The sequence below is a fragment of the Paenibacillus sp. MAH-35 genome, assembly GCF_058135425.1.
The window spans coordinates 1-57671 of sequence record NZ_JBYUPU010000044.1; the positions used below are offsets into that span (position 1 = coordinate 1).

Annotated in this window: 43 protein-coding genes, 1 rRNA gene, 1 pseudogene and 1 riboswitch (1 of these 46 running past the window's edge); of the genes and pseudogenes, 6 read left to right on the forward strand and 39 right to left on the reverse strand. The window is 56.1% G+C overall.

Going from position 1 to position 57671, the window contains the following annotated elements:
- From AC3Y2E_RS29125 to AC3Y2E_RS29185, 13 genes are all read right to left on the reverse strand, one after another.
- Window positions 1-122 (reverse strand): 16S ribosomal RNA (locus AC3Y2E_RS29125); the annotation flags it as partial.
- Between the two features lie 410 nt (window positions 123-532).
- The gene (locus AC3Y2E_RS29130) at window positions 533-1912 is read right to left on the reverse strand and encodes an NCS2 family permease (RefSeq protein ID WP_379216736.1); all 1380 of its coding nucleotides are present in this window, start codon (window positions 1910-1912) and stop codon (window positions 533-535) included.
- Between the two features lie 182 nt (window positions 1913-2094).
- Window positions 2095-2195: riboswitch (purine riboswitch) on the reverse strand.
- A 129-nt stretch (window positions 2196-2324) separates the two neighbouring features.
- Window positions 2325-3371, reverse strand: a complete 1047-nt coding sequence (locus tag AC3Y2E_RS29135) for a LacI family DNA-binding transcriptional regulator (protein ID WP_379216738.1) — start codon at window positions 3369-3371, stop codon at window positions 2325-2327.
- Window positions 3372-3584: 213 nt separating this feature from the next.
- Entirely contained in the window at window positions 3585-4178 is a 594-nt protein-coding gene (locus AC3Y2E_RS29140; RefSeq protein ID WP_379216740.1) for a hypothetical protein, read from the reverse strand.
- A gap of 282 nt (window positions 4179-4460) precedes the next feature.
- Complete coding sequence (gene guaA, locus AC3Y2E_RS29145) at window positions 4461-5999, reverse strand: glutamine-hydrolyzing GMP synthase (protein ID WP_379216742.1); 1539 nt, start codon at window positions 5997-5999, stop codon at window positions 4461-4463.
- Between the two features lie 301 nt (window positions 6000-6300).
- Window positions 6301-8754 (reverse strand): DUF4129 domain-containing transglutaminase family protein, encoded by a 2454-nt coding sequence (locus AC3Y2E_RS29150; RefSeq protein ID WP_379216744.1) that lies wholly within the window; start codon window positions 8752-8754, stop codon window positions 6301-6303.
- The gene (locus tag AC3Y2E_RS29155; RefSeq protein WP_379216746.1) at window positions 8741-9961 is read right to left on the reverse strand and encodes a DUF58 domain-containing protein; all 1221 of its coding nucleotides are present in this window, start codon (window positions 9959-9961) and stop codon (window positions 8741-8743) included. The genes AC3Y2E_RS29150 and AC3Y2E_RS29155 overlap by 14 nt, the downstream gene beginning before the upstream one ends.
- Complete coding sequence (locus AC3Y2E_RS29160) at window positions 9958-10950, reverse strand: AAA family ATPase (RefSeq protein WP_379216748.1); 993 nt, start codon at window positions 10948-10950, stop codon at window positions 9958-9960. Before AC3Y2E_RS29160 ends, AC3Y2E_RS29155 begins: the two co-directional genes overlap by 4 nt.
- Before the next feature lie 70 nt (window positions 10951-11020).
- Window positions 11021-12508 carry a polysaccharide deacetylase family protein gene (locus AC3Y2E_RS29165; protein ID WP_379216750.1) on the reverse strand — a complete coding sequence of 496 codons (1488 nt, stop codon included), beginning with the start codon at window positions 12506-12508 and terminating at the stop codon, window positions 11021-11023.
- 609 nt (window positions 12509-13117) lie between these two features.
- Complete coding sequence (gene bcp, locus AC3Y2E_RS29170) at window positions 13118-13588, reverse strand: thioredoxin-dependent thiol peroxidase (RefSeq protein WP_190931452.1); 471 nt, start codon at window positions 13586-13588, stop codon at window positions 13118-13120.
- An 87-nt stretch (window positions 13589-13675) separates the two neighbouring features.
- The gene (locus AC3Y2E_RS29175) at window positions 13676-14461 is read right to left on the reverse strand and encodes an ABC transporter permease (protein WP_190931453.1); all 786 of its coding nucleotides are present in this window, start codon (window positions 14459-14461) and stop codon (window positions 13676-13678) included.
- Window positions 14462-14465: 4 nt separating this feature from the next.
- Complete coding sequence (locus AC3Y2E_RS29180) at window positions 14466-15221, reverse strand: ABC transporter permease (protein WP_379216802.1); 756 nt, start codon at window positions 15219-15221, stop codon at window positions 14466-14468.
- A 31-nt stretch (window positions 15222-15252) separates the two neighbouring features.
- On the reverse strand, window positions 15253-16488 hold the full coding sequence (locus tag AC3Y2E_RS29185) for an ABC transporter ATP-binding protein (protein WP_190931455.1): 1236 nt from the start codon (window positions 16486-16488) through the stop codon (window positions 15253-15255).
- A 301-nt stretch (window positions 16489-16789) separates the two neighbouring features.
- Between AC3Y2E_RS29185 and AC3Y2E_RS29190 the strand changes: the two are divergent.
- From AC3Y2E_RS29190 to AC3Y2E_RS29200, 3 genes and pseudogenes are all read left to right on the forward strand, one after another.
- Window positions 16790-17779 (forward strand): annotated as a pseudogene (locus AC3Y2E_RS29190) (LCP family protein); the annotation flags it as partial.
- Between the two features lie 852 nt (window positions 17780-18631).
- On the forward strand, window positions 18632-19963 hold the full coding sequence (locus AC3Y2E_RS29195; RefSeq protein WP_379216753.1) for a glutamate-1-semialdehyde 2,1-aminomutase: 1332 nt from the start codon (window positions 18632-18634) through the stop codon (window positions 19961-19963).
- Window positions 19964-20841: 878 nt separating this feature from the next.
- The gene (locus AC3Y2E_RS29200) at window positions 20842-25383 is read left to right on the forward strand and encodes a glutamate synthase-related protein (protein ID WP_379216755.1); all 4542 of its coding nucleotides are present in this window, start codon (window positions 20842-20844) and stop codon (window positions 25381-25383) included.
- Window positions 25384-25631: 248 nt separating this feature from the next.
- Here AC3Y2E_RS29200 and AC3Y2E_RS29205 read toward each other — a convergent pair whose 3' ends face one another.
- A complete protein-coding gene (locus tag AC3Y2E_RS29205; RefSeq protein ID WP_190931457.1) occupies window positions 25632-25979 on the reverse strand; it encodes a hypothetical protein in 348 nt (115 codons plus the stop codon).
- Window positions 25980-26101: 122 nt separating this feature from the next.
- Here AC3Y2E_RS29205 and AC3Y2E_RS29210 point away from each other — a divergent pair, with 122 nt between their 5' ends.
- A complete protein-coding gene (locus AC3Y2E_RS29210; RefSeq protein WP_379216758.1) occupies window positions 26102-26839 on the forward strand; it encodes an HAD family hydrolase in 738 nt (245 codons plus the stop codon).
- Window positions 26840-26968: 129 nt separating this feature from the next.
- On the opposite strand, the gene AC3Y2E_RS29215 is transcribed toward AC3Y2E_RS29210, so the two are convergent.
- The 8 genes from AC3Y2E_RS29215 to AC3Y2E_RS29250 all read right to left on the reverse strand — a co-directional run bounded on the left by AC3Y2E_RS29215 (window position 26969) and on the right by AC3Y2E_RS29250 (window position 38073).
- A complete protein-coding gene (locus AC3Y2E_RS29215) occupies window positions 26969-28270 on the reverse strand; it encodes an ABC transporter substrate-binding protein (protein WP_190931459.1) in 1302 nt (433 codons plus the stop codon).
- 160 nt (window positions 28271-28430) lie between these two features.
- On the reverse strand, window positions 28431-30014 hold the full coding sequence (locus AC3Y2E_RS29220) for a response regulator (protein ID WP_190931460.1): 1584 nt from the start codon (window positions 30012-30014) through the stop codon (window positions 28431-28433).
- Entirely contained in the window at window positions 29983-31851 is a 1869-nt protein-coding gene (locus AC3Y2E_RS29225; protein WP_379216761.1) for a cache domain-containing sensor histidine kinase, read from the reverse strand. Before AC3Y2E_RS29225 ends, AC3Y2E_RS29220 begins: the two co-directional genes overlap by 32 nt.
- A 161-nt stretch (window positions 31852-32012) precedes the next feature.
- The gene (locus AC3Y2E_RS29230; protein ID WP_379216763.1) at window positions 32013-33554 is read right to left on the reverse strand and encodes an extracellular solute-binding protein; all 1542 of its coding nucleotides are present in this window, start codon (window positions 33552-33554) and stop codon (window positions 32013-32015) included.
- A gap of 91 nt (window positions 33555-33645) precedes the next feature.
- Entirely contained in the window at window positions 33646-34515 is an 870-nt protein-coding gene (locus AC3Y2E_RS29235) for a carbohydrate ABC transporter permease (protein WP_190931463.1), read from the reverse strand.
- Complete coding sequence (locus AC3Y2E_RS29240; protein WP_379216765.1) at window positions 34515-35429, reverse strand: ABC transporter permease; 915 nt, start codon at window positions 35427-35429, stop codon at window positions 34515-34517. Before AC3Y2E_RS29240 ends, AC3Y2E_RS29235 begins: the two co-directional genes overlap by 1 nt.
- 152 nt (window positions 35430-35581) lie before the next feature.
- Window positions 35582-37108: a glycoside hydrolase family 3 protein gene (locus tag AC3Y2E_RS29245; protein ID WP_379216767.1), complete on the reverse strand. Its 1527-nt coding sequence runs from the start codon at window positions 37106-37108 to the stop codon at window positions 35582-35584.
- Between the two features lie 290 nt (window positions 37109-37398).
- Complete coding sequence (locus AC3Y2E_RS29250) at window positions 37399-38073, reverse strand: CatB-related O-acetyltransferase (RefSeq protein ID WP_379216769.1); 675 nt, start codon at window positions 38071-38073, stop codon at window positions 37399-37401.
- A 457-nt stretch (window positions 38074-38530) separates the two neighbouring features.
- Between AC3Y2E_RS29250 and AC3Y2E_RS29255 the strand changes: the two genes are divergently transcribed.
- Window positions 38531-38992, forward strand: a complete 462-nt coding sequence (locus tag AC3Y2E_RS29255) for a ClpX C4-type zinc finger protein (RefSeq protein WP_379216771.1) — start codon at window positions 38531-38533, stop codon at window positions 38990-38992.
- Between the two features lie 239 nt (window positions 38993-39231).
- On the opposite strand, the gene AC3Y2E_RS29260 is transcribed toward AC3Y2E_RS29255, so the two are convergent.
- The 4 genes from AC3Y2E_RS29260 to AC3Y2E_RS29275 all read right to left on the reverse strand — a co-directional run bounded on the left by AC3Y2E_RS29260 (window position 39232) and on the right by AC3Y2E_RS29275 (window position 42214).
- Window positions 39232-39897 (reverse strand): bifunctional 2-keto-4-hydroxyglutarate aldolase/2-keto-3-deoxy-6-phosphogluconate aldolase, encoded by a 666-nt coding sequence (locus tag AC3Y2E_RS29260; protein WP_190931467.1) that lies wholly within the window; start codon window positions 39895-39897, stop codon window positions 39232-39234.
- Between the two features lie 43 nt (window positions 39898-39940).
- A complete protein-coding gene (locus AC3Y2E_RS29265; RefSeq protein WP_379216774.1) occupies window positions 39941-40918 on the reverse strand; it encodes a sugar kinase in 978 nt (325 codons plus the stop codon).
- A gap of 128 nt (window positions 40919-41046) precedes the next feature.
- On the reverse strand, window positions 41047-41673 hold the full coding sequence (locus tag AC3Y2E_RS29270) for a hypothetical protein (RefSeq protein WP_190931468.1): 627 nt from the start codon (window positions 41671-41673) through the stop codon (window positions 41047-41049).
- A gap of 118 nt (window positions 41674-41791) precedes the next feature.
- Window positions 41792-42214: a hypothetical protein gene (locus AC3Y2E_RS29275; protein WP_190931469.1), complete on the reverse strand. Its 423-nt coding sequence runs from the start codon at window positions 42212-42214 to the stop codon at window positions 41792-41794.
- A 319-nt stretch (window positions 42215-42533) separates the two neighbouring features.
- Here AC3Y2E_RS29275 and AC3Y2E_RS29280 point away from each other — a divergent pair, with 319 nt between their 5' ends.
- The gene (locus tag AC3Y2E_RS29280; RefSeq protein ID WP_379216777.1) at window positions 42534-42941 is read left to right on the forward strand and encodes a VOC family protein; all 408 of its coding nucleotides are present in this window, start codon (window positions 42534-42536) and stop codon (window positions 42939-42941) included.
- A 115-nt stretch (window positions 42942-43056) separates the two neighbouring features.
- On the opposite strand, the gene AC3Y2E_RS29285 is transcribed toward AC3Y2E_RS29280, so the two are convergent.
- The 13 genes from AC3Y2E_RS29285 to AC3Y2E_RS29345 all read right to left on the reverse strand — a co-directional run.
- On the reverse strand, window positions 43057-43989 hold the full coding sequence (locus AC3Y2E_RS29285; RefSeq protein WP_379216779.1) for a methyltransferase: 933 nt from the start codon (window positions 43987-43989) through the stop codon (window positions 43057-43059).
- Window positions 43976-44794, reverse strand: coding sequence for an alpha/beta fold hydrolase (locus tag AC3Y2E_RS29290; RefSeq protein ID WP_379216781.1), 819 nt, complete (start codon window positions 44792-44794; stop codon window positions 43976-43978). Before AC3Y2E_RS29290 ends, AC3Y2E_RS29285 begins: the two co-directional genes overlap by 14 nt.
- 1 nt (window position 44795) lies before the next feature.
- On the reverse strand, window positions 44796-46076 hold the full coding sequence (locus AC3Y2E_RS29295; protein WP_379216783.1) for an aminotransferase class I/II-fold pyridoxal phosphate-dependent enzyme: 1281 nt from the start codon (window positions 46074-46076) through the stop codon (window positions 44796-44798).
- A 41-nt stretch (window positions 46077-46117) separates the two neighbouring features.
- Complete coding sequence (gene bioB / locus AC3Y2E_RS29300; protein ID WP_190931474.1) at window positions 46118-47110, reverse strand: biotin synthase BioB; 993 nt, start codon at window positions 47108-47110, stop codon at window positions 46118-46120.
- Between the two features lie 80 nt (window positions 47111-47190).
- Window positions 47191-48003 carry a dethiobiotin synthase gene (bioD, locus tag AC3Y2E_RS29305; protein ID WP_379216786.1) on the reverse strand — a complete coding sequence of 271 codons (813 nt, stop codon included), beginning with the start codon at window positions 48001-48003 and terminating at the stop codon, window positions 47191-47193.
- A 1110-nt stretch (window positions 48004-49113) separates the two neighbouring features.
- A complete protein-coding gene (locus AC3Y2E_RS29310) occupies window positions 49114-49365 on the reverse strand; it encodes a nitroreductase family protein (protein ID WP_379216788.1) in 252 nt (83 codons plus the stop codon).
- A 33-nt stretch (window positions 49366-49398) separates the two neighbouring features.
- Window positions 49399-50280 (reverse strand): CheR family methyltransferase, encoded by an 882-nt coding sequence (locus AC3Y2E_RS29315; protein ID WP_379216790.1) that lies wholly within the window; start codon window positions 50278-50280, stop codon window positions 49399-49401.
- A 3-nt stretch (window positions 50281-50283) separates the two neighbouring features.
- Window positions 50284-53037, reverse strand: a complete 2754-nt coding sequence (locus tag AC3Y2E_RS29320) for a CHASE3 domain-containing protein (protein WP_379216792.1) — start codon at window positions 53035-53037, stop codon at window positions 50284-50286.
- 208 nt (window positions 53038-53245) lie between these two features.
- On the reverse strand, window positions 53246-54040 hold the full coding sequence (locus AC3Y2E_RS29325) for an HAD family hydrolase (RefSeq protein ID WP_379216794.1): 795 nt from the start codon (window positions 54038-54040) through the stop codon (window positions 53246-53248).
- A gap of 86 nt (window positions 54041-54126) precedes the next feature.
- Entirely contained in the window at window positions 54127-54984 is an 858-nt protein-coding gene (locus tag AC3Y2E_RS29330) for a carbohydrate ABC transporter permease (RefSeq protein ID WP_379216796.1), read from the reverse strand.
- Window positions 54974-55942 (reverse strand): carbohydrate ABC transporter permease, encoded by a 969-nt coding sequence (locus AC3Y2E_RS29335; protein ID WP_379216804.1) that lies wholly within the window; start codon window positions 55940-55942, stop codon window positions 54974-54976. Before AC3Y2E_RS29335 ends, AC3Y2E_RS29330 begins: the two co-directional genes overlap by 11 nt.
- Entirely contained in the window at window positions 55942-57264 is a 1323-nt protein-coding gene (locus tag AC3Y2E_RS29340; protein WP_379216806.1) for an ABC transporter substrate-binding protein, read from the reverse strand. The genes AC3Y2E_RS29335 and AC3Y2E_RS29340 overlap by 1 nt, the downstream gene beginning before the upstream one ends.
- A gap of 186 nt (window positions 57265-57450) precedes the next feature.
- Window positions 57451-57671: the 3' portion of a glycerol-3-phosphate responsive antiterminator gene (locus AC3Y2E_RS29345; RefSeq protein WP_190931483.1), read on the reverse strand. The gene runs 331 nt beyond the window's last position; the window shows 221 of its 552 coding nt (coding positions 332-552); its start codon lies beyond the right edge, outside the window; its stop codon occupies window positions 57451-57453.

The following is a 57671-nucleotide window of genomic DNA, read 5'->3' on the forward strand; positions in this document are numbered from 1 at the left end:
ACAGGCAGGTTGCCTACGTGTTACTCACCCGTCCGCCGCTAGCCCCGAAGGACTCGCTCGACTTGCATGTATTAGGCACGCCGCCAGCGTTCGTCCTGAGCCAGGATCAAACTCTCCAATAAGGTGCCTGTCCGAAGACCGGCTATTGTTAGAGCTGATTGCTCAAACGTACTGACTTGTGTCGATTGCTCGACTCGTTTTGATCTCTTGCGAGATCGTCACTTGCACGCTCGTTGTTCAGTTTTCAAGGAGCAAAAGCTTGTCTTGCTTGCCGCTGCATTGTTTCCTTTAAGACAAGGTTTCAAGCGGCGACTTTCTTAATGTACCACATCCGGGGTTATCATTGCAAGTCTTTTTTTGCTTTGCAATTTTTACCGAATGGCTGCCGTTTGAAGCGGCGAGTTTTAATATAACAAATTTCGCCACGATATGCAAACAAAAATTGAACTTTTTTTATAAATGATTCAACAAGGACCGTTCCAAACAAAAAAGAAACGCCGACACGCAGCCGGCGCCTCTCTCCTATATACAATCAGTGTACCCCAAGGAACATATAACGAATGACGATCAATATGCTGATGACCCACAGCAGCCAGTGAACCGGAACCCGTCTTTTCGGGAAAACGAGATTGCTGATAATGGCAAGCAGGGTGTAGGAAACGACACCGAACGAAATCCCGTTGGCGATGCTGTTCGTGAACGGCATCATAACGATCGTCAAAAACGCAGGGAAAGCTTCGAAGAAATTGTCCCACTCGATCTCTTTCACTTGCGACATCATCAGTACGCCGACGATAATCAGCGCCGGAGCCGTAGCAGCAGACGGAACGATCAGGGCAAGCGGAGCGATAAACAACGCCAGAATGAACAATACGCCTGTAGTTACAGCGGTCAGACCGGTACGTCCGCCTTCAGCGACACCGCTCGCGCTCTCCACATATGCCGTAATCGTGCTTGTTCCCAGCAATGCGCCCGTACTTACACCTGCAGCGTCTACGAGCATCGCTTTACCGACTTTCTTCTCGCCTTTTTCTTTATCCTTCAAAATCCCCGCGCGGCTCGCCGTACCAACCAGCGTGCCGAACGTATCGAACAATTCAACGAACGTAAAGATCAGGATGATCTCGATAATCCCTACGCCGAAAGCTCCCATAATATCGAGCTTGCCTACGGCCAGGTTGTCGAAGGACGGCAGCCAGCTCGCGCCGGACAGGCCGCTTATGTTCGTTACGCCCATCGGAATCCCGATAAGGGTCGCTGCGACGATACCGATCAGCAGCGCGCCTTTTACCCGCAAAACCATAAGAACGGCAATCAGGATCAGCGCAATGAGCGCAAGCCCCGTATCTTTATTATGTATAAAATCGCCCATTACGATATTAAACTGGTTCGAGTTCAATACCGGTGTCGCATTCACGTCGGTGCCCGGATTTACGCTGACCATCATAATGTTGGCCAGTTTCGCCCCGATAATCGTAATGAACAACCCGATCCCAACCGTAATAGCAATTTTCAGGTTGTGCGGAACGGCTCTGAGGAGCATTTGGCGCACTTTGGTAACCGTCAAAATGATAAATACAATACCCGACAGGAATACGGCGCCCAGCGCGGTTTGCCAAGTAATTGCACCGTTAGAAGTCAATACGACTGTCATGAAGTAAGCGTTCAAGCCCATCCCCGGAGCGAGCGCCACCGGAATGTTGACGAACAGCCCCATCGCAAGCGTAACCAATCCTGCGCCGACCGCCGTAGCGAAGAAGACGCCTTCGTTCGGAATTCCCGCACCATTTTCACCCAAGAACAGCGTGTTGACGAATAGAATGTAAGCCATCGTCATGAAAGTGGTCAAACCGGCGATAATCTCGGTTCGGACCGTGGTCCCGTTCTCCTTCAACCTAAAATAACGATCCATTTTTTTACTATTCCTCCTAAATAATATTTACTTGGAATAACAAAAACGCACGTCGGGAGTGCCGCACGGTTGCGGAAAAACAAAAAAACCTTAGACGGCTCCAGGCACAATGTCTAGGTTTCCACTCCCAGGGAAGCGTTATGCATCCATGACCGGTCCGGTGCGAAAGGTCGCGGCCATCCTGCTTTGCTTCCCTGTTTCGTAGCCAGATCATTTACGGTGACCTCGTAGAAACTCTCAAGCCAATTCTTGAGATTATACGAAAACAGTATGTTATTCAAACATATTCTAATGCGTACTGTCGAACGTTGTCAATACAAATCCGAACATTGAATTTGACTATTTGCAACTTCGTTCGGGAAGTATGCGTTTTCATTGTATTTGCATCGGATTTCAGGCCCTTTCCTTCCGCTCACGATCCCGCAACCGGCTGCGTCGACTGACGAATCACAAGCTCGGGCTCCACCACGACGTTCTGCCAGAAGAAAGTCCCGTCTTCGTTCAGCTGCTCTTGCTCGGTCTCGCCGCCTTTGACCGGATGCCGGGTATCGTCATCGCCGATCAGCATATCGAGCGCGGTCCTGACCATATGCTCGATGCTTGGACCAATAACGGTTAAAGGCACTTCCAGCAGCGTCGTCATCTCCGGTATATTATCGTACGAAATCAAAGACATGTCCTCCGGTATCCGAATCCCGAGCTGACGGAAACACCTTTGCACCCGGAATAACGTGCCCTGACTGTCTACGATAACCGCCGTCACCCGTTCTTCCTTGGGCCGGGTCAGCATGGCGAGCAGTGCCGCCTCCGACTCCAATCCGCTTCGCTCATCGCGGCGAATGAAGTAATCCGGGTGATGCTCCATGCGGAATTCTACCATACCTTGCATGAATCCGGAGTATTTGTCGTTCAAATATCCGATATACGACACTTTGCGGTGCCCCAGCTCGGCCAGATGCTTCATCGCTTTATAGAAGCCTCTCTGCCGATCGATCTGAATCCGGTGAGCTCCCTCCAGTTTGGCGCCGCCCATTACAACCATTTTCCCCTGAAACGATTCCTTCTCCTTTATAAAATCGAGACTGGGCACCCATCCCGGACCTTCCCAGAACAAGATGCGGTCAACGAAGTGGTCGTTAAACGTATGCACGGCTACCGCAGGGTCGGCTACCGAGATCAGAAACGTGTACCCCCGCCTCGTTACTTCCTTCTGGATCTCTTGCGAGAGACGAAAATGAAACAGCCCGCCCGCACTTGGCCATACCAGCCCGATGCAGTCCGACTTGCGCTGTACCAGCCGTTTTGCCGCGAGATTGGGGACGTAGTTCAATTCCTTAGCGATTGTAAGAATACGCATTCTTGTTTGTTCACTGACACCCGGCTCGTTGTTCAGCGCCTTCGACACGGTAGGCTGCGTCACTCCGGCAATTTTCGCTATATCTTTAACCGTGACCCTCAAACGGTAACACCCTTTCTCCGAATCGGTCGATCCCCTCTTACTATAAACGAATCCGGCTGATTTCGCATCCTAAATCCTGTATCAAACATACGCATACTTTGCAGCAGCAGAACTCGCAAGTTCGCTGATCCGTAAACAAAAGAAAAAGCTACCGGTCCGGCAGCTCCTATACGTACGTTTTTGAAACGGCCTCTTGTGTCCCTTCGCGTGTGGCTAGACAGCCAGTTTCAATTCGGTCATCTTCATCAGTTCCTCCAGCTCCTTTAGAAGCTCCGGGATTGCTTTGGACTGCTCCTCGGCCTCTTTCTCCAACTGGGCCAGCCGTTCCGACTTGTATGCGTTCAATTGAAGGAAGGCTTCGTACTGCGGATCGTTTCTTTTCTTATAGTGGAGCAGCAGCTTTTGTCCGTCGGCGATAACCGCTTTCGCTCCTTTTAATCTGTTCTCCAGCTCTCGTCTCGGATAATCGGGATCAACCTCTCTCTCCAGCCAACCGAGCTCCCGGCCGATTTCCTTTACTTTACGGCCCTGCTCCATACTTTCTTCGATTTGTTGCACGGTTTGGGTAGGCATTACTTCAAATATCGCATTCTCGGCTTCAAAAGCAGTCTGGAGCATGAAATATCGTTCGAGTTTGGCGGCCCGTTTCCGGTTCTCGAGCTGAGGGGCATCTTCTGCGACTCCGTCCCGGTTCGCAGCCGCCGAGTGGTGAGCCGATTGGGAGTGATGGACGGTGCCGCCCGTCAGGAGCAATATCATCGTCGCGGTTATCAGCAGCGTCCCTATTTTAGCTTTGTTCACAGGCACGAATGCACCTCCTTGATCCACAAATCTTCCTTATCTAACAGACGATCCAATGGAGCCCGCAAAATAACGGGTACAAACCGCTCCTATTCGGTTCCTCCTCTGCTTGAAGCATGGCAGAAGGTCCGAACGGCCGCCCATCCACGATAAACGACTTACGACCCTTGCTAACTCGAATAGGGAGATGACCCCTCGCCGCTTTAACATGGTGGAGTGCTTCATCATTTTGAATACAAAAAAGAAAACCGCCGAAGCTTATCGCTCCAGCGGCTTGATGTCGCCTTCTTACTCCCACTCGATCGTAGCGGGAGGCTTGGACGTAATGTCGTACACGACGCGGTTGACGTTCTCGACTTCGTTGACGATGCGCACAGAGATTTTCTCCAGTACGTCCCACGGAATACGCGCCCAGTCGGCGGTCATACCGTCGATGGACGTAACGGCGCGGATGCCGACGGTGTGCGAATACGTACGGCCGTCACCCATGACGCCGACGCTTTTCATATTCGGCAATGCCGTGAAATATTGCCAGATCTCGCGATCGAGTCCCGCCTTAGCGATTTCATCGCGCAGGATGGCGTCGGATTCGCGGACGATGTGCAGCTTCTCCTCGGTCACTTCGCCGAGCACGCGGATCGCGAGCCCCGGTCCCGGGAACGGCTGGCGCCATACGATTGCCTCCGGCAGGCCGCACTCCTCGCCTACTTTGCGGACTTCGTCCTTGAACAACGCTTTGAGCGGCTCGACCAGCTTGAACTTGATGTCTTCCGGCAAGCCCCCGACGTTGTGGTGCGACTTGATCGTTTGCGCCGTAGCGGTGCCGCTTTCGATAATATCTGTATACAGCGTTCCTTGAGCCAAAAATTCGAAGTCGTCAAACTTCGCCGACTCTTCCTGGAACACATAAATAAACTCGTTGCCGATAATTTTACGCTTCTGCTCCGGATCGTCGACGCCTTTCAGCTTGGACATAAACCGGTCGCGCGCGTCGATCTTGACGACTTTCATATCGAACTTGCCGACGAACGTCTCCATAACGCCTTCGGCTTCCCCTTTGCGGAGCAGTCCGTGGTCGATAAACATGCAAGTCAGCTGCGGCCCGATCGCCTTGTGGAGCAAAATGGCTACAACAGACGAATCGACGCCGCCGCTCAGCGCGCACAGCACTTTGCTGTCGCCGACCTGGTCCCGGATTTCGCGGATCGTATCTTCAATAAACGTCTCCATGCTCCAGTTGCCTTCGCAGCCGCACACGTCAAACAGGAAGTTGCGGATCATCTCGTTGCCATAGACGGAATGACGCACCTCGGGATGGAACTGGACGGCAAAAAACTTTTTGTCCGGATGGCTCATCGCCGCAACCGGAGCGTGCTCCGTGCTCGCATCCACAACGAATCCTTCAGGAAGCGCGGAGACGTGGTCCCCGTGGCTCATCCAGACGGTTTGCTTGCTCTCCAGCCCTTTGATCAGGCTGCTGCTTGCCTGGAATACGACATCGGCTTTGCCATACTCCCGCTTCGTCGATTTGTCCACCTTGCCGTTCAGTTGGAACGCCATCAGCTGCATGCCGTAGCAGATCCCCAGAACCGGAAGTCCCAGCTCATAGATGCCCGGATCGACCTTCGGCGAGTTTTCCTCGTACACGCTGGCCGGTCCGCCGGAGAACACGATTCCTTTCGGCGACAGCTCGCGGATTTTCTCCACCGTTGTGTTGTAAGGCAGAAGCTCGCTGTAAACGCCCATATCGCGAATACGGCGCGCGATAAGCTGATTGTATTGTCCTCCGAAGTCCAGCACGACGATCATTTCACTCGGCTTGCTCATATAGGCCCCCTCAAAAGCGTTAACGCTTTTCGTTTTCATTCGTTTTCATTTAGAGTTAATTATATATAAGAGCTTGTTCAAAAAGCAATATTGCAGTTTGCCAAATATGAGCAGCTCAAACAATCGGGCAATCCTTAATGAGATCGAGGGGTGTGTAAGCTTAATAAAAAGACTCCCTCCAATTATCAGATGATTGATTTCATCTAATAATCGAGGAAGTCCATTTCGTCAGCACATCGAGCCGGCAAAACCTATATGATCAGATCTCCGATGTGCGACCGTAATCTATTCATTTGGTCGGCTATTCCTTCCCGCGCGTAATTCGCCGCCATAGCTCCTTCAAGCCGCGTGCGGTCGTCCGCGGAACCGGGGCGGCTCCGTAGCGGACCGCTTCGTACCGCTTCACGAAATCGAGCAGCGCCTCGCGTTGTCCAACCTCGGACAGCGGCAATGATTCGACGTATTCGCGGACGGTGTGCTCCGGCTTCTTGCGTCCGAGCCGGCCGAACAGCCTGATCCACAGCTTGTCGAACGGCCGGAAGGAGGACGCTCTTCTGCTCGTATAGGCACCCGCGGAAGGGTAGCCCGGGCCGTTCCGGATCGACGGGCTCCGCCGGACGATCCGGACGAGCATAATCAGCAGCGGCAGCAGAAGCGCGATCAGCGCCGCCGCGGTCCACTTCATGCCGGCGGAAAGCGTATCGCTGCCGCCGGCGCCCTGTCTTCCGAAGCCGGACAGCCATTGTCCGGCTTCGGCCATCCGCTGCTGCAGCCGCTGCATCAGCGGCGCATCGCCATCGGCGGCCCCCGCCGCTGATGGCAGAGCGGACGCCTGGACGGCGGCTGCGCTCTCTGCCAGGGCCGAGTCGGGGCCGGCCGGCGTCGGGTCGAACACGGTCCACCCGCTGCCCGGAATATACGCCTCAACCCACGAGTGGGCGTTCCGGTTCAGCACCGTAACGTCCAGCATCCCGCCCGCTCCGGTTCCGGTCACCTGACCGGACGTAAATCCTTTTACCCATCGCGCCGGAATGCCCACCGCCCGGATCAGCACGGCCATCGAGGTTGAGAAGTAGTCGCAATAACCTTCCTTCGTCTCGAACAAAAACGTATCCGCAAAATCCGCCGCCGTCTTCGGCAGTTTCGGAACGTCCATCCGGTACGTATAATTTTCCTGCAAAAACGATTCTATCGCTTGCGCCCGCTCCGCATCACCGGTCAGTCCGGCTGTGAGCGCATCGGCAAGCGCGTATACCCGGTCCGGCAGTCCCGGCGGAAGCTGCAGCTCCGCGCGGAACGTCTCCCGGTCCCGCAGCGACTCGGATCGTCGGGCGCTCTCTGCTGCGGCATCAGCCTCGCCGTCCGCCGCCTCTGCCGCCTCCGCTGCAGCCGGTTCCGGGAGCACCGGGATCGGGGCCAGCTCCGCAGGCTGATGAACGGCCGCGGTTACCGTCCATGCCTCGGAAGGCGCCATGGTCACAGTCCAGCTGTTATCCGGAACTGAGGCACGAACAGCAACAGTGTCGGATGTCCCGCCGCCCTTCGGAGGCACCGCCACCTTCACCCGGTATGACAACAAAGGATCTGAGGCGGACCAAGCGCTTGTATAGGCGCCGCCCCTCTCAATTACATCCAAGGGAGCGAGATTGCGCCCGCTCCGGGCCACGAGCCGCTCGATCTCTACGATCGTCCCTCCGGCGAACAATCTCCCGGCGAGCGCCGCATCGACAAGCGTCACTTCCTGCACGATCGGAGCTGCCCTCCATCCGCTGTCCGCTGCCGATAAAGCTGCCGCTTCCGAAGCCGCTGCTCCCTTCTCCCAGCCTTGGCCCGTATACAGCGTCTTGGCCTCTCCCCGCCAATAAGTCAGCTTCTCCGTCCGGGCATAAAAAGCGACCGAGTCGTCCGGGCGTACCGGTCCTCCCAGAACCGAGTCATCTTCGCCGTATCCCGTTCTGGCTGGTCCGGATGTCCCGGCCGCCACGGAAGCAGCCGCTCCAGTTCCGCCATTCGCCCAAGAGGCGAGTCGGTCGGCCAGACCGCTGGAATCCAGCGGCTTCATGACGCCAGTGCTTGCCTCCGGCGGAAGCCATAAGCCGACTGCCACGACAGCCGCAAGCAGCAGCGGAACGACCGCCAGCCAGCGCGCAGGCCAGCCGCTCGGACGATGCCGCAGCTCGAATCGGCTGACCAGCCGGGAAAACTGCAGCAGCCCCATCAGCAAAAAGCCGAACCAGACGGTGCGGATAACCGCATTGGCCGTATTCACGCCGGGCCACAGCTGGAGCCCGAGCAGATACAGCAGCGTAGCGGCCACGAACCACAACGCATGCTGCCGCTCCACGACCGAGGCGTATATGACGCTGATCATCATCGACCAGCCGATCAGAAACAGCATCGTCCGGTTTTCCGGACTGAAATAGGCAAATTCTCCGTCCGCAAGCGCCGCCGCATCCTGCATCGTCAGCCCCGCATGGTGGATCAGCCACCCCACCCCCGGAAACCCGGGACTGTCAAACAAAAAACCGACGATGCCGACACAAACGATCATTCTGAGCGGCCATCCGATCCAAGGAGACAGCCGCAGCCAATCGACGGCCAGAAACAAACCGAACGCCAGCAAAAACGGACTGATCCGGTACACGCCGCTCCATTCCGACATGTCCAGCAAAGGACGCAGCCATTCGAGCAGCAGCGCAAACAACAGCGCCGAAGCAACACCTTCGCGAATATACGACCGTTCAGGCGATGACATCTTCGGCACCTCCCGCTTCGCGCCAATGCGAACGCACCAAGGCTACGGCGTATACGCGGCACCCGGCCGTCTCCAGCTCCTGTACCCATGGACGGTAACGGTTCGGCATATCCGTGCCGGTATGGACAAGCCATACGTCGAGTCTGCGCCGGCACGAACGCAATATCCGCGCTGCACGGACGATCGATTCGTCCGCTGCCGCGGTGACGAGAGCAACCGGGCACTCCGCAGGCCAGCCCGCCGCTTCCTGCAATATCAGGTCCGCCGCCGAGACGGACTCGTCCGCCTTGACCCGGCTCAACAGCTCATACATGCCCGCCAGCCCCGGTGTAAGAGCCAGGGGAAACGCCTGATCCGGATGGCGGCCCGCATACAAACCGATCTGCAGGCGCTGCCGCACAGCCTGCTCCGCCAAGCCCGCAGCCACCCGGACACAAGCTTCGAACCGTTCGGCGCCTTCTTTTCCTACATAGACGTCAGAGGAACGGTCCAATACGACCAGTAGACGGCCGGAATCCGTAGGATCGGATGATTTCGTCATCAATGACCCGCTGCGGGCGGTCGCCTTCCAATGAATCGTTCGTTGCGGGTCTCCGGCCACATATCCGCGTATGCCGGTCATCACCGCCGATTGGCTCGGCTTCATCCACGGCAGCGCAACCGGGTTGTCCGATTCTGCGAACGTCCTTTTGCCGTATTGATCCAGATGTAGCGGCTTCGGATAAACCGCAATCCCGGTCTCCCCTGCAAAAGAAAGACGCCTGCGAAGCAGTCCGATCCAATCCCCGGCATGAACGTCCGTGCGGAAAAACCGGTACTGCCCGCGGGCGGCACGGCTCAGCTTGTACCGATAACGAACAATACCGCGAAAGCCGGGAAACAGCAGCCGGCTGTGGCGGTATTCCTCCCTTCCGTCCGTCCACACGTCGGTCACTACGATCCAACCGGCCGGAAAGACGGTCCCCCGGCGAATCGTAACCGTCACTGGAACGTCTTCTCCGGCAAAGTAACGGCTCTGCTCGATAGTCCGCTCCACCCGCAGTCCTCTCATTCCGAGACTTACGGGCAGCAGCGCCAGGATTAGCAGCGCCGCCGTTCCATACAGGAGGAAGGAAGAGGAGTAGCCGCCTCTCCATGCATATAACCCGTAAGAACCTAAGCATAACCCGGCTACAGCCGCAAAATTCCCCCAGCTCCAGCTTCTCATGACGTCCTCCCCGAATCCGCCTGAACCGTCGGAACGGGAATCGTTGCGATCAGCTGTCTGACGATAGTATCCGCCGTTTTGCCCGTATAACGGGCGTCCGGCTGAAGCGCGAGCCGGTGAGCGATGACGGGCAGCGCCATAGCCTTGATGTCGTCCGGCACCGCATAAGAACGCCCGTTGCAGAACGCCTTCGCCTGCGCGGCGCGCATCAGCGCATACGACGCCCGGGGGCTGGCGCCGAGCGCCACGTCGGGGTGCGTGCGGGTAGCGGACGTCAGCCGGACGATGTACTGCTTCAGCGTCTCATCTACCAAAATTTGCCGGACTTCCTGTTGAAGCCGAATCCACTCCTCGACCAGCAGCACCGCCTTGACCTCGTCCAGGGGATGACGCTCCTGCAGCCGTCCGAGCAGCTCCACCTCGTGCCGTTCCTCCGGGTAACCCAGCCTGATCTTCAGCAGAAACCGGTCCAGTTGAGCTTCCGGCAGCGGATACGTTCCTTCGTGCTCCACCGGATTTTGCGTAGCGAGCAGCATAAACGGCTCCGGCAGCAGGCAAGTTTCGCCGTCGACGGTCAGCTGTTTTTCTTCCATCGCTTCAAGCAGAGCGGACTGCGTCTTCGGAGACGCGCGGTTCATCTCATCCGCCAGCACGACGTTCGCCATCACTGGCCCGGGGCGAAATTCAAATTCCCCGCTCCGCTGGTTATATACCGACACGCCGGTCACATCGGACGGAAGCAGGTCGGGCGTGCATTGAATCCGTTTAAACGAAGCTCCCACCGTCTTGGCCATCGCGCGGACGAGCATCGTCTTGCCGACTCCCGGCACATCCTCGAGCAATATATGTCCTCCGCACAAAAAGGCGATGACAACCGCTTCGATGCTTTCGCGCTTGCCGACGATCGCCTTCTCTACTTGATGGACGATCCGCTCTATGAAGGGGTGGGGCCGATCGAACGGCGAAGGAGCGCCGCGTCCTAGCTGCATGTGGAAAACCTCCCTATCTTATCGATAGTTTCAGTTTTCCCTTCGTTCTACCAATTTAGACTTGCTTCTATTAAAATTTCGGAGATTTCGGTCCGTCCGCCAAATAGATAAAGTTCCGCCACTCCAGGTCCAGATGCTTCGGCGCCGCTGCCAACCCGTATCCGTCCCGCATGTTCACCGTTACCTCGCGGCTGTCCGCCAGAAACGAATAATCGCTCACTTCTCCGCCCAGCAGCTCGACCGCGGAGCGAAGCGGGACGATCAGCCGGTTATCCTTTAATTGCATACCGGGCAGCACCAGCTTTCTCGGCTCTTTGCCGGGAGCGATAACGGTGACGGACCGATCCGGCAAATCATAGACGACCTGGTACATACCATACCGGGCGGTCGCTTTGCGGCTGTCCGCTTCCCATTCGACAAGGCCTCCGGATGATTCCACAAGCGCACGCAGCGGAACGTACAACCGGTCGGACTGAAGCGAGTAGTCGTTTCCTTCCAAAGAGAGCATAGACGTCCCGATCCGGAGCGTCAGCGGCGGAGCCGCCTGCTCAGACGTTGCGTTCGCTCCGGCAACGGAAAGCACGACGCTTTTTTCCGCCTCCTCTTCAGCGTGCGCCAACGCTTGCCGGGCATTCGGCTCCTCCTGAACCGGCCAGACGGCCGACCGTTCCTTAGCGGCAGCGATCCAATCGTTATATTCGGCAAAGGTGCCACCACTCCGGTTCCACTTCGGCTTGCTGACCGCAAACTGAACCGGCTTCACCTCGGGCGAAAGTGACGCGAACGAGTAGCCTTGCTCTTTGTAATAGCGGATAATCGCAGGCAGCGCCTTCACCGTCTCGGCGTGTCCGGACCCGTCATGCAGCAGGACGGTCATCTCGTGACGCAACGTTACATTCGTGGAATTGGCCACGATCTCGGAAGCCGGCACCCCTTTACGCCGCGAGTCGCCGCTGTCCACGTTCCAATCGAAGATATGGTAGCCCGCTTGCTCCAATACGTAAAAATAGGCAGCGTCAAAATTCATGCTCGTGCCTCCCGGAGCACGCAGCAGGCGCGTGCTCACCCCCGCCCTCTCCTCCAGCACCGCATCCGTCTGCCGGACCTGATCCCAGAACGTGCCGAAGCTTCCATACAGATCGGCGTACACGTGGTTGTATGTATGATTGCCGATCGCATGCCCGTCCTGTACAATCCGCTTCACCAGCTCCGGTCTTGCCTTGGCCGATTCGCCAAGCACGAAAAACGTTGCGCTCACCTGTTCCTGCTGTAAGATATTAAGAACTTCCGGCGTATGGGCGCTCGGACCGTCATCAAATGTTAAATAAACGGTAGGCCGCTCCGGGGTTGCGTATTCCCGCTCTGCAGCCTGCCTTTGTCCGGCCTTCAGCCGGTTGTATAACGCCTTCTCCGAGTCGGATGGAGCCGAATCTTCCGCCGAAGCGCGGACTTCAAGCAGCGGCAGCGCAAGCAGCGAGACCGCCAGCAGCAGCCCCATCCATTGCAGTACCGTTTTCCAGCCAAAATGCTTCCCGTCCGCCATCATCCGTCTCTCCATCCCGGTCCCCTCCGTACATGCCTATTGCGATTTTTCGCGCTGCTAGAGTATATGGTAGAAACGCCAGGAGTATGACCTGAGGCGGATCGGATGCGAAGTAACACTTTATGGAGACGTTTTTATCAATGAGCCTGTTCAAGGTGAAGCGGCACCCTTTGCGCATAAAAAACCGTCCGGAAAAGCGTCCGGACGGTCCTTTCACGTACAAACCGATACGCTAACGCGTGGAAGGAAATGGATCCCCCCTTCCTTCACTCCAGCCGCTCGCCTTCAGGTCGTGTTGTCTTTTTGCGGTGCGGTGGTATCGCTAACGAACCCAGCAATCGTTATCAGAGCCGAATGCGAGCCTTTGAACTTGTAACGAACTCTCGTATCGTTATTTCCGCAAATCGGATCGTTTGTTCTTCACTTTGGGTTCAATAACGATCCCCGGATTCGTTACGTCTGGAATACCGTCGGTTTGCAGCGATAAGCACCCTACGATTCGTTACGCATCGGACGTGAGTATACGATCTCAATCGCCAGGGAAGGAAACTCCTCCATTCCCTATTCGGTAAAATATTTTTTACAAAAGAACCTGCCGAGTCAACCGCAAAGATCAACGAAAATCTACTCCAGCCCTTTCACCGCCGCCAGCACCGCTTCCACATGCCCCTTGATCCGCACGTTGCGCCATTCGTGGGCCAGCTTGCCTTCCCGGTCGATCAGAAACGTCGAACGCTGCACTCCCATATATTCGCGGCCGTACAGCTTCTTCAGCTTCCATACGTCGTACAGCTTGCACACTTCCAGCTCCTCGTCGGCCAGCAGCGGATAAGGCAGCCCGTATTGCTCCGCAAATTTCAAATGCCGATTCACCGGGTCCGGGCTAATGCCCAGCACAACCGCGCCGTGTCTGCGGAACTTGCCGATCCCGTCGCGGAATTCGCACGCTTCCGCCGTGCAGGTGGGGGTCATGTCCTGGGGGTAAAAAAACAGCACGACTTTTTTGCCGGCGAATTGGCTCAGCGATATAGATTTGCCGGTCGAGGCCGGAAGCTTGAAGTCCGGCGCCGGTTGTCCGATCTGTAAAAGCGACATCTCCGATCCCTCTCTCTACTTTCTTTTTAATCCCGACCCGATTCGAACCCGTCTTCGCAGATTCGAAGCCTCTGGCTTTTCCGCGGCTCAAGATCCGGCTCCCCGGTACCGCTTCACGCCGAAATTCCAAAGCGATAAGCCGATCGTCAAAAATACGATGCCGACGACAGGCGTCCACAGCGCGATCCAGCCCCAGCCTTCCCGGTCCAGGAAATAAGCCGCCGGGTAAAAGCCGACGAAAGCGAACGGGGTGACGAACGTCAGCACGAACTTGATCGTTTTGTTATAAATATTGACCGGATACCTTCCGTAGTTCTGAATGTTCCACATCAGCGGCAAAATGCCCGTCGGCGCGTCCGAGAAAAACGAGACCGACGTCAGGGAGATGTACACTCCCCCATAAATCATAATCGCCCCGGCTGTAAACAGCACGAACATCATCGGATCGTACCACGCGATGGACAAGTCCAACTGCGCCCCCGCATACCCCATAATGAACAAACCGACGACAGTACCGGACAATGAGGCGGGATCGAGATTTTCCAGTACAATCTGCCATAAATTATAGGCGGGACGCGTCAGAATACGGTCCATCTCGCCCTTTACGATATACCGCTCGGTAAACCCCCACAAGTTGAAGAAGCAACTGAATATCCCGTACGGCACCATAAAATATCCGTATATAAACACAACCTGCTCTTGAGACCACCCGCCCAGCAGCGGGGTATGAAGGAATACGACAAGAATGAAAATGAGGTTCATCCCTTGAAACAGCAAGTCCGAGACGATCTCGATCAGAAAGTCCGTCCGGTAGGTCAGCCTCCGTTTCAAGTAATCTTTGAAATAATCGATAAATAACGAAGCGTAAAACATTCCTTCACCCCCCTTGGACAAACAGGCGGCTGCGCGCTTTCCGCCACATCCACCAGATCGGAACGATTAAGACGACAAACCAGACGAACTGCACGAACATCGCCTGGTACACGGCGGCTCCGGTGACGCTGCCGGTAAATACCGAACCCGGCAAATACGTAATCGCCTGAAACGGAAGCCATTCAAGCACCCTGGCCATAAAACCGGGGAACAGCGATACTGGAATGATCAGACCGGAGAACAGATCGACCGCAACCCGCTTCATCCGCATCATGCCTTCGTTGTTCTCCACGAAAAAGGCGAACAGCCCGGTCAGCATATTAATCTGCGAATTGATCAAAAAGCTGAAAAACATCATGATCATAAACACGACCCAAACAGCCGGCTCCTTCGGAAGCTGGACCGGGAACAGCAGCGAAGCGATGATCATGCCCGGCACCGAAAACAGCAGCAGGCGGAACAAGCCTTCCCCGAAGCCCTGCATCATTTTGACGACCAGATAGTTATAGGGCCGGATAAATTGGACTGCGACGCTCCCGTCACGGATCTCCGTAGCGATCTCGCGATCCAGATTGTTGAAATAAAACGCCCGCGCCATCCACGAAACCGCGACATACGTCGTCATCTGCGTCACGGTCATGCCGCCCAGCGTCTCGCTGGAGCCGTAGATCGCTTTCCATAAGAAGTAATACGCTCCGATATTAAGCGCATAAATAAGGATACCGCTGTAATAGTTCACGCGATAAGCCAGCATCATCATGAAGCGGATTCGGATGACGTATACATACGTATTAAGCAAGGCGGCCCGCTCCCTTCGACCCTGCCGGAACGGCTGTCTGCGGCTCTGCACCGCCGTTGTCTCCGTCTCCGTTCGCAGCGTCAGACGCCGGCCCGGCACCTGCTTCCGGCTCTTCCACGCCGCCACGGTGTCCGCCATCGCCGGATTCGCCGTTCCCATCCCGCTTGTCCGGGTCCGGCCCGGACCGCTCGGGCGCTGGCGAATCGCTCCGCGCTTCCGCCGAACCGGACTTGTAAATCTCCCGTACGATATCGTCCGTGTTCGGCTCGAGGATACTCACATCCCCGACTTCGACCGCTCCGACTACCCGGCTGAGCACCACCGAGACGGGGGCCGCTTCGAACGGCACCCATACACTAGCCGCAAGCTCATTTTCTTTGCTCCACGTTACGCCGAGCCCTTCGGTCAATCCGTTCAGCGTATCCAGCGAGACCGGCTCGTGCAGACGGAACGTAATTTCCCGGCCTTTGCCCCAACGTGTCTTCAGCTCTTCGAGATTGCCATCATAAATAATGTTGCCGTCGTCCAGCATAATGACGCGCGTACATAACGCTTCAATATCCTGCAGGTCATGCGTCGTGAGCAAAATCGTCGTGCCGTACTGACGGTTCATCTGTTTAAGAAATTCGCGAATTTCCGTCTTCACGACAATATCGAGTCCGATCGTCGGCTCGTCCAGAAACAAAATATCCGGGTTGTGAAGCAGGGAAGCCGCCAGCTCGCAGCGCATCCGTTGTCCCAGACTCAGCTTGCGGACGGGACGATGGAGCAGATCGCCGAGCTGCAGCCGGTCCGTCAGCTCGCCCAGCCGCTGCCGGTATTCCGCTTCGGGCACCCGGTACACTTTGCGCAGCAGCTGGAACGACTCGACGACGCCGATATCCCACCACAGCTGGCTTCGCTGCCCGAATACGACGCCGATCCGCCGGACGAACTTCTCCCGTTCCTTGTACGGGACATATCCGCCCACCTCGAGATCGCCGGAGGTCGGAACGAGTATGCCTGTCAGCATTTTGATCGTGGTCGATTTGCCCGCCCCGTTCTCGCCGATATAGCCGCATATTTCCCCTTTCGGGATCGTGAAACTGATATCCTTGACCGCGGCAACCTCCGTATATTCGCGCTTGAATAGGTCGCGGAGCGCGCCTTTTAGTCCTTCCCGGTTTTTCTGAACGCGAAATTGTTTGCGCAGATTTTGAACTTTTATCGCGATAGACGCGTCTGTCATTATGATTCCTCCTACATGAAACGAGTGCAAACGACAAGCTCCGCCAACGTGCCCGGGCCCGGATTCCGTTGATGCCAAGCCAACTTTTGGCTGCTGGTCGCCGGCCGGTCCATTGAAATTCCGCATCCGTCAAGGCTCGGGGTTGCGACGGTTATTCCCCGGCACGTATAATGGAGTAGGCGCTTGATGATATTGCCGCACATTTTGGATACATTAATTTTGTTGAACGATCCCGAATTTTATGATACACGAAAACAGCGCCAGAAGGAAAAGTCGAACCGGGTCTAAAGGAGTTGGAAGCATGTGGAGAAAGGTGAAATGGATCGCGTTGTCCCTCACGGCGGTCATCCTATGCGTCGTCGGCTATTATGGATATTCTTTATACCAATTCGGCAATCATATTCAGGAAAAGCAGGATGATCCGCTTTTCTCTCAGTTCAAACCTCAGCCGACGAGCCAGAAGGAAGAGGCTCCGCCGAAATGGGAGGGCAAGGAGCGGGTCAACATTTTGCTGCTCGGGGCCGACGCCCGCGGGCTTTCCAAAAACGAGGTGCCCCGATCCGATACGATCATGGTGGTCTCCGTCGATCCGGTAACCAAACAAGCGAATTTATTCTCCATCCTTCGCGATACTTACGTGAAAATACCCGGACATGGCGATGATAGAATCAACGCCGCTCTCGCTAACGGCGGCCCGAATCTGGCGATGAAGACGGTAGGCGACCTGCTCGGCCTGTCGATCCAATATTACGTTTACACCGACTTCCAGGGCTTTATGGCGCTTGTAGACGCCATCGGCGGAATCGAGCTCGAAGTCGAGAAGGATATGAAGTACCGCGATTCGGAAGAGCCCGAATTCGACATTAATTTGAAAAAAGGGCTTCAGCATATGGACGGCAAAACCGCCCTCCAGTACGTGCGCTTCCGTCATGACGCGATGTCTGACTATTCGCGGACCGAACGCCAGCGCAAATTCATGACGGCCGTCGCCGAGGAGCTTCAGACAACTTCTTCGATCTTGCGTCTGCCGAGCATTTTGAACAAAATCGATCCTTACATCACGACCAACATATCCATTACCGATATGATCAAGCTCGGTTCGCTCGGATTTGAAGTCAAAGCCCAGGGCATCAACAGCCAGCAAATCCCTCCGCTGAACCTGCTGCAGGAGGACAATATCGGGGGCGCTTCCGTTATTACAGTCAACAAGCAGAAGCTGCATCAGTTCGTCAAAAACCAGCTGGAGCGCACCTCCTCTTCCGACGATACCGAAACGGAAGGAACTGAGCCGGAGCGGAACGGATCGGGCTCTGCTTCGAGCACGAACGGCGGCGGCACTCCCGCAAGAAGCGGATCTTCGTCAAGCAGCAGCGGCGTAACCGCAGGCGGCAGCGACAAGTCCGGCACCAGCTCGGGCGCGACGTCCGGCGGGACGAAGACCGGGGCTTCGGGCGGCAGCAGCACGACGGGGACCGGGACAAGCTCCACCAAACCGCCGAGCAGCACCGGAAGCACGAAGCCGGGTACCGCGTCCGGCAGCACTTCCGGTTCATCCGCGGTGAAGCCCGACACCGGAACGGCAGGCTCCGGCACTACGAACGGCGCCAAGAAGCCGGACGACTCCACCTCGACAGGCGCGCCGGGCACGGGCAATAAGCCGGACGCCGGGGAAGGCAAAACCGGCTCAGGCAGTACGCCAAGCGGCACGAAACCGGAAAAACCGATCGATATTACGATCATTCCCGACGGTACCGGTAACGGCATTCCGCAGAAGCCGTCCCAAGGAACCGGCGGCGGTACGAACGGATCTGCTGGAGGTTCGCCGGCAAGCAGCGGCTCAACAGGTGGCGGCACTTCCGGCGGATCGTCCTCGACCACGCCGAAAACCGGCACCAGCTCTTAGAAACTTTGGAACCGTTCTAGTTTTAGTACACTTTGACGAATGGCAATAACACTCACTACAGCCGGCAACGGCTGTAGTGATTTTTTGTTGGGCAACAGGTACAATGAGACTGCAGCAAGATGATTCCCGAAAGATCCACACCTGCTTCCATCCAAAACGCGATTCAGAAGCAGCAGCCACCCCCTCCTTACGGCTCTGCAGCGAATTCGGTTTGAATTCATATAGGAGATGATATTGCAAATGAGTATGATCCAGCAACCAGACCGGAAACAATCCGCACAGCTGTACGAAGAGGCACAACGACATATCGTCGGCGGGGTAAACAGTCCTTCCCGATCGTTCAAGGCGGTGGGCGGCGGGGCGCCTGTCTTTATGCAGCGGGCGCAAGGAGCTTACTTCTGGGACGTCGACGGCAACCGCTACATCGATTATTTGGCCGCTTATGGTCCGATCATCCTCGGACATGCGCATCCTCATGTAACCGAGGCGATCTGTACAGCGGCTGCAAACGGCACGTTGTACGGCACTCCGACCGAACTGGAGATTACGTTCGCCCGGATGCTGAAAGAAGCCGTTCCTTCTATGGACAAAGTCCGCTTCGTCAACTCGGGGACGGAGGCGGTCATGACGACGATCCGCGTCGCCCGGGCATACACCGGACGGGATAAAATCATTAAATTCGCCGGCTGCTATCACGGCCATTCCGATCTCGTCCTCGTCGCCGCAGGCTCCGGCCCTTCGACGCTCGGCATTCCCGACAGTGCCGGCATACCGGTCAGCATCGCGAAGGAAGTCATCACCGTTCCCTATAACGATCTGCCGGCGCTGGAGGCGGCCCTCGAACGCTGGGGCGACGAAGTGGCCGCCGTTATGGTGGAGCCGATCGTCGGCAATTTCGGGATGGTCATGCCGGAGTCCGGCTTCCTGGAAGGCTTGTGCAGGCTGACGCGGGCTCACGGCGCTCTCGTCATCTACGACGAAGTGATCGTCGCCTTCCGGCTGCATTACGGAGCGGCCCAGACGTATGCGGGGGGACACTTCCCCGATCACGCCGCTATCGAGCCCGACCTGACCGCCATGGGCAAAATTATCGGCGGCGGCCTGCCGATCGGCGCTTACGGCGGACGCCGCGACATTATGGAGCGGGTCGCTCCGCTTGGCCCCGCCTACCAGGCAGGGACGATGGCTGGCAACCCCGCCTCCATTGCCGCCGGCATCGCCTGTCTGGAAACGCTTCGCCAGCCGGGCGTATACGAGCGGATGAGCGCCTTGTCGGAGAAGCTGGCTGCCGGTATCGCAGACGGCGCTCTCAGGCACGGCATACCGCTGACGATTAACCGGATCGGCGGCGCTTTCTCCACTCATTTCTGCGATCATCCGGTCCGCAATTACGAGGATGCGCAGCAGACGGACGGAGAACAATTCGCCTTGTTTTTCCGGCTGATGTTGAATCAAGGCATCTGTCTCGCCCCGTCGAAATACGAAGCCTGGTTTTTGACGACCGCCCATACGGAAGCGGATATCGACGCTACCATCGAAGCGGCCGACCGCGCTTTTTCCGCTATGAAATAAAATAGCTTTGTCCACATACACGAACATTCAATGAGACGATCTCATTCTATGTTCGTGTATTTTTTGTGAAGGTTTATCCGGCTAACGCGCACACTTCCATATCGTTCTAGGGGACTGATGTTTTCTGAAAATAATTGACATTTACTTGAAGGATCGCAAAATTCGTGTTATGATTCTTAGTGTAGTTTTTGATAGGATGATTTCTTCGCTATCCGGCCCATCCGGGCCAAAGAGGTGAGGTCATCCGGTCCCTTCGTCTCACCGGGCGGTCCCGCTTCGAAACGGCCGTTGGAAGCAGCCCACCCGTCCCCGAGAACCTTTGTACCGGATGTCGAACCGGCCCGTCCTCATGGACGGCAAAACGTTGTACACGCACGGCCGAATATTTTTTTCAACGTTAACCCTGTTTGTCACAACACCTGTTACCCATTTATAAACTAATACAACCTAAACCATTGAAACCAAAAACCAATAACCTATAACCCAAACAAAAACTCTAAACCAAAAACCAAAACCAAAAACCAAAACCAAAAACCAAAACCCATAAACCTAAACCAAAAACCTAAAACCTTAAACCAATAACTCTAAATCAAAAACCCATTTAATCCCATAAACCAACCTTTATTCCATCTGAAACCAAAAACCAAAAACCAAAACCTTAAACCCATTAAAAACCTACAACCCCTTAACCGAAAACCGGCGACCTATAATCCGACACGACAGCAGTGACTGATGCACAACAGGACTTAGGACATGACGTAACCGAAGAAGCGTACGTTTCTTTGTCGTCTGGCGAGGTTCTTTAACCCAATTAAGGAGGTCAGTAGGCCGGTGAAGGTTTTTTTAGGCTCCCTCGAAGTACCGGCTGAAATTATACTATGCATACATCCATGATCAACGAGGGTCGTTTTCAGGACCTGTTAACGACCGAGCACGACAGCTGCGGCATTATTTGTATTATCGAAAAAGACGGCTACCCGTCTCGTGACAATATTCAGAAAACGATCGACGCGCTCGTCAAGATGGAGCACCGCTCCGGGTTTATCGACGGCGAAGGCGACGGCTGCGGCATTTTGACCGATATCCCGCGGGCGCTCTGGGCGAAACGTCTGGAAGACGCCGGCTTGTCCGGACAATTGGCCGAAGACCCGAACTTCTCGATCGCGCATATCTTCATTCCGCGCAAGCTGGATCAATCCGTAGCGGACATTCAAGAGACGATCCGTTCGATGTTCGCGGAGCGCGGCATTCGGATTCTGATCGAACAAGAGGCGCAGACGGACAGCAGCGTGCTGGGCCGGAGCGGACGTCTCGACGAGCCGTGCTTCTGGCAGGTAGCCGCGCTGTGCGAGCAAGAAGGCGTAGTGGCAGCCGATCACCTGTTCGAGCTGCATGCGGCGATCGAAGACCGCTTCACGGTGCACGTAGCTTCGCTCAGCAATGTGACGGCCGCTTACAAAGTGATGGGCGCAGCGAGCATTTTGCCCAAATATTTCAAGGACACGCAAGATCCGTTGTTCGCGGCTCAAGTGACGATCGGTCACAACCGGTATTCGACGAACACGCTGTCGAGCTTTTTCCGGGTCCAGCCCTTCTCCCTGCTCGGCCATAACGGCGAGATCAATACGGTGAAAAAAATGCGCTACGAAGCCGACATGATCGGCGTACCGCTCGTCGACGGCGGAAGCGATTCGCAGGATATGAACCGGGTGATCGAGACGTTTATTCACCGGTTCGGGATGAGCCTGTTCGAAGCGATGGAGCTTGTCTTCCCTCCGATTCATAATGAAATCAAGCTGTTCCGTCCGGAATTGCAAGACTTGTATATGTATTATCGCCAGATCTGGGGCCATTATGCTCAAGGACCGGCAGGCATCGTATCGCGCTACGGCAACGAGTGCGTATTCAGCGTAGACGCTCTCGGGCTCCGTCCGGTCTGGATGGTCGAAAGCGAGACGTCGCTTTATTTCTCCTCCGAGCAAGGCATCATCACGGTTGACGAAATGGTCGCCGAGCCAAAGCCTACCGCCCCGGGAGAGAAAATCGGCGTCGTGCTGACCCCTGGACATCCGGTTCGCGTCGTCCCTTACGGCGAGCTGCAAAGCCTCGTGCTGGAACGGACGAAGTCGCGCATCAACCTGCAAGGAATGGGCGGCCACTTGTCTTTCGGCAAGACGGATGCAGCTGTCGAGCGGTTCCCTAAAGTTGCCGCCACCGATAATGTGTACAGCGCGTTCGGCTGGGACCGCGACGGCATCCAGATGATCGAATCGATGGCGCAGACGGGCGCCGAGCCGATCCGTTCGCTCGGACACGACGCTCCGCACGCGGCCATTCATTGGGAACGTCAGAACATTCCCGATTTTATTAAAGAGAGCGTAGCCGTCGTCACGAATCCGGCAATCGACCGCGACCGCGAGCAGGAGCATTTCTCCACCCGCGTTATCATCGGACGCCGTCCTTCCGTCTACGGGCAGCCGGGCAGCGAGACACGGTTCGAGATTATGGCGCCGATGGTGCTCGAAGGCGAGAACGGGATCGGGTCGCTGGAAGAGATCGGCCATATGTCGCTGGAGCAAATTATCGCGGAATGCCGGAAACAGGGCGAACACGCGGTGGCGGGCTTATCGCTGTCGTTCAAGCGCGGATCGTCGCTTCAGGGCGCTCTGAACCAGCTTGCACTGGATGCTGTCGACGCCGTCCGAAACGGCGCGGTTCTCGTGCTGCTCGACGACGCGGCCGTGCATCAGGACGACAACCTGTGGATGGACCCGCATCTGGCCATCTCCAAGATCGATGTTGCGCTGCGCGCCGTCAAGCTCGGGTCCGGCGACAACTTGCGCCGCCGCGCTTCGATTGCGGTCCGTTCCGCTTCCATCCGCAATCTGCACGATATTGCGCTGGCCTGCGGTCTGGGCGCGGAAATCGTCTCTCCTTACATCCTGTTCGAGACGGCCGCTGTCAAAGACGGCGCCGCTGCAGCCCGCAAAGTGCTGCTGACTCTTCAAAAAGGGCTGGAGAAAGTGATCTCCACGATCGGAACGCACGAGCTGCGCGGTTATACCCGCTTCTTCTCCTCGATCGGATTAAAGCCGGAGCTGGCGGAAGTGCTTGATATCGTTAATTATTTAGGCAGCGAACAAGCGGGCACCGGCTATGCCGAGCTGGAGAAGGAAGCCGAAGCTCGCTGGACGGATTATCACAATCCGAAGGCGAAAGCGGCGAAAAATTTCCGTTTCTTCCAGCGGATGTGGAAAGCGCTCGGCGACGCCGCATCGGGCGAAGCGCCTTACAGCGAATACCGCGACAAACTGTACGAGGAAGAGAAGAAAAATCCGATCTCGATCCGTCATGTCGCCGAATTCGATTATGAAAAGTCGGGACGCAAGCCGGTCGATCCGTCCGAAGTCGATATCTCGGTCGGCAAGCACAGTCTGCCGATGCTCATCTCCTCCATGTCGTTCGGTTCGCAGAACGAAACGGCGTTCCGCGCTTATGCGGAAGCCGGCGAGCGCCTCAACATGGTGACGATGAACGGCGAAGGCGGAGAGATCAAAGACATGCTCGGCCGCTACAAGCGGACCCGCGGAGCCCAGGTCGCGTCCGGACGTTTCGGCGTCAACGTCGAGCTGGCTAACGCCGTGGCGTTCCTCGAGATCAAGATCGGCCAAGGCGCGAAGCCGGGCGAAGGCGGCCATCTGCCGGGTTCCAAGGTTACCGCCAAAATCGCCGCAGCCCGTAATGCGACGATCGGCTCCGACCTGATCTCGCCATCGAACAACCATGACATTTATTCGATCGAGGATCTGGCGCAGCTGATCTCCGAGCTGAAGGAAGCAAGCGGCCGCAAGGCGCAAATTATCGTCAAAGTACCGATCGTTCCGGGAATCGGCACGATTGCCGTAGGCGTCGCCAAAGCCGGCGCGGACGTGATCACGTTGTCCGGCTTCGACGGCGGAACGGGCGCAGCCCGGATTCACTCGCTGACGCATGTCGGGCTGCCTACCGAGATCGGGACGAAGCTCGCTCACGTCGCCCTGATCGAAGCGGGCCTCCGCCACAAAGTGGAGCTGTGGTCCGACGGCGGCATGAAGTCCGGTTCTGACGTCGTGAAGCAGGTGCTGCTCGGCGCGAACCGGGTCGGCTTCGGAACGATCGCGATGCTCGCTATCGGCTGTACAACCTGCCGCGGCTGTCATCTCGATACGTGCCATGTCGGGATCGCCACCCAAATCGATCATATGGAGGAAGCCGAGGAAAAAGGACTTCGCCGCTTCGTGCCTCGCCAGTTCGATCTGGCCGTCGATTCGCTCGTTCGTCTGTTCGGCCAGTTCGGCGACGAGATTCGCGAGATCGTGGCGAAGCTCGGCTACACCACTCTGCAGGAGCTCGTAGGGCGCTCCGACCTGCTGAAGCAGGTCGACCATCTGGACCGGATCGATCTGTCCGACCTGCTTCGTCCGGCTCCGCTGTCGTTCCTGCAAGCGGCTGACGCTCAGGCGGAAGCGGCTGCGGCCGTATCGTCCGATATCCGGATTGCCGCAGGCGCGGAAGGCCAAGAGTTTTATCCGGACGTACTCGCGTTCGACCGGGCCGTGGAGCGCAGATGGTCGAAAATCGACGCGGAATCGCGTATTATCGGCAGCCGCTTCTCCAGCCATCGCGTCCGCGACCGGTTCGACGGCAGCTACGACAGCCTGCCGGAAGTCTCGCTTACGCTCGCTGACGGCTCGGTGCCGGGCAACGGCCTCGCCGCCTTCAACGCCCGCGGCGTGAACATTACCGTACACGGCGGAGCCGAGGACGGCGTCGGCAAAATGTCGTTCGGCGGCAAAGTCGCCATCCTGAAAGCACCTGGCAAAAATGGAGTGCGGATCGACGGCTCTGTCGGCAAATCGTTCTGCTACGGCGCGCAGAAAGGATTGTTTATCGTACAGGGCGGCGCGGACTCCCGTGCCTGCATCCGGCTGTCGGGCGCCGACGTCATCTTCGGCGGCGAAGTGACCCAGCCGCTTCAAGACGCGCTCGGTTCGATCGCGAGCCGTGCGAACTTGAAAGGCTTCGCGTTCGAGTATATGACGAACGGCCGTGCCGTCGTGATGGGCGATCCGGGTCCATGGATCTGTGCAGGGATGACCGGCGGCGTCATCTACCAGCGCCTCGTGCCGGAGATGGGCCTCGATACGCAAGCGATCGAGCGACGCATCGCCAAAGGCGCGAAGGTCAGCATTCAGCCGCTCGGCACGCAAAGCCGCGCCGATCTGACCGGGCTGCTCGGCGCTTACCGTGACGAGCTGCAAGCTTCCGGACAGACGGAAGCGGCCGCCCGTATCGAAGCGCTGCTGGGCGACCTGGACGCGAACTTCGTCCGCATCTCGCCGGTCGGCATGCAGGCCGATCAGTCGGTAGCGACGGAATAATTTTGGAAGATCGAGGATCAACTACGCAGCACTTATAACGAACCCCCGGAACTCTGCTTGGGCAGAGCACCGGGGGTTTTCCTGTCGGTACCCGGGATCAATCAGGCGCGCTGCCGTACGGTACGGATGGCACAATCCCGCTAAGACCATACTGAGAGCCTTCGTTTGGTAATTGGAACGCTCCACTTCCATGTCATGCGAACCTTTCGGGTACAGCCCCTCCCGGCGCTGCTCGATAACGATCGCGCCTAGCGATAAATCTGCTTCATCGAGCCCGGCTCGATGATGTTGTCCCCTTCCACGGTCGGCGGATTGCCGCCGTTTGCGTCGCCGGGGCGAATGTTTTGCTGCCGATCGTATACGTCCTGCGGAGTCGTACCGCCTTGCGGAAGGTTCGTATTCACCCGGTCCTCCAGGTAACGCTCATCCCGGATGCCCCGGGTGTCCTGATTCGGGTTTTGCTGCTCTTTCATCCGGTAATTCGTCTGCTGGCAGCCGGTCGCCGTTACGGTCAGAAGCAGGACCGCCGCGGTCAGCCCGCTTGTGCCAAGCCGCGCTTTCCACCGGCCGGAATGTGCTTTGTTCGTTATGCTCATGCTAGCTCCACCTTCTTCCTGTTGCAAGATTTACGAAACCTTTTTAGGATGCCCCGCAAATCGTGTTACAATAGAGGGTACCCGCTAAAAGAATTTCATCCGTACAAGGAGGCGAATGCGGCATGCCCAAACAAACGATTCTGTTCGATCTGGACGATACGCTGATTCATTGCAACAAATATTTCGACGCGGTGCTGATCCAATTCGCCGATCTGATGACGATATGGTTCAATGGGTATCGGCTGACCGAAGACGAGGTGCGCCGCAAGCAGTCCGAGTTCGATATTGCCGGCGTACACAAGCTCGGGTTTGCCGCCGGTCATTTTCCCCAGTCGTTTCTGGAGACGTACGACTACTTCTCAGCCCAAACCGGGCGGAAGCCCAGCGCAGAAGAACGGAAAAGGCTGTATGAGCTGGGCAATAGCGTATACGAATTTCCCGAGATCGAGCCTTACCCGGACATGACGGAGACGCTGGAGAAGCTCCAGCACGCAGGGCACGAGCTGTTTCTATATACAGGCGGTGAACCTTCGATCCAGCAAGGCAAGGTGAGTAGAATGGGACTGGACGCTTTCTTCGGCGACCGGTTGTTTATCTCTCCCCATAAAACGACGGAAGTGCTCGAATCGATTTTGACCCGGAGCAAGTTCGACCGCAATGCGACATGGATGATCGGCAATTCGATCCGTACCGATGTCGTTCCGGCGCTGGAGACCGGCATTAATGCCATTCATATTCCGGCCATCACCGAGTGGTCGTTCAACATCATCGATATTCTCGTGAAGCCGAAGCGCGCTTTCCTGCAGTTGAACAAGCTGCTCGACGTTCCGCCCGCCATCCGTAAACACAGCCTGGCCTGATTCGGCCCTGATCTTATCGCTTGCAGCAAAAAGAAGCCTTCATCCCCACTAAAAGGGTGAAGGCTTTTCGCTTTTCATTTTTCGCTCTGAAGGGGCGTTTCCGGTTTCGCTCCACCGTTATCGGGCCGGCTACTTCGCTTTCTCCTCCGCGATCAATTTGACCATCTCCTCGTCGATTTGCCGGAAGGCGGTGTTCAGATCGATCGTGCCTTTGGCAAGATCCGGGACATATTTGCCGTAGATGGACCGGGCCTTGGCTTCGTACGTAACTTTCGGTGTAATCGGCGCGAACTTTTTGCCAAGAATGGCCTGAAAGTTTTTATCTTTGTATTTGCTGTTTTTTGCAAACGCTTTCATAACTACGTCGCTTTGCAGCACCGGAATGATCGCCCGCTCGGACAACGACTTCTGCACCTCCTCGGACAGCATATAGGCGAGAACTTCGGCAGCGGCTTCCTTATGCTTGCTGATCGAGGTAATGCCGAACATCGTAGGCAGCGGCTGTGAGGCAATTCCGGGCGCGGACTTGTAGGAGGGATAGCTGACCAGATCCCAATTAAGCGTTGTCATATCGAAGTTCAGAAACGCGTTGGCCAGCCCGTCAACCATCGCCAAGTTTTTCTCCTGAACGAAGTTGCTCGCATTAAGCGACTTGTAGTCCGTCGTCTTCTTCATCTCAATAAGCTGGTTAAAGATCGTGCTCCAGCCGCCGTTCGTCAGAATGGTCGGCTTCTCCGTCTTTGGATCGACGTACGGGATCGATAAGGAGCTCAAATTCAGATGCGGCTGAACATCGCTTCCGATGCCGTAATATTCAAGCCCTCCATCCGTCCTGCGCATGCGCTTGGCCACCCCGATCACTTCGTCCCAGGTCACTCCGTCTTTCAGATACGGTACGCCGAACTTGTCGAACAAATCTTTGTTGTAGTATAGGGCGGCCGCATTATTCACGATTGGTAGCGCATACATTTTCCCGTTTGACATCGACCTCGCCGCTTCTACAGAGGAGGGCTCCAGTTGGTTCAAATTGACGCCGTATTTCTTAATCAGCTCCGTCATATCGTATTCCAGTTTGTATTGGAGCAGATGAGGAATCGTATTGTCCACCGCCTGCCAGTAGACGTCGATCTGCGCTCCCGCGGAAAGCATATCCGGAAACTCCATCCCTTTGCCCGAGGCGACGTATTCGATCTCATACCCCGGAAACTTCTTCCTCATCGTATCGCCGAACCGTTCGTTGAAAGCTTCCTGCGTCCAGCCTGCCGTCGAATAAAAGACGAGCTTGACCGGGTCCTTCTTCACCGGCGTCGTACCGGACGGTCCCTCCGCCGTCGTCTGCTGTTTCTCAGCCCCGCACGCGGCGAGGAGAAGCAGCAGAACGGCGGCGGAAACCGGAACCATACAGTTTTTTACCCCTATCTTCTTGTTCATCTTACCCCTCCCTTTTCCCCTTTGCACATCCTCTATTCGTAATCATCATACGATAGCCGCCGGGGTGGAGAACATGCAATTATCCCGCAATCTGCATATCCTTTTTTGTAAGGAAAGGGAAGGCGCGGAAAAAGGAGCAGCCGCGATCGGCAACGATCTATCAGGCAAAATCGGACGGACTGCGTCCCGTATATTTCTTGAACACCCGTGAGAAGTAGCTCGGGTCCTTATACCCGAGCCGGTCCGCCACCTCGTACACAAGCGCCTGTTCCTCCTGAAGCAGACTCATCGCCTTTTCCATCTTTTTGCGGAGCACGAAATCGGAGAACGCCTCTCCGGTTACTTCGCGAAACAGCCTGCTTAAGTAGGAGGAGTTGATGCGGATATGTTCCGCCGCATCCTCGCGCGTGATTTTGTCGAAGATATGCTCCTCGACATAAGTCATGACCGCCTCCATCAGCTTGACCTTGCGCGCCTTCCGGTAATGGTCGAACTGCAGGCTGATCCGGATAAACCGGTCGCACCACCAGCGGCCCATCTCATCCAGCGAGCGGAACTGCTCCGGGTAACGGAACAGCTTGTAGTCTTCCTCGTCCAGCACGCTCCTCACGCCTCGGCCCAACCGGTGCACGAGCGACACGAACAGTCCCGCAAACGGGAAAAACAGCTCCTCGGGATATTTATGAGGAGGATCGAGACGTTTGGCGCTGTCGAAAAACTGGCTGATCACGCGCTCCAGCTCCGCTTCGTCGTTCAGCTCGACGCAATGAACGATCAGCGTCTGATCGGAGTCGGTCAGCAGCGGCAAGTGTCCGGACGGAGGCAACACCAGATCCTCGTACAGGACGAGTCCCGCTCCGACCGACAGCTTCAGCCGCAGCGCCTGCTGGGCTTCCGTGAACACAGCCGGCACTTCCGCCAGCGGCACCACCCGGCTGCCGACACCGACCGTAATCGATACTTTCAGATACCGTGCCGCTTCCCGCTTGGCGCGCTCCACCCATAAAAGCAGTTCGCTCAAGCTGTCTTTGGCGGTGACCGACTGATAGATGACGACCGTCTGTCCGTTGCCCCGCAGATGCGAGATGCCGCAGCCTCCCAACTGCTCGGAGACGATATTGTGCATGGCGAATTGCAGCAGCGGATCGTCAGCGGGAGACTCGGTCCGGTCGAGCTCGAACACCGCCACCGCCGCAAGTCCCGTATCGTCGAGAGGCAGATCGAAGAAGGCGATTTTCTCGCCGATCGGCCCGGTTCTCTTCCCTTCCCCGTTCAACCAGTCTTCCATAAAAGCCGAGCGGAGGACGGGCAGCTGCCGTTCCATGCTGCGGCGTATCGCCTCGGTGTCGTGCTTGCGTTCCAGAGCTTCGCGCCAATCGTCCCTCGCGCTTTGCAGCTCTTCGAGCAGTTGCCGCTTGCCGATCGGCTTGAGCAAATAATTGCGGACGCCGAGCCGGATCGCTTTCTGCGCGTATTCGAACTCGTCATAACCGGTAAGCACGATCAGCAGCGTCTCCGGCTGCTCCTCCACAATCTGCTCCGCCATCTGCAGGCCGTCCATGACAGGCATCCGCACGTCGGCAAGCACCAGGTCGGGCCGATAACGGCGAAACGCCTCAAGCCCGTCGAGACCGTTCTCGGCCGTCCCGACCAGCTCCATCCCGTGTTCGTTCCAGTCGATCGCCTCCGACAGCCCTTCCCGTACTCTAGGCTCATCCTCGACGATCATCACCTTCATCTTCATGGCGGCCCCCCTCCAATCTGGACTCGGCGATCCGGATCGACACGGTCGTCCCGCCGAACGGTTCGCTCGTCATCTCGAATCGCATATCTTCTTCGCCATATATGAGCCGCAGCCGCTGATACAAATTGCGCAGCCCGTACGTCTTCCCGCCCTCGGGCCGTTCGTCGCGCACGGCCTCCAGCAGCTCCTTAAGCCGGGGAGCCGGAATGCCGATACCCGAGTCCGTCACCTCGAACAAGATCCACGGCCCGTCCCGAACCGTCCTCACCCGAAGCCGGCAGGCGTCAGCCAAAGCTTCCAGACCGTGAACGATCGCATTTTCCACAACAGGCTGCAGCATCAGCTTAATGATCTTCACCTCATGCAGCGTACCATCGATGTCCCATTCCACTTCGAACTTGCCTTTATGCCGGAACTGCTGAATCCGGATATACGTCTTCAGATGGTCGATCGTCTCGCGAACGGTAACGAACTCCTTGCCCCTGCTTAAGCTCAGCCGAAAAAACCGCGACAAATCGAGCACCATGTCGCTGATCTCGTTATTGTCCGAACGCTCGGCCGCCCAGTAGATCGAATCCAGCGTATTGTACAGAAAGTGCGGATTCATCTGCGATTGCAGCAGCTTGAGCTCCACGTCCTTGCCGCGCAGCTCCTGCTCGAACATCGCTTGGCGCATCTGCTGCTCATTGACGACCATATCGTTAAACCGTTTCTGCAAATAACCGAATTCGTCCATCCTCGATATGGGCACCGGGACGAACGCCGCCCCGCTCTCGACGCGCCGGATGCCGGCCATCAGTTGGCGGATCGGAGTCGAAATCTGCATATACAGCAGCGTGAACAGTGCAAAAGAAAGCAGCACCAATACGGCGAGCACCGCGTACAGCAGCAGCTTCATCCGCCGGATCTCGCCCATGATCTCCTCTTCCGGAATGCACATGGCCACCTTCCAGCCCGTCAGCTCAGACTGTTTCTGGACGAACCGGTACTCACGATCCCCCAGTGCGACCGGCGCATATTCGGAAGCCGGAAAGCGCCACGCTTCCCCGCCATGCCCGTCTTGCGGCTGTTCGGGTACTATCCGGCCCGCCGCCGCATGTTGAAAATCCGGGTCACCCTTGCTCCAGATCACGTTCCCGCCTCCGTCATAGATCAGGATGCCGGTTCCCTTCCACAGCGGGCTGTCGCCGACCAGCATCTCGAAGATCGATTTCTCCGTATTAACGAGAAGCACGTTGGCTCCGCCGCCGTCGGACGCACGCAGCAGCCGGGCCACACTGACAAGGCCGCTGTGGCTCTCTGCATAGGAAGGCGCCGAGGCGATCAGATCGGCCCCGATCAGCGGCGTTCCTTTATAGTCCTTCACGCCTTGCAGCCAGTCCGGCTTGGCGCCGGGATCGGATGCAGAAGACGCCGAATAAATGCCGTCCTTGGTGGTCAGCATTTTGTTCGACGTTTCGTTATAGATTCCGACGGAATCGATATATTGGTTCACCACGGAAAACGACTTCAGGTCGCCCATCACCTCGAGCAGCGGCCATACCGCGTCAGGCGAACGGAAGTCGGGATACCGGCCCAGCTGCTTCAGCAGATTGTCGCTTGCTGCGATCGATTCCGACAGCTTGACCGTATTCTCCATATACATCTCGATGCCGGAAATCGCCGTTCCGAGCGCCTGCTCCGCCGAAGTGCGGATTTTCTGTTCCAGCACGTTTTGAAACCATAAAATCAACAGGAAAGTGACCACCGCAAATACCGCCAGGCTGCCGACCGCGAACATAAGAAGTGTCGATTTAATAGTGCGTTTTCGGGAGATGGCGAGCTTGCTTCGATTCACGACGATCACCGCTTCTGCTGGGCGTTATGCCCGTTTTCTGAGTTTCTTGACTATATCTTCACCAATTGTATCATAGGAGGCAGGATAACAGAGCAAGCCGTTAGCGTCCGAAGAGGCGCTCCGTTTACAGGGACATGCCTGCACCCTTCATCCCGATGCTCTTACTTACCTTTTTTGGCGTACCACTCTTCAACTTCCTTTAATATTTTGTCTCCGCCTTTAGCTTTGTAATCGGTGACAAACTTGTCGAACGCTTCGAGCGGCAGCTCGCCGATAATGATTTTCACGAACGTTTCGTCGCGCAGCTTGCGCAGGCTGCTCAAATTCTCGATCATCCCCGGGGTAGGCGAACCGGTGAACTGGTCGCGAATCGCGTTTTTAACCGACAGGTTGATATTGTCGACGAGCTTGAAATCGGCGCCGAGCGACTCCATCTTACCGGAATTGAGTTCCTTCGGCTGCATGAACATCAGCTGCTGGCGGTAACCGTACTTGTTGTGGTTTTCGAAGTTCAGCGCCAGCTTGCCGTCTTTTTTCGTATACATGAAGTTTTCGCCGTACTCGCCGAAGCCGAACACGAACTTGTCGATATTGTCCTGAACGGACAGCCAGTCGAGCATGTTCAGGATCGCTTCCGGATGTTTCGCTTTGCTCGTAATGACGGCGAACGACTTGTAGGCCGGGTCTCCGAACACGCCTTTTTTGCCGGTAGGGCCGGTCGGCGGATCGATGGCGATCCAGTTTGCCGCAGGGTCGTTCGTTTTGCTCGTATTGATCTCGTTGCGCGCTGCCGCCCAGTTTCCTTCGTACAGCCCGACCTTGTTGTTGCTGACCTTCTCCGTGTACGCCTTCACTTTGGTCAGCGGCCATTCGTTATCGAGCAGCTTGTCGGCGTGCAGCTTGCGGATGTAAGCGAGCGCGTCCTTCATCTCGGGCTGGATGTCCGCTTGGACGATTTTGCCGTCCTTGATGATCCACTCGTCCGGGATGACACCGAAGGCTCCGAACAAGCCCGACCAGCCTTTCAAATTATCGTAGCCGATAAAGCCGTACGTATCCAGTTTGCCGTTGCCGTCCGGGTCCTGCTCTTTGAACGCTTTGGCGACGTTGTGAAGGTCGTCGAGCGTCTTCGGCACGTCCAGCTTCAGCTTGTCGAGCCAGTCTTTGCGCACATAGAAGTTGTTCGTTCCGAGGTTCCCGTCGTTCAGTACAGGCACGGCATAGATTTTGCCGTTGTATTTGGCGGCTTCCCACGCGTCGGGGAATACGGCGTTCGACAAGTTTTTGTAATTTTTCACTTTGTCGCCGAGATCCATCAGCGCACCCTGCTTCGCATTGTCCATTAGCCAAGATTGGCTCGTCGCCGGAAGGACGAAGAAATCGGGGATGTCGCCGGAAGCGAACTTCAGGTTCAGCTTGCTTATAAAATCTTCCGGAGTGGCCGGGCCGTATTCGATCTCGAGGTCAACGTTCGTTTCCTTCTCCAGCATCGCCGTCCAAGGATTTTCATTGATCGTCTGGCCGTCCGGAAATTTCAAGCCCCCGGACATAAATACTTTCACGACAGGCGCTTTCTCCGGCTCCTTCGCCTTCGAATCCGCTCCGCCGGCGCTGCCCGTTTGCCCCGTTTGACCGGAGGAGCAGCCCGCTGCCAGCACTGTGGCCAGCAAGGAATGGACGACAAGTGTTTTTCTCAGCTTCATGTTGAAAGGTGCCTCCCTTTTCTTGTCTTTGTTAGTATAACTCTTCTTGCCTTGGTTCTCTTCCCTTCTGACGAAAGCGGCTGCGGAGCCCTTATTCCTTCACCGCTCCGAGCATCACTCCTTTCACGAAAAACTTTTGCAGAAACGGGTACAGAATGATCATCGGCAATACGCTTGCCATAATTGTCGCCGCCTTTAACGTTTCCGGAGCGACGAGGAACAGCCCCATGTTGTTCGTAAGCTCGATATTCGATTCGTTCTGGACGATCAGGTTCCGCAAATACACCTGCAGCGGGTTCAAGTCGGCGTTGCTTATATACATAACCGCATCGAAGTAGCTGTTCCAGTGCATCACCGCGTAAAACAGCGTCAGCGTCGCAATGGCCGGCAGCGACAGCGGAATGAACAGCCGCGTCAGGATCGTCCAGTGGCCGGCACCGTCGATTTTGGCGGATTCCTCGAGACTTTCCGGGATCGATTCGAAAAAGTTTTTCATCAGAATCAGGTTAAAGGCGCTAACTGCGGAAGGCAGAATTAGCGACCAGAACGTATTGAGCATGCTCAGCTCTTTCAGAAGCAGAAAGCTCGGGATCATGCCGCCGCTGAACAGCATCGTGAATACGACCATCGCCATAATGGCACTGCGTCCTTTGAGCGTCCGGCGCGAGACGGCATAGGCCATCAGGCACGTCAGGATCATGTTGATCGCCGTACCGAATACCGTCCGCATGACCGATATGCCGAACGATTTGTAAAACGCGCTGTCTTGCAGAAGCAGCTTGTAAGCCTCCAATTGAAAATCAATCGGATAAATCGTCACCTGATTGGAGGAGACCGCATGCGGACTGCTCAGCGATTGGGCCAGGACATGCAGGAACGGGAACAGCGTGAGCAGCCCGAAGCCGGCCAGCAGCGTATAGTTCAGTGCACTTCCGAGTTTTTCCGACCAAGAACGGTTCATTACCACACCCCTCCCCCGTAACGCTTCGCAATCCGGTTGGCGATCAGTATGAGCACCAGTCCGACGACGGATTGGAACAGCCCGACAGCAGTCGCGAAGCTGAACTTCTGCTCGGTCAAGCCGACGCGGTACACGTACGTATCGATAATATCGCTTACCTCGTAGACGAGCGGATTGTACAACATGAAGATTTGCTGGACGCCAAGCTCAAGGATGTTGCCCAGTTGAAGCACCAGCAAAATCAGAATCGTACTGCGGATGCTCGGCAGCGTAATATGCCAGATTTCATGGCGCTTCTTCGCCCCGTCGATTCGGGCCGCCTCATACAGCGACGGGTCCACCCCGGTGATCGCCGCGAGGTAAATGATCGAAGCCCATCCGGATTCCTTCAAAATGTCGGTGATGATCAGAATGCTCCGGAAGTACGCCTTCTCTCCCAGAAACAACACCGGCTCGAAGCCCAAGAAGACGAGAACCGTGTTGATGATGCCCGTACCCGACAGCACGTTAATGACGATACCGCCGAAAATAACCCAGGAGAAAAAGTGCGGGATGTAAAACAAGGTCTGGGCCGTCCGTTTAAACCAGGAGATTCGCACCTCGTTGAGCATTAGCGCGATCAGAATCGGAACGGGAAAGCCCCATACAAGCTTGTATACGCTGATCAGCAGCGTATTGCGGAATACGGTCAGAAACTCGTCGTCGGCAAAAAAACGTTCGAAATGCTTCAAGCCGACAAACTCGCTGCCGCTCATGCCGAGAAACGGGCTGTAATCTTGAAAAGCGATCAGCACGCCGTACATCGGCACGTATTTGAAGAGGATAAAATAAAGCAATCCCGGAAACAGGAACACGTACAACAGCCATTCCGTCCGCAGATGCTTCCGCCAGTTGTCGCGGGTTGCAGTTTTCATCGAGGTTACACCTTTCCACATAATTGATGGCGCCACTTGGCTATGTCTTTATTGTGGCAGGCGGGCGGACCTTTTCACTAGAGGAATTGTGTTGAAATGACAGGACTTCTGTGACTGAAATACAGCCTCAGAAGTCCGGGTACAAGCGGGTATCAAGTTCCGAGAAGCCGGCTGACGGCGACTTCCTGAAGCGAGGGGGCATGATCGTAGGCGAGCAGTACCGGCACATCGGGCAGATGGTCCGCATCGTAGTTGGAGCCGAAATGCACCCAGCGGACGCCGCTGCCGCCGCGCTGGCGGAGCCGCTCGTTCATCTGTGCCAGATAAGCCTGATCGATCGGTTTATTGTGGCATACGGCCACGATAATACGGCTGCCTCCCCCGATCCGGTCCAGCGCCTCTCCCAGCTCCAGGTAAGAGGGGATCGTGACTTCTTCGGCGATACGTTCGCTCAATTCTTCCTTCAGCCTGGCGGCGAATCGTTCCGCTTTGGTGTCACGAATGAGCGTCCAAGTCTGTCCATCAGCGGGCAGTGCTGTCATGCCGTGGAGAGGGGCAAGCGCCAGCTCCGCGATCTCCCTGCTGACGCGCCGGGACGGCTCGGAATCGAGCCGGGACAAGTCGGCCGCAGATAACGATGCCTCTGCGAACCGTTCGCGCGTCAGGCCGTACTTTTCCTTCACGGCGAGAATCCGCGCTACCGACTCGTCGATCCGCGCTTCGGAGATGTCCCCGCCGGTTACGGCAGCAATCACCGTCTCCACCATCGAGAGCGCCTCTTCGTGACTGCGCGCCGTGCCCAGCAGGATGTCCGCTCCCGCATGGAGCGCCCGGACGCAAGCCTCCTCCATCGAATAACGGTTCGTAATTCCTTTCATCGACAAGCCGTCGGTCACGATCAGCCCTTGAAAGCCGAGCTCCTCGCGCAGCAGTCGGGTCGTCATCTCGTAAGAGAGCGATGCGGGCAGCCCCGTAGAGTCCAGCGCCGGCACCGAGATATGGCCGATCATAATCGCCTCCACGCCCGCTGCGATCGCCCGGCGGAACGGCTCCAGCTCGAACTTCTCCAGCCGCTCGCGATCGAACGTCAGCACAGGCAGGTCGTAGTGCGAATCGATATTCGTATCGCCGTGACCGGGAAAATGTTTGGCCGTCGCAATCAGTCCGTGATCCTGGTACCCCCGGATGACGGCGTTCGCGAGCAGAGAGACGGACTCCGGATCATCGCCGAACGAATGCGTACCGATCACCGGGTTGTCCGGGTTGTTATTAATGTCCGTTACGGGGCTGTAGTTGAAATTAACGCCCATCGCCAGCGATTCTTCCGCCGTGACACGCCCGGATTCGTAGGCGAGCCGCTCGTCGCCCGCCGCTCCGATCGCCCGGTTTTTGGGGAAATGAACCGCTCCGCCCTTCAGTTTGCAGCCCGCGCCCGCGACAAAATCGGCCGAGATGAACAGCGGAATGCCGGCGCCGTTCGTCAGCGCCTCCCGCTGCAAATCGTCCGTCAGCCGCTTCACCTGCTCCGGGTCCTGCAGGCTGTCGATATTCAGAAACACGCCGCCCAGCTTCTTCTCCGCCACGAGCTGCCGGGTCTCCGGCGATACGGTCGTGCCTTTGCTTGTTAATGCGAACAACTGGCCTACCTTTTGCTCCAGCGTCATGTTCGATATGTTCATTCTGGCTGCTCTCCTTCCGGACCGCGCTTTACGATACCTGCATACGCGTTTGTCCGTGTGCTGTGTCTACTCTCCGGTTACCGGTACCAAATTCAAAGCTTGTCTATCAGTTTGAAAAGGCATCGTCCTAATTGTAAAAGCGGTTGTCGCCCGACGACAGAGGAAGGGCGTGCCATTTCCGGTACTATTGTGACATGGCAAAGGGAGCCGGCGGTTTTTTTTAATGTTAAAAAAGCCCCCTCTGAATTTGCTATCCAGAAGGGACTTTTGCTCGTTAAACTTATTCGTTTTTATTTCATGCGGGGATTACTTGGCAGTACTTCCCTCAGATAAAACTCATAAAGCTGGCTAATCGAAGAGCTCGACAAGATCGGACTGGCGCGTTCAACCTGCTCCCGTTTCCAATCGAACCAACGCATTTCCTTTAACATTTCGACTTCACTGTCCGTAAACCGCTTCTTGATCTCTTTGGCCGGGTTGCCGCCTACTATCGTATAGGGCGGGACATCTTTTGCAACAACCGATCCGGCTGCAACAATGGCGCCTTCGCCTATCTTCACACCTGGCATGATCATTGCATTCATGCCGATCCAGGCATCACTTTCGATGACCGTATCCCCTTTGGGTTCATAAGAAGATTCAATCTGCTCTGCAAACGGATACACGGTGATCCAGTCAGGACGATGATTGTGATTGCCGCCCATTAGAATAATTACACCACTTGCCAGACAGACGTAATTCCCTATGATCAATTTATCCAAATGCCAACCATGGTCTTCAATGGGGTTAAATAACGTTCTGGATTTCTCATCTCCCCATAAGTATCTGACGCATCCATCCTCAAAATCATGATTATCGTAATAACCCGAGTAATAGGAGTATTCCCCTACCTCGATCATGGGGTTGGTGACCATATCCTTCAGATACTTGATTTCCGACCAGTGGTTAAACCGATGCTGTTTCATTTTGTTTCCCTCGCTTCTAAGTAATGAAAATCTTTTTTTACTTAGAAGCTTAATCCAGTAGCCACATTCTTATACCGTTTCAAACGACGCACCATCGTTCTCATCCTTTTCCCGATTGATTAGGAGATTGTAACAAACGAATCTTTTGTTCGTCAAATTGACCTATAGCGGAACTCCCTATTCCACGTTTACGAGCACTGTATCCTCAAACCGGCCATACCACGTGTTCACCTTGATCTCGGCAGTCCCTTGGCTTACCGCTGTCAACTTCCCCGTCTGATCGATTGGATACGACACCAGGATTGCTGGAAGTCCAGGACAGCCTGTATGCGGGAGCTCCGGCCGGGGCAACGGCCGCCGTCAGTTGATGGCTTGGCATCAAGCGCAACAGCTTCAATTATTAAGCGTATTATAATGAAAGAGATCAGATCTTAAACAACGGGAGAGGCGTACCGAAATGAAGCTCAGAACGACCCAAATATTCCTGTATCTCATCATTATTGCGGGAATGTTACTACTTGGTACCGGGTTCTGGCAATATGTGCCCGAGTCGGTTTCATCGCAGATTCCGGAAAAAGTAAGAATTGCAATTACTGCGGAGAATATTGTATTTCCGATTCTGGGCATCCTGCTGATCGGTTTTGGTTTTGCCTTATTAAAGATCATTCGTGAAGTTAGAGAAGAAGCTCGGGTACTTAGAGAAGAGATCGGGTATTTGGCTGAAACAGTCGAAAGTAGTTACGACGATTCGGAGTACGAAGATCAAGGCGATGAATCTGCAGTAGAGTATTGTTCGTTTTGCGACAAGCAACAGGGCGATGTATGGAAAATTATTACCGGTCCGGGGGTTAATATTTGCTCAGAATGTGTGGAAGCATGCGCAGAGTTATTAAAACAAAAGAAAGAAGCCAGAGAATAGCGTGTACAGTCCCATCGCAGGGAAGCCTGCTTTCAATGGTATCAGCGAGCGAGCTGTCCCCAACGAACGAAACGCAAAGACGCTCCCATAACCACGGTATAAGCGGGGCTGGAATCGTCTTTGTGCCTGTACATTCCTAGGAGAGAGGAAGCTCCATAAATCAAAGATTGACTTTTGGATCGTCCCCTCGCATGATCAGGCGGAATAAAGATAGCTCCCGTGCCTGTTGAAAGCCGGGCTCACTTCCCCTTCGCCTCGCGGTAAGCCGCAATGTACTGGGCCGCCTTCTCCGCTATAAGCCCGAAGTTGTCCGTCTTGACCGCTTCGCTCGTCAGGTCGGAGCCGATGCCTACGGCCGCCGCTCCCGCTTTGATCCATTCCCCGAGATTCGCAAGCGAAACGCCGCCGGTAGGCATAATGTTTGCTTGCGGCAGCGGACCTTTAATCGCCTTAATCATCGATGGCGAGTACAGGTTGCCCGGGAACAGCTTCACGATGTCCACCCCGAGCTCGAGCGCTGTCTGAATTTCCTGAACCGTCATCACGCCCGGCATTACCGGAATCCGGTACCGGTTGCACAACGCAACGGTCGCCGGATTCAGCGACGGCCCGACGACAAATTCCGCTCCGCTTAATATCGCCGCCCGCGCCGTCTCCGGATCGAGCACCGTACCAACGCCGATGATCGCATAGTTGTCGGCGCCAGGCTGGGCGCTCGAATACTGCTGCGCCAGCTGCTCGATCGCCCGCAATGCGAACGGTACGGTCATCGTCACTTCGATGACCTTGATGCCGCCCGCGATCGCCTGCTCGGCCATCCGGACGACCTCTTCGGCCGTATCGCCGCGAAGTACGGCAACGACTCCTTCTTCTGCGATTTGCTGAATCAGTCTGATTTTTTTCATGATGTATATTCCGCCCTTCTGCGATCTGTATAGATGCCCGCTTCTACCGCTCCACGTGCGTTTCATTATGGAGAACAGCCTGCACTTGCGCCCAAGTCGGCAGTCCTTCCCAGTCTCCGGACGCCTGCACGACCAGCGAACCGATCAGATTGCCGAGCCGGACCGCCTCCGTATGCGAATGTCCCTTCAACAGACCGGCGATAAATCCGGCGCAAAAGCCGTCGCCAGCCCCTACCGTATCGATGACGCGCTCGGCTTTAAAATAAGGAACCGCGGAGACGCTGCCGTTCTCGACCACATAGGTTTCGTCATCGCCGCCCTTTACAATCGAGACCGCGTTCAGCTTACCGAGCCGTTCCACGATTTGTTCGAAATTGTCGGTTTCGTACAGAAGCTTCAACTCGTCGAGCCCCGGCAGGAAGTAGTCGGCTTGCTCGGCCAGCTCCAGCAGCACTTCTCTTGCCTCGGCGGCGGACCATAGCTTCAGCCTTAGATTCGGGTCGAAGCATACTTTCACTCCATGTTTGCGCGCGATCCGGACCGCTTCCTGAACCGTATCCCGGCACGATTCGCTTAACGCCGGCGTAATTCCCGTTACATGCAGCAGCTTGGCTCCGGCGATGTATGCTTCATCCAGATGAACCGGCTGCATCAGGCTGGCGGCCGAATGCTTCCGATAATAATAAACCGACGACCTTCCGTTTACGACCTCGCGAATAATGAGCCCCGTCGGAGCGCCTTCGGTCAGTTGGGCGCGGGATACATCGACGCCTTCCCCGCGAATCAGCTTCAGCCCGTATTGTCCCAACGGATCTGCGCCCAGATGACCGAACCAGCCGACCGTATGGCCAAGACGAGCTACTCCGATCGCCACATTGCTCTCCGCACCGGCCAGTGATTTCTCGAACTGGGCGGAATACTCGATTCCTTTTACGCCGGTCGGCATCATTAATCCCATCGTTTCGCCGAAAGTGACGACCTCCGGGGACGGGTTGATTGCTCCAGTATGCGCCTTCGACATCTTCTGACCATCCTCCATCATCTGCACACAAAATAGCCGCTTTTGTACCATCTTAACAAGTTTAAACGTTTAAATCAATTGAAATCCCCGGATCGAGACCTGAACCATTAGCTATATTGCCAGTTCCGTCACGGCGTTATTCCATAATGGCCAAACTCCAGGTTATCGCTGTCGTGTCGGCTCAGGTGCAGCTGTAACCCGGCGGGAGCTCTCGTCGTATCGATCCGGCCGAACCGCGAATCGAAGCCGCTCCATCCGAAAAGCGTCTCTTCCGCGTCAAAGTCTCCGCTACTATACTGCCTGGCGAGCCGCTCGTCGTCCCAGAACGTTAAAATGACCTCGCGCTCATGCGCGAACAGGACGGCCGCCTTCAGCAGAAACGTTTCCTTGTCCTTCAGATCCGTCAAACCCTTTACATAGATGACCATTTCGTTCCGGTTGTTGCCGGCTCCTGTAGCCAGGACGGTATATGCAAGCTCCCGGCTTTCCGTGATCCGTCTCACCCTGTCCTCCGTTACCCGAAGCTTGTTGATGACGGCGTCCTGCTCTTGCACCGTTTGTTTCGCCTGACGAGCCTCCTCACTGAGCCGGTTCATCGTTTCGTTTTGTTGTTGCAGCTCTCCGGTCCGGCTGCGGAGTTCTTGTTCAAGCTCGGCCACCTGCTTCGTCAATTGTTCATTTATTTGCAAGAGCTCGCCGGATTCGCATCCTGCGATCGTCAGGACGAGCAGCATACCGATTGCTAACCTTTTCATAGCTGACCTCCTTCCGCGTATGCGATACGCTCATAGGACAATGCTTTGGTCTCACCCGCAAATGTCGGGTACGGCATAATCTGAACGCCGACTGCTCTCTGAAAATGATGCGCTGTCCCTACTTGCTCCATTTTAGCTGATAAACTTCTTTCCCTTCGTATTGTTCTTCCCCCTTCCACCAAGTAAGCTTTACTTCGGCTTTTTCTGGAAAGCCTTCTATTTTAATTTTTTTTGTTGTAAGTCCTTCCTGGAAATTATCGGTGCTGAACTCGGCAAGGAAGCCGAAGGCATCGATTCGCAACCTGGATACTTGATCTTCTTTTAAATATTTGAGCTTTAAATCGAGAAACCATTGCCCGCCCAGATCGACGTCTATGCTCCAATGTTCCAGCCCCTCCCTGCTTTCTCTGCTCAGAGCGAGTGCCGAATAGTTTGAATTACTAACGGCTTGCGAAGCCGGCTTATATATCTCCCTGCTCTGACAAGAGACGACCAGCAGCAGCAGCAGGGAGAACCATGCGATTCTGTATGCACACTTCACATAATCACCCGACCCTTCCTAACACAAACCCTGCATTTCCTTACCTATAAAATAATAAACCCAATTGGCCCCCAAAAAGTCGCGCCGAAACGTAAAATAACAGCAAAAAAAGAAGAAGCTGCCCCTCTCGCGAACAGCTTCCTTCTTGATTTGATCCTTGTAAACTTCCCATAGATCATTAAGCCCGGAGTTGTGCTTCTTGGCGGGCGTATCCGGAACGGCGTCTAGAATAGCAATCCGGAAGAAACGTCAGAATAGACGAAAGGGTACAATAGAAGAAACAGAGGTCCATAATCGAAACCGGAGAGGATCGTGCGAAATGGCCAAACACACGACTTATATATTCTCGGAAGATGCGAAAGGGCAAGCCGAATTTTACATTCAGGCGTTCGGGGGCGAGATTTTATCCGTCATGACCTACGGTCAGCTTCCCGATGCGAAGGAGGAGCTCCAGGACAAGATCATTCATTTAAGTATGGTCGCCGGCGGGGTGCCGTTCTATTTGTGCGATTCTTTCAAACCTGTCCATCCGGGCAATGCGATCAGCCAAAGCATGGAATTTGAAACGGAGACCGAAGCCCGCGATGCGTTCGATAAGCTGGCGGCCGGAGGTAAGGTAACTCAGCCCTTGAAGCCCGAATTCTGGGGAGATTTGTTCGGTCAGCTCGAAGACAAATACGGAATCCAGTGGATGATTACCGCCAAGGCAGAACTAGCCCAGTCTTGATCTACCGGTGGCGAGCCTGAAAGGCCCGACAGCCGCAGCGCCGCAGCCCGTTCCATCCTCTGGGACGTGTTGCGGCGTCTTTCATTAGAGACGGTGCGGTATGCCGCCATCCGTTTCATTTTTCGCCTCTTACAAACGTTCCGTATCCGATCTCATAATCGGCCTCGATTCCGCCGCCACCGGCAGGAAAAGATTCGGTATAGATTCGCTCCATCGTCTCCAGCAGCTTTCGGCCGCCGACTCCGCTCCGGCTTCCCGTCACCGCATTGCCCGCCCCCACCCGTTTCACCTGATGAAGAAATGTGCGAACATCCGCATACACGAACGTCCGGACCGCCCCGCTCCAACGAAACTCCCCGGCTTCTCCTTCCGCACACGCTCTCCACTCGTCTTGTCCGAGAAATCGCTGTCCGTGCGGCGACGGTGCTGCGTCTAACTGCCGTTCCGCTTCCGCGAAGGAGGCATGCAATTGGTGAAAGGTCCCCGGCCCAAAGGTAGAGAAAGCAAGCACGCCTCCATCGGCGCCCAACAGATCGATACAAGCTGCCACCGTCTCTGCCGGCTTATTGAACCATTGGAAGGCGGCGTTGGAGATGATCAGGTCGAAAGGCGGGAGCGGCATGGGGTCGTCCGGCCGCCGATCATCGCCAGAGACAGAATCCCATCCGGCAGCTTCCACCGAACACCGCAGCTCCGAGCCGTCGGCCAGCAGCTTCTCCGCATCTCCCTCTATCCAGCATACGCGATCTGCCCGGTCCGGCCGGGTGCGCCGCAAGTTATGCCGGGCCGCCTCCACCATATTCGGCGACAAGTCGACAGCCGCAATCGTCGCATTCGGAAAAGCCGATACGAGCATCGCCGTCAATCGGCCGGTCCCGCATCCGATCTCCAAAATTCGTTCGACTCGCTCGGCCCCTCTCGCCCCAAGCCGTTCCATCGCATGAGCGATCAGATCCTCGGCCATTTCTTTCTGAACGTCCGCATAACGCTCGTACTCCGAAGCATGACGGTCGAAATGACGGCGCACGAGCGACTTATTGATGTTCATGAGCGATTCTCCTCAACTGTTCGGCGAAACGGTCCGGCTCTGTCCAAAACGGCGCATGGCCCGCTCCCGGAAATAACACCTTCATCGATGCAGGGACGGCTTGAAGAGCACCTGCCGGGCATATCGGATCTTCTTCGCCGTGCAGCCACAACATTTGAGGAGCTGCGATTCGGGCTTTGCCGGATTTGTCTTCGCCGCTTGTTTCCCTGCTTCGAATGAAGCTTTGCCACCGCTGCGTCAAATCGGTTTCCGCCAAGTAAGCCAGACCGGTGTCCAGCCCCCCTGGTGTGAAATCCGTATCCGCCCCAGCGGCGGACATTTGCGCGACGACAACTTCCTGGTTCCGCCGTTCCCGCTCGGAAAACATCGACTCCGCGAACTTCTGCAGCGTCTCACGGGGCTTGTCGGCAAGCTGAGAGCGCATGCGCCTCACCACCCGCTCCGGCCAGCCGCTCGCCCGATCCTCCGCCACGAAGCGCAGAGTTGCACCGACCAGCACCAACCGCTCGATCCGACAATGAAAATCCCCCGGATTCGGAGCGGTTCGCAGCCCGGCTTCCCAGCTGTCCAGCATCATATCCAGCGTCAGCATCCCCCCGAGCGACCAGCCGATTACATAAACCGGGCCGGTAAGCCCACTCACCGTCTGATGCAGACGGCTGCGCATCTGTCCGACGGAATCGCAGTCGGCATAAGTGAACAGACTATGCCGGGCATCCGGCAGCCACCGGTACGACTGATCCCATACGCGCGGCGACTGTCCCCAGCCATGTATCCATACTACGGACGGTCTCGTCCGCTCCATGTCAAATAACCCCCAGTTCCAGGCCGATGCTCACGATCGTATCGAGCGCCATTCTCAAATCGTCGTCCCGGTGTGTAGCCATCGGCGTCAAACGAATCCGCGCCGACCCTTCCGGTACGGTAGGCGGCCGGATCGGCACCGCCGCGATGCCCGCCTCCTGCAGCTTCGAACCGAACACAAGCGACCGCTCGTTATCCCCGACGATAACCGGTACGATGTGGCACTCGCTGTCTCCCGTGTCGAAGCCGGCGCTCCGCAGCTCGCCGCGCAACCAGGCCGCTTTGCGAAGGAGGGCGTCTCTTCTCCAGCCTTCCGTCCGGATGATGTTCCATTGATCCCGGATCGCATACACGAGCATCGGCGGCAGCGCCGTAGAATAGATCAAGCTCCGGGCCTTATTGATCAGATAGTCGATCATCAGGGCAGGCCCCGCCGCATAAGCGCCATAGCAGCCGTATGCCTTGCTGAACGTCCCCATGTGGACATCGACCCGCTGTGCTAATCCGAGCTCTCCGGCCAATCCTTCCCCCCGGAGTCCGAACACGCCCCCGCTATGGGCTTCGTCAACCATCAGCATCGCGCCGTAACGCTCCTTCAGCTCCACCAGCTCGCGAAGCGGCGCGATACTGCCATCCATACTGAAAACCGAGTCGGTCACAACGAGCTTGTGCTTTGCAGGATCTGCCTTGCGCAGCAATTGCTCCAGATGGTTCATATCCCGGTTCCGGTATCGGAACACCTTGGCCCGACTAAGAATAGCCCCGTCCACAATGCTCGCATGATTGTATTTATCGCTGAAAATCAGGTCGTTGCGTCCTGCCAGCGCGCTGATGATTCCGACATTCGCCATGAAGCCGCTGCCGAATAGAAGACACGCTTCCGTCCCTTTGTACGCCGCGAACTCCCGTTCGAAGCTTCCGAGAATCGGATCTCCGCCGACGATCAGCCGCGATGCGGTCGCGCCTGTCCGGATCGGTGAGCCGCCAGGTTCGCCGAATTTCCCCGCTTCGCTCCCCACCGCTCCAGCCGTCGCAGCCATTTCCGCTCCCGAGCCCGATTCCGCGCGGATTCGGTCTGCGTAATCGTTCCAGCGGGACAACGTTTCCTCGTTCACCTCGTGATGGAGACCCAGATAATGGTTGGAGGCCAAATTAAGCATGCTCCGTCCGTTTCGGATGATCCAGCCTTCCCTCCGTGCCGGGGCGCTTTCGGTTAAAGCTCGGGCCTGCCCGGCGGCCGCCAGCCGGTCCAGCTCGCCGCGCATCCATTGCAAATGGTCCATTCTCTCCTCATCCCTTACTTATCCGTGCGGATTGCTTCCCCTCACAGTGCGCATCGTTCAATCTCAAAGCCGAGATCTTCGATCATCCGGTGATCCTCTCGCGCTTCCTGACCTTCCGTCGTTAAATAGTCGCCGACAAAAATCGAATTGGCGGCATACAGGCCAAGCGGCTGCAAGGAACGCAGATTGACTTCCCGTCCGCCCGAGACCCGGATCTCCTTAGTCGGGCAAATGAACCGGAACAGCGCCAACACTTTGAGGCATTTGCGCGGATTCAGCTCCCGGTTATTTTCCAGCGGAGTGCCCGGGATGGAGTTGAGAAAATTGACCGGAATCGAGTCGGCGTCCAGCTCCCGCAGCGCATAAGCGATCTGCACGATCTCCGCGTTCGTCTCCCCCATGCCTACGATACACCCGGAACAAGGGGACATGCCGGAAGCTTTAGCTTTCTCCACTGTGGCGACCCGATCGTCATACGTATGAGTGGTCGTAATATTCGCGAAGTTGCCTGCACTTGTGTTCAGGTTATGATTGTACCGGTCGACGCCCGCCTCTTTCAGCCGCCCCGCCTGCTCCTCCGACAAAATCCCGAGGCAGGCGCATACTTTCATCGGCATCGTCGCTTTGATTTCCTTCACCGCATCGACGACTTGATCCAATTCCTTGCTTGTTGGACCGCGTCCGCTCGCTACGATGCAATACGTCCCGACCTTCAACTCCATCGCCTTCCGGGCGCCGTCGATCAGTACGTTTTTCTCCAGCAGCGGGTATTTCGAGACGGGCGCTTTGGACACGATCGACTGGGAGCAATATCCGCAGTCTTCCGGACACAACCCGCTTTTCGCATTGATGATCAGGTTCAGCTTCACTTTTTTACCGTAATACGTCTTCCTGACTTGAAAAGCGGCGTGTAGCAGCGGCAGCAGTTCATCGTCATCCGCCTCCAATACGGCAAGCCCCTCCTCCACACTCAGCAGCTCGCCGCGCAGCGCCTTCTCTGCAAACAAGTCCCATTTCGAACGCAATGCGATCATTAAGTTCTCCTCCGACCATTGGATTTCAGTGGTGAATGTGCGACCTGTCGCACTTTGCAAAAAGGTAATTTATGTATGAATTACAGCTGCAATAACGTCTCCCAGTCGATCGCAGACCGGACAACGTCCGCCCAGCGGTTCGGCGTTCCGCCCAGTTTCGGTTGGCCGGCCGTGGCCGCGGGCTTACTGGCCGTGTTCTCGCGCGCATCGCCTGCTGGATGGCCGCTTTCCGCTTCCTCCTGCCATGGCAGCAGACCGACGACCGGGATACCGGAAAACGTCTCGATCATCTCCGCATTTTCCCGGACAGCGGGCATATCCGTAACTGTATGCTTATAGCCGTTAAGTATAATTCCCGCGACAGGAATCCCGAACTGCTTCGCCACAGCAACCGTGAGCAGCGTATGGTTGACTGTCCCTAGTCCGGGTCTCGCCACGATCAGCAGCGGCAGACCGAGACCTGCGGCAAGATCAGCCACCAGATGCCGTTCCGTCAGCGGCACCGCAAGCCCTCCCGCCCCCTCGACGAGCAGGAAGTCTCCGGCACTCAGCCTGCTCCGCCCTTCTGCAAGCAGCGCGTCCACATCGATCGTCTCGCCGATCCGGCGGGCCGCCATCCACGGCGCCAGCGGGTCCGGCAGCGTCAGTGTCACGATATCCCGTTCCTGCTGCGCCAGCCCGCCTTCCTTGCGAAGGCGATAGCTGTCCGATTCCGGAGCTTCGGCAGAAGGAATCCCGGTTTGTACCGGCTTCCATACCTGCACGTTCCCGGCGTTGTATCCGTCCCTTATCGGGACTCGCTCCCGCAATACTGCGGCGAGGCCGGCCGTCACGCTCGTCTTGCCGACTCCCGTGTCGGTGCCCGTAATGAACAAACCTCTGCGGTTCATCATCGTGAATCCTCCTCCAGATCGTGTTCGTGTTGTCAGCGTCTAATGGAGTTTAATTGTTAACCTATTTCAAAAATACGGGGTTAACAATTAGGCTAGAACCGATTGTAACACGATCTTTGCGGCAGCGACAATGACTATTTTTGCAAATGAACTTGAAAGCGGGTCGAAGAATAGGGTCAAAAGGCGGGAGTGGCGCTTCGTCCGGAGACCTTGCAAGGCGGTGGAGGACATATGGAAAACCGTAAGAAACCTCGGGGGTGAGACTGGTTCTTGGTTCTTGGTTCTTGGTTCTTGGTTCTTGGTTCTTGGTTCTTGGGAGTTTCGGATGGGCAGGTATAAGCTCAATGGGCACACTGAGAAAGGGTTCAGAAACAAATAACAGCCTTTTGCATCTCATATTTCGAATGGAAACTAACTTTTGCGCCAAATAGAGTATGCTAGAGAGGCTGTCGATTCATTGTGTAGAGGTGTTAGAAAGGCCGTTCCAAGTGAAAAGTTACCTTCTTCTGCTCAGACAGATTGTCCGGAATCCCTTGATTTAATAAGGATTGTAAGGTAGGGGATTCCAGACAAAACTCGCCAGAAGGTAATCTTTTCCCTTTCCACTTGGTTGTCCACATTGAATCGACAGCCTCACTAGAGACCCTTATTCTGGGAATATCTCCGAAGTTCCGAGTTTACCCCTGAAATAAGAGCTGCAAATCGCTCGTATACGCCGGTGCAAGGGGGTTTTCCACAAAATAGGAGGTACTAAAGACCCTTATTTCTCATCAAGGGGGCTGCATCGCGGTTAACTACCGCCCAGCGACGCGGTGCACCTGTGATAGAAGTTCCGTGCGGTGCGCAAAGCTCTTACTCCGCCGACTGCCGCATGCCCGAGTCTCCTGCTCCCTGCTCCCTGCTCCCTGCTCCCTGCTCTCTGCTTTCTGCTTTCTGCTATCGGCTTTCCGCCCATTGCTCTCAGCTTCTGCCCTCCGCTCCCTGCTCCCATTCCCGCCTCCCCCCAGCCCTTTTGCGGCCCATTACTGCCTCAAACAAAAGAAAGGCGCCCCGCAGGGCACCTGAACAAGCTTAAACATCTTAAAGTTTGCCTCCCACCGAAGCGGCGCATTACGACGGCGTATCGATTACCGTCAGCAGCTCCGACGCCGGTGTACGCGGCTGGGCCGGCGGCACTTTGGCCGGATAGCCGATATGCAGGCTGGCGACGGCCCGTTCCCCGGGCCCGATGCCCAGCGTCTCGCGGAATTCCGCCTGTGTCAGCAGCGGATAGCTCTCCCAAACGAGGCCGAGCCCCTGCTCCCAGGCGAGCAGGCTGAAGTTTTGAATCAGGCAGTAGCATGCCCAAACGTAACCTGACAATGGACTTTTATCCCGGAGCATATGGATTTTTCCCTAAACCGTCTTCACTTTGCGGTATATTTTCTGCGAGCAGTCCATCGCCGTGTAACGCCCCGATTGCTGGACGGCCAGCAGCGACTCCTTGCTGCCGAGCGCGAGAATCCCGGTCGGATGCAAGCTTTCGTCGAACAGGCTGTGTACCTTATTTTGCAGAACCGTGTCGAAGTAAATCAGCACATTGCGGCAAATAATGACGTGAAATTCGTTAAAGGACCGGTCCGTTACGAGGTTATGCTGAAAGAAATGAATGTTCCGGCTAAGCTCCGGCTGAAAATAGGCAAATTCATGATCCGTCGTATAATAGGCCGAAAATTCCTGGCTGCCGCCCGCCAGCAAATAATTTTTCGTATAGCCTTGCATCCGCGCCAGCGGAAACGCGCTTGCCCGCGCCCGTTCCAGCACATGTTCGTTCATATCCGTGGCGAACAGCTGCGTTCTTGCGGCAAGCCCTTCCTCCTGCAGCAGGATCGCCATCGAATAAACTTCCTCTCCCGTCGAGCAGCCGGCGTGCCAGATGCGGATTTCCGGCAGCTCGCGCAGCAGCGGAACGACATTTTGGCGGAAAGAGGTAAAAAAGGCGGGATCGCGGAACATCTCGGTCACATTAATCGAAAAGTCGCCCAGCAGCTTCTTCGCCATGTCGGGATGGTGGAGCACTTTGTCCAGAAGCGCGGTTATCGACGGCAGCTTCTCCATCCGGACCCGGTTCATAATCCGCCTCGTAATGGAAGTACGCACATAATTCCGGAAATCAAACCCGTACAGACGGTACAATCCTTCCAGCAATAAGCTGACTTCGATCTTCTCAAGCTCGCTCGTGTGGGTCTCCTCGGCTTCCAGGTCCGCCGGTTGCAGCATCAGATCATCCGTATTCATCGTTCACACCTTCGTCAGCCAAACCCGCATCAGCGAGAACAGCTGATTCATATTTAATGGCTTGCTTATATAATCCGAAGCTCCCGCTTCCAGACATTTCTCCCGGTCATACTTCATCGCTTTGGCCGTGAGCGCGATGATCGGCACCGCATCGAACTCCGGCATTTCGCGAATATGGCGCATCGTCGTGTAGCCGTCCATAACCGGCATCATGATGTCCATCAGGATCAGATCGAATTTCTCCGCCGCCTTGTGCAGCGACTCCATGCATTCCTGCCCGTTGTGCGCGACTGCGACCTCGATGCCGGCCGCTTCCAGCGAGATTTGCAGCGCATACCGGTTGCGTGCGTCGTCGTCCACAACCAGCACTTTTTTGTTTTTGAAAATCTCCTTGTGTATCGAGGCCGACGTCACCCGGCTTTCTTCGATATGGCCCTCGCCGCCCTCTGTGCACGCTGCCTCAACTGCCGAATCAGCCGACGCCGACGCCTCGCTGAGCATCATAGCCGACTCATGAGATTTCGTCTGACCGAGCGGAGGCAGCAGGATCGTAAACGTGCTGCCCCGTCCTTCCTCGCTGTCGAGCAGGATCGTCCCGCCAAGCAGATTGGCGAATTCGCGGCAGATCGATAACCCGAGTCCCGTACCGCCGTATTTGCGGCTCGTCGTCCCGTCGACCTGCTGGAACGCTTCGAAAATAATGTCCCGCTTGCATGCGGGGATGCCGACGCCGGTGTCCGCCACGGATATCGCCAGCACCGTCTCGTTCCGGTATTCCGGCAGCGCGTCCGCCACAACGGCTGGGTCGGCCCGGCGGATCGACAGAACGACTTCCCCGCTGTCGGTAAATTTGAATGCGTTCGACAGCAAATTTTTCACAATTTGATGCAGCCGATGCTCATCCGTCCAAAAAATCGCCGGAGCGTCCGGCTCCATGCGGGTAACGAAACGAACCCCTTTTTGTTCGGCGATTTTGCCGAATTGGTATTCCATAACGAGCGGAAACTCAGTTACGCTCATCTCTTCGGGTACAATCTCCACTTTGCCGGCTTCCACCTTGGACAGATCCAAAATATCGTTAATCAGCGTAAGCAGATCGCTGCCGGACGAGTGGATGACTTTGGCATACTGCCTCTCCTCGGTGCCAAGCTCGGCATTCTCCGCAAGGAGCTGCGACAAGATCAGCATGCTGTTCAGCGGCGTCCGAAGCTCGTGGGACATATTGGCCAGGAAATCCGACTTGTACTGCGAACTCTGCTCCAGCTGCTCCGTATATTCTTCGAGCTCGATCCGGATCTTCTCCAGCTCCCGCGATTTTTCCTCGGCGAACCGGTTCTGCTCCTCCAGCTGTTCGTTCGAGACGCGCAGCTCCTCCTGCTGGGTTTGCAGCTCCTCGGCCTGAACCTGCATCTCCTCCGCCTGCGACTGCAGCTCCTCGGTCATCGCCTGCGATTCGCGAAGCAGCCGCTCGATCTCCATCTGGTTCTCGACTCTGTCGATCGTCGTGCCGAACGTATCCAGAATCTCATCGAGCAGTTGCAGCTGAACCGGCGTGAACGCATGCAGCGTCGCCAGCTCCAGCACGGCCGTAACCCGTCCCTCGAACTCGACCGGAGCGATCAGCACCTGCTTCGGAACAGCACTCCCGAGACCGGAAGCGATCCGAATATAGTCGTCCGGAACATGCTCCAGATGAAACATCCGGTTTTCTTTGGCGCATTGCCCGACCAGCCCTTCTCCCGGATGGATCGTCTCCGGGCTGACTGCCGGCTCGCCCTCCCCCGCATAAGAGGCTACCCGGATCAGCTTGCGCTGCTCCCCGCGGCCTGTACCTACGTACAAGACACCGTATACGGCATCGAGCAGCGGCGTTACTTTATCGATAAACGAATGACCGAGCGACGAAAGATCGGTCACCCCTTGGTACATACTGACGACCTCGGCAAGCTTCGTCTTCGTCCAGTTTTTCTGCTCCTGGTCCTCCAGCAGCTCGTTCATCGCGGTCCCCAGATCGCCGATCTCGTCCCGGGCGCTTACTTCGACGCGGCGCTGCATGCCTCCAACCGAAGTGGAAATTTCTTTAATGCTTTGCGTAACCGCATGAATCGTCCTTAGGATCGAGCCGGAAATAAGGGTTGCCGCAGCGGCCGATATGACCGTCACCATAACGAGCATCACGTACAAAGCCGTCTTCAGAGCGGCATTCCGATCGTTCAAGGCCGCCGCTCTCTCCTGGGTCAGCTGATTTTGATTCTCGCGGAAGATGTCGAATTGCGAACGCATCTCGTTCATGTAAACTTTGCCGGGATCTTTCCTGTAAAACTCGGCGATTCCCGCGTTATCGTTCGCTTTCTTCAACGCGATAGCCCGCTCCCCGGCCGATTCGATCCATTGCTCAATCGTTAACTTGACCGTCTCCAGCCGCTGCTGCTGGCTCGGGTTATCCGACACGAGCTGATTCAGCCGGATATAGTCCTTCTGCCATTCCGCCTTGGCGGCCGTATAAGGCTCGAGGTAAGCGGCGTCGCCTGTAATCAAATAACCGCGCTGGCCGGTTTGCATGTCGAGCAGATGTTTTTCGATCCGGTTCGTTATATCGATTACCGCCATATCGTGCTCAATGACGTAATTCCGCTCCTCCTGCATGGAAGTCATCTGTTGATCGACAATAATTAGCGAGACAACAAAACAGATAATGCTCACCATGTAGCCAAGTACGATTTTGGCGCGTATTCCAAATCTGAACCTGTTTGCCATTACCTTGTGTCCTGCCTTTTCTTGTAAATAGGATAAATTGCCGTTGAACGTCGAATAATCCAACCTTTTGACTATTATCATACTACCATACTATAGATCGACACAATTTGGCCATTTCTTAAGTTACACAAAAAAGAGACTCCACAGCTCTTCGTCTCTGCGAGTCTCTTTCTCATACACACAATTTTGCAAGAACGGACATACACGCTTATTGTCCAAAACGTCCGATCGCTTCGACGACACCCTCTCCGTACGGCGACCGGGTGACGTAATCGGCCGCCGCCTTCAGCTCGTCGGGGCTGTTCGCTACCGCGATCCCTACGCCCGCCGTCTTCAGCATCGCCAAATCGTTGAGCTGGTTGCCGATCGCCATGACGTCGGCCAGTTCGACGCCGAGCACATAAGCCACTTTGCGCAGCGCCGTGCCCTTGTCGATTCGCGCGGGGATCAGCTCCAGATAGTCGCTTTCCGATTGAAGCGCGGCGATCCGATCGCCCAGCAGCGGCTCCCAGCGCTTCCATAGCTGTGTGGACAGGCGGATGTCGCCGAGCAGGATGACTTTATCCAGCTCGCCCTGCCGCCACCCTTCGTCGGCTGCGGACAGCAGCGTGCAGGCCACCTGCTCCTTATGCTCGAACGTCACGATTTCCGGGGTCCGGCCGAAGACGCCGATCCGCTCGTCACGGAATTGCAATACGTTCAGGCCGGCTTCGTGCGCGGCGACCAGCAGCTCCGCCGTCAAACCGGCCTCATAGCCGTTCTGTTCCAGAATCCGGCCGCGAGCGGCAAGGACCGCCCCGTTGCACAGGATGACCGGGATCTCGATGCCGAGCTGCTCGATCACCCGCCTAGCCGTCAGCAGCGGCCTTCCCGTCGCAATCGTAAAGTATCCGCCCTTCCGGACGAATGTGCGAATACTGCTTGCTACTTCCGGCGCAAGCTTGTGGTCCGGGGACAGCAGCGTCCCGTCCAGATCGCTTACAATCAATCGGATGCTGCTCATGCTGTAGTATTATTCTCTCCTTGGCCCCGCGACCAAGGTGAACAGGCTTTCTCCGTCCTCCGCCCGCTCCCGAAACCTGCGGCGCGTTATTTGAAAGTCGAATTGGCCATCGCCGTTACAATATGTTTCTGCATCGAAGCGAATACGGCCACAATCGGTAAAATCGCCATGACGCTTGCCGCCATGATGACATGGAAATGCATCGCCTCGTTCCCTGCGATCGAATCCCGAAGCATCGTAATGCCGACCGTCAGCACCCGCATCTCGTTCGTGTTGGTCATAATCAGCGGCCAGAAATAAGAGTTCCAGCCGGAGATGAAAATAAGCACGCCAAGCGTGACGACCGTCGGCATCGCCATCGGCAGCAAGATCCGGTAAAGCATCCCGAACCGGCCGGCCCCGTCCACCCGCGCCGCCTCGAGCACGTCGTTGTTAAGCGACTTGAACGCCTGCCGGAGCAGAAAAATGCCGAATGCCGAGGCGCCGTGGGGGACGATCAGCGCCCAGAACGTGTTCAGCCAGCCGAGCTTGGACATCATCACGTAAACCGGCACGAAGGTAACCTGGTCCGGCACGATCATCGCGGCGAGCACGAGGAAAAATAAAACTTCCTTGCCCCAAAACGTCCCTTTGGCAAACGCGTAAGCGGCCATCAGAGCGACGTTCAGCTGGAGCACGATCAATCCGACCGACATCAGCAGCGTATTGCCGAAAAAGCGGGCATACGGAATGACGCGGAACGCCTCCGCGTAGTTTTCCCACGCGAACGACTGCGGCCACAAGGTCGGAATCGCCATCCGCATCTCCGCCTGAGTCTTCAAGGAACTGATGACCAGCCAGTAGACGGGGAAAAACATCATTACTACGACAAGAAGCGCGATAACGCCTCGAACCACGTACTTGAGCTTGCCGCTTCCTTGTCCGGCCATCCGGCTATCCCTCATAGTGCACCTTCTTCCGGCCGACTGCCCATTGGAGAATCGTAAGCAGCAAAATGATAACGAACAAAATAATAACAAGGGCCGAAGCGCGTCCGGTCTTAAATTCCGAGAACGCCATCGTATAGATCCAGTAAACGATCGCATTGGAGGCTTGAAGCGGCCCCCCGTTGGTCATCACGTCGATCGACTGGAAGACTTGCATCGAGGAGATAAACGTCGTAATCAGCAGGAATAAGGTCATCGGCGACAGCAAAGGAAGCGTAATATGGCGGAACTGCTGCGCCCTGCCCGCCCCGTCGATCGCGGCCGCTTCATAATATTCCTGCGGAATGCCGCGCATGCCCGCTATGAACAAAATCATCGCAAAGCCGGCTCCCTTCCATACCGACACCGCGACAAGCGCGGGAATGACGGTAGCCGGATTGACGAGCCAATTGACCCCATCGAGCCCCAGCAGCCCCATTATATAGTTCAGCAAACCATACTGTCCGTTGTAGATCCATGTAAATACCATCGCGGCGATAACCATCGAAATATAGTACGGCATAAAAATTACGCCGCGCATAAACGCATACAGCTTCGAGCCCGCCACGTTGAACAGCAGCGCCAGCAGCAAGCCGATGCCGAGCGTAAACGCTACATCCAGCACCGTGTATACCATCGTCACCTTCAACGACTGATAAAAATCGGCGCTCGTCAGCAGACGGGTATAGTTATCCGCCCCGACGAACTTTTTGACCGGCCTCGTCATGTTCCAATTCGTAAAGCTGATATAGATCGAATACGCCAGCGGATAATAGAGGAAAGCACCCATGAAGACCAGTGCCGGCAAGGCGAACGAAAAATCTTTCAGCGCCCCGATCCATTTGCGCCCGCCGCGAAGGCGGGAGGAAGTTGCGATCCCGCCGGATGCCGCCACCGTCCCCTTTCCGTTAGTCGTTACGTAGCTCTCCATCGACATCACTCATAATCCTTCAAGACATCGTTCATTTTCTGGGTCGCTTCCTTCATCAGAGGAACCGGATCTTCGTTGTTAAGCGCCAGACGTCCCACCACTTCCATATACTGCTTGCTGAATTCCGGGTAAGCCGGATGCTGCAGGCGCGGAGTGACACTGTCGAAGTTATCGAACACCGCTTTATACTGCGGCCATCTCTTGAAATATTCCGCTCCCTCGGCAGAAGCGATCGCCGATTTGCGGGTGGGCAGGTAACCGACCGCTTCCGCCCACTTGATGTTCGGCTCCGAGGACGTCATAAACTCGATGAACTTCCACGCCGCTTCCTTCTGGTTCGCCTTCGCGCCTTCCATCATGACGATCCCCGCGCCGCCGATATTGGAGGTGCGAGTTTTGTCGCCTGGCAGGAACGAGACACCTACCTCGAACTTGGCGTTCTCGCGGTACATCTTGAGCAGAGCGGACGTATGCTGCACCATGGCGATTTCGCCGTTCAGGAACATTTGGCGCATCGTATCGGAGGCGCCTTTGCCATACCCGATATGCATGCTTCCGTCCTGCTTCCACTTTTTAAAATTCTCGATAAACCGCAGCGACTCCGGGGTGTCCATCGCCGCTTTTTTCATGTCGTCGGCCAGGATCTTGCCGCCGCCGTTGACGATCCACGGATCGTAGTACCACGTATCCCAGCCGGGTACGGAGAAGGCGTAACGCGCCGTTTTGTCGCCTTCTTTTTTCGTTACCTTCTGGTTGAATGCCTCAATCTCGCTCCAGGTTTGCGGAGGCTTTACGCCGAGCTCGTCGAGCAGCGTTTTGTTGTAGACGAATACGCTGGTGCTGACGATCAGCGGGAAGCCGTACTGTTTGCCGTTATAAGCATAAGCTTGCAGCATGCCTTTGGAGAAATCGTTCAGATCGGTTTTGTCGCGCTTGATCCAGGAGGTCAGATCCGCGAATACCCCGCCGTCGGCGAAGTTCGGCAGCGACGCCACCTCAACGTTCGTCACCGCAGGCACATCGCCGGCCGCTACAGCCGCCTGCAGCTTCTTATGAAGGTCGCCGTACGCTCCTTGATACACCGGCTCTACCGTAATATGCGGGTATTTCTTCTTAAACTCCTCGATCATATAATTCAATCCGGCCAACTGCGCTTCCGCATGGGCATGCCAATATTGAATCGTAACCGGAGTCGTGTCCGGCTTCGCCTCAGCCGGCGCCGCCCCGGCCCCCGTCGTCCCGGCCGGTGTCCCTCCGCTCGAGCACGCCGCCAAACTGGCTGTAAGTACGCCTGCCAATACCGGCGTAACCCATCTTTTCACGTTCATGTTCATGTACATCGTCTCCTCTCCAAATTGAAAACCGCGGTTTTTGTTTCGTTTCCAGACACACCAAAAGACACGATCAAGCCCGACTAGACAGACCACCCCCGCAGAATCGCTTGGACGTCCGCATGCCGCTGGGTTTTCTCGTCGTCTCCACCCGAGGCGCACTTCTGAACGAAAGCCGATCCTTTACCAAAACCGCTGGTCTCCGATGGAGACGTGGTCCGCGCCGCTGTTCAGCGCGATTCTGATTTCTTCCTCGCTGCGGATTAGCCCGCCTACTATTAACGGCCGATTCAGTCTCGCCTTCAGATCGCGGATAACGCGGGGCATTAGTCCCGGCATCAGTTCCACTTCGTCCGGCATCACTTGGCCGATCATTTTCACCGCTGTTTCGACCGCTGCGCTGT

What these genes read in the sequence shown, in the direction of transcription:
- AC3Y2E_RS29130 (WP_379216736.1), bottom strand. Translation starts at nt 1,912, where the DNA reads ATGGATCGTTATTTTAGGTTGAAGGAGAACGGGACCACGGTCCGAACC.
- guaA (WP_379216742.1), bottom strand. Translation starts at nt 5,999, where the DNA reads ATGAGCAAGCCGAGTGAAATGATCGTCGTGCTGGACTTCGGAGGACAA.
- AC3Y2E_RS29150 (WP_379216744.1), bottom strand. Translation starts at nt 8,754, where the DNA reads ATGTCATCGCCTGAACGGTCGTATATTCGCGAAGGTGTTGCTTCGGCG.
- AC3Y2E_RS29155 (WP_379216746.1), bottom strand. Translation starts at nt 9,961, where the DNA reads ATGAGAAGCTGGAGCTGGGGGAATTTTGCGGCTGTAGCCGGGTTATGC.
- AC3Y2E_RS29160 (WP_379216748.1), bottom strand. Translation starts at nt 10,950, where the DNA reads ATGCAGCTAGGACGCGGCGCTCCTTCGCCGTTCGATCGGCCCCACCCC.
- AC3Y2E_RS29165 (WP_379216750.1), bottom strand. Translation starts at nt 12,508, where the DNA reads ATGGAGAGACGGATGATGGCGGACGGGAAGCATTTTGGCTGGAAAACG.
- bcp (WP_190931452.1), bottom strand. Translation starts at nt 13,588, where the DNA reads ATGTCGCTTTTACAGATCGGACAACCGGCGCCGGACTTCAAGCTTCCG.
- AC3Y2E_RS29175 (WP_190931453.1), bottom strand. Translation starts at nt 14,461, where the DNA reads ATGTTTTACGCTTCGTTATTTATCGATTATTTCAAAGATTACTTGAAA.
- AC3Y2E_RS29180 (WP_379216802.1), bottom strand. Translation starts at nt 15,221, where the DNA reads ATGATGATGCTGGCTTATCGCGTGAACTATTACAGCGGTATCCTTATT.
- AC3Y2E_RS29185 (WP_190931455.1), bottom strand. Translation starts at nt 16,488, where the DNA reads ATGACAGACGCGTCTATCGCGATAAAAGTTCAAAATCTGCGCAAACAA.
- AC3Y2E_RS29195 (WP_379216753.1), top strand. Translation starts at nt 18,632, where the DNA reads ATGAGTATGATCCAGCAACCAGACCGGAAACAATCCGCACAGCTGTAC.
- AC3Y2E_RS29200 (WP_379216755.1), top strand. Translation starts at nt 20,842, where the DNA reads ATGCATACATCCATGATCAACGAGGGTCGTTTTCAGGACCTGTTAACG.
- AC3Y2E_RS29205 (WP_190931457.1), bottom strand. Translation starts at nt 25,979, where the DNA reads ATGAGCATAACGAACAAAGCACATTCCGGCCGGTGGAAAGCGCGGCTT.
- AC3Y2E_RS29210 (WP_379216758.1), top strand. Translation starts at nt 26,102, where the DNA reads ATGCCCAAACAAACGATTCTGTTCGATCTGGACGATACGCTGATTCAT.
- AC3Y2E_RS29215 (WP_190931459.1), bottom strand. Translation starts at nt 28,270, where the DNA reads ATGAACAAGAAGATAGGGGTAAAAAACTGTATGGTTCCGGTTTCCGCC.
- AC3Y2E_RS29220 (WP_190931460.1), bottom strand. Translation starts at nt 30,014, where the DNA reads ATGAAGATGAAGGTGATGATCGTCGAGGATGAGCCTAGAGTACGGGAA.
- AC3Y2E_RS29230 (WP_379216763.1), bottom strand. Translation starts at nt 33,554, where the DNA reads ATGAAGCTGAGAAAAACACTTGTCGTCCATTCCTTGCTGGCCACAGTG.
- AC3Y2E_RS29235 (WP_190931463.1), bottom strand. Translation starts at nt 34,515, where the DNA reads ATGAACCGTTCTTGGTCGGAAAAACTCGGAAGTGCACTGAACTATACG.
- AC3Y2E_RS29240 (WP_379216765.1), bottom strand. Translation starts at nt 35,429, where the DNA reads ATGAAAACTGCAACCCGCGACAACTGGCGGAAGCATCTGCGGACGGAA.
- AC3Y2E_RS29245 (WP_379216767.1), bottom strand. Translation starts at nt 37,108, where the DNA reads ATGAACATATCGAACATGACGCTGGAGCAAAAGGTAGGCCAGTTGTTC.
- AC3Y2E_RS29250 (WP_379216769.1), bottom strand. Translation starts at nt 38,073, where the DNA reads ATGAAACAGCATCGGTTTAACCACTGGTCGGAAATCAAGTATCTGAAG.
- AC3Y2E_RS29255 (WP_379216771.1), top strand. Translation starts at nt 38,531, where the DNA reads ATGAAGCTCAGAACGACCCAAATATTCCTGTATCTCATCATTATTGCG.
- AC3Y2E_RS29260 (WP_190931467.1), bottom strand. Translation starts at nt 39,897, where the DNA reads ATGAAAAAAATCAGACTGATTCAGCAAATCGCAGAAGAAGGAGTCGTT.
- AC3Y2E_RS29265 (WP_379216774.1), bottom strand. Translation starts at nt 40,918, where the DNA reads ATGTCGAAGGCGCATACTGGAGCAATCAACCCGTCCCCGGAGGTCGTC.
- AC3Y2E_RS29270 (WP_190931468.1), bottom strand. Translation starts at nt 41,673, where the DNA reads ATGAAAAGGTTAGCAATCGGTATGCTGCTCGTCCTGACGATCGCAGGA.
- AC3Y2E_RS29280 (WP_379216777.1), top strand. Translation starts at nt 42,534, where the DNA reads ATGGCCAAACACACGACTTATATATTCTCGGAAGATGCGAAAGGGCAA.
- AC3Y2E_RS29285 (WP_379216779.1), bottom strand. Translation starts at nt 43,989, where the DNA reads ATGAACATCAATAAGTCGCTCGTGCGCCGTCATTTCGACCGTCATGCT.
- AC3Y2E_RS29290 (WP_379216781.1), bottom strand. Translation starts at nt 44,794, where the DNA reads ATGGAGCGGACGAGACCGTCCGTAGTATGGATACATGGCTGGGGACAG.
- AC3Y2E_RS29295 (WP_379216783.1), bottom strand. Translation starts at nt 46,076, where the DNA reads ATGGACCATTTGCAATGGATGCGCGGCGAGCTGGACCGGCTGGCGGCC.
- bioB (WP_190931474.1), bottom strand. Translation starts at nt 47,110, where the DNA reads ATGATCGCATTGCGTTCGAAATGGGACTTGTTTGCAGAGAAGGCGCTG.
- bioD (WP_379216786.1), bottom strand. Translation starts at nt 48,003, where the DNA reads ATGATGAACCGCAGAGGTTTGTTCATTACGGGCACCGACACGGGAGTC.
- AC3Y2E_RS29315 (WP_379216790.1), bottom strand. Translation starts at nt 50,280, where the DNA reads ATGAATACGGATGATCTGATGCTGCAACCGGCGGACCTGGAAGCCGAG.
- AC3Y2E_RS29320 (WP_379216792.1), bottom strand. Translation starts at nt 53,037, where the DNA reads ATGGCAAACAGGTTCAGATTTGGAATACGCGCCAAAATCGTACTTGGC.
- AC3Y2E_RS29325 (WP_379216794.1), bottom strand. Translation starts at nt 54,040, where the DNA reads ATGAGCAGCATCCGATTGATTGTAAGCGATCTGGACGGGACGCTGCTG.
- AC3Y2E_RS29330 (WP_379216796.1), bottom strand. Translation starts at nt 54,984, where the DNA reads ATGAGGGATAGCCGGATGGCCGGACAAGGAAGCGGCAAGCTCAAGTAC.
- AC3Y2E_RS29335 (WP_379216804.1), bottom strand. Translation starts at nt 55,942, where the DNA reads ATGTCGATGGAGAGCTACGTAACGACTAACGGAAAGGGGACGGTGGCG.
- AC3Y2E_RS29340 (WP_379216806.1), bottom strand. Translation starts at nt 57,264, where the DNA reads ATGAACGTGAAAAGATGGGTTACGCCGGTATTGGCAGGCGTACTTACA.